50 protein-coding genes and 3 pseudogenes (1 of these 53 cut by a window edge) are annotated in these 57671 nt (G+C 58.0%); 31 read left to right on the top strand and 22 right to left on the bottom strand.

What is annotated here, in order from left to right; translation table 11 throughout:
• The first annotated feature begins 291 nt into the window (after window positions 1–291).
• A complete protein-coding gene (locus K5E80_RS03510; RefSeq protein ID WP_220634859.1) occupies window positions 292–831 on the top strand; it encodes a MarR family winged helix-turn-helix transcriptional regulator in 540 nt (179 codons plus the stop codon).
• 13 nt (window positions 832–844) lie between these two features.
• A pseudogene (locus K5E80_RS03505) lies at window positions 845–1182 on the top strand (DDE-type integrase/transposase/recombinase); the annotation flags it as partial.
• A gap of 159 nt (window positions 1183–1341) precedes the next feature.
• On the opposite strand, the gene K5E80_RS03500 reads toward K5E80_RS03505, so the two are convergent.
• A complete protein-coding gene (locus tag K5E80_RS03500) occupies window positions 1342–3357 on the bottom strand; it encodes a 3-hydroxyacyl-CoA dehydrogenase/enoyl-CoA hydratase family protein (protein WP_220634857.1) in 2016 nt (671 codons plus the stop codon).
• 527 nt (window positions 3358–3884) lie between these two features.
• Here K5E80_RS03500 and K5E80_RS17100 point away from each other — a divergent pair.
• The 18 genes and pseudogenes from K5E80_RS17100 to K5E80_RS03415 all read left to right on the top strand — a co-directional run.
• Window positions 3885–4667, top strand: a pseudogene (locus K5E80_RS17100) (thiolase family protein); the annotation flags it as partial.
• A gap of 102 nt (window positions 4668–4769) precedes the next feature.
• On the top strand, window positions 4770–5138 hold the full coding sequence (locus tag K5E80_RS17095) for a beta-ketoacyl-[acyl-carrier-protein] synthase family protein (RefSeq protein WP_425514549.1): 369 nt from the start codon (window positions 4770–4772) through the stop codon (window positions 5136–5138).
• Window positions 5139–5194: 56 nt separating this feature from the next.
• Window positions 5195–7303: a hydantoinase/oxoprolinase family protein gene (locus K5E80_RS03490; protein ID WP_220634855.1), complete on the top strand. Its 2109-nt coding sequence runs from the start codon at window positions 5195–5197 to the stop codon at window positions 7301–7303.
• Window positions 7300–9054: a hydantoinase B/oxoprolinase family protein gene (locus tag K5E80_RS03485; RefSeq protein ID WP_220634854.1), complete on the top strand. Its 1755-nt coding sequence runs from the start codon at window positions 7300–7302 to the stop codon at window positions 9052–9054. The genes K5E80_RS03490 and K5E80_RS03485 overlap by 4 nt, the downstream gene beginning before the upstream one ends.
• Window positions 9051–10691: an acyl-CoA mutase large subunit family protein gene (locus tag K5E80_RS03480; protein WP_220634853.1), complete on the top strand. Its 1641-nt coding sequence runs from the start codon at window positions 9051–9053 to the stop codon at window positions 10689–10691. The genes K5E80_RS03485 and K5E80_RS03480 overlap by 4 nt, the downstream gene beginning before the upstream one ends.
• Before the next feature lie 10 nt (window positions 10692–10701).
• Window positions 10702–11094: a cobalamin-dependent protein gene (locus K5E80_RS03475; protein ID WP_220634852.1), complete on the top strand. Its 393-nt coding sequence runs from the start codon at window positions 10702–10704 to the stop codon at window positions 11092–11094.
• A gap of 39 nt (window positions 11095–11133) precedes the next feature.
• A complete protein-coding gene (locus K5E80_RS03470; protein ID WP_220634851.1) occupies window positions 11134–12336 on the top strand; it encodes an acyl-CoA dehydrogenase family protein in 1203 nt (400 codons plus the stop codon).
• Window positions 12337–12346: 10 nt separating this feature from the next.
• On the top strand, window positions 12347–12784 hold the full coding sequence (locus K5E80_RS03465; RefSeq protein ID WP_220634850.1) for a carboxymuconolactone decarboxylase family protein: 438 nt from the start codon (window positions 12347–12349) through the stop codon (window positions 12782–12784).
• A gap of 16 nt (window positions 12785–12800) precedes the next feature.
• Complete coding sequence (locus K5E80_RS03460) at window positions 12801–13448, top strand: hypothetical protein (RefSeq protein ID WP_220634849.1); 648 nt, start codon at window positions 12801–12803, stop codon at window positions 13446–13448.
• A gap of 12 nt (window positions 13449–13460) precedes the next feature.
• Window positions 13461–14987: a class I adenylate-forming enzyme family protein gene (locus K5E80_RS03455; RefSeq protein ID WP_220634848.1), complete on the top strand. Its 1527-nt coding sequence runs from the start codon at window positions 13461–13463 to the stop codon at window positions 14985–14987.
• Window positions 14984–16735 carry an acyl-CoA dehydrogenase gene (locus K5E80_RS03450; RefSeq protein ID WP_220634847.1) on the top strand — a complete coding sequence of 584 codons (1752 nt, stop codon included), beginning with the start codon at window positions 14984–14986 and terminating at the stop codon, window positions 16733–16735. Before K5E80_RS03455 ends, K5E80_RS03450 begins: the two co-directional genes overlap by 4 nt.
• Window positions 16736–16812: 77 nt before the next feature.
• Window positions 16813–18756: an NAD(P)/FAD-dependent oxidoreductase gene (locus tag K5E80_RS03445; protein ID WP_220634846.1), complete on the top strand. Its 1944-nt coding sequence runs from the start codon at window positions 16813–16815 to the stop codon at window positions 18754–18756.
• 38 nt (window positions 18757–18794) lie between these two features.
• Complete coding sequence (locus K5E80_RS03440) at window positions 18795–20375, top strand: AMP-binding protein (RefSeq protein ID WP_220634845.1); 1581 nt, start codon at window positions 18795–18797, stop codon at window positions 20373–20375.
• 7 nt (window positions 20376–20382) lie between these two features.
• A complete protein-coding gene (locus tag K5E80_RS03435; protein WP_220634844.1) occupies window positions 20383–21516 on the top strand; it encodes a WD40/YVTN/BNR-like repeat-containing protein in 1134 nt (377 codons plus the stop codon).
• Between the two features lie 75 nt (window positions 21517–21591).
• Window positions 21592–23934, top strand: coding sequence for an efflux RND transporter permease subunit (locus K5E80_RS03430; RefSeq protein ID WP_246590848.1), 2343 nt, complete (start codon window positions 21592–21594; stop codon window positions 23932–23934).
• A gap of 114 nt (window positions 23935–24048) precedes the next feature.
• On the top strand, window positions 24049–25680 hold the full coding sequence (locus K5E80_RS03425; protein WP_220634842.1) for a DUF1302 family protein: 1632 nt from the start codon (window positions 24049–24051) through the stop codon (window positions 25678–25680).
• Between the two features lie 17 nt (window positions 25681–25697).
• Entirely contained in the window at window positions 25698–26966 is a 1269-nt protein-coding gene (locus K5E80_RS03420; RefSeq protein WP_220634841.1) for a DUF1329 domain-containing protein, read from the top strand.
• A gap of 228 nt (window positions 26967–27194) precedes the next feature.
• On the top strand, window positions 27195–27611 hold the full coding sequence (locus tag K5E80_RS03415) for a GFA family protein (RefSeq protein WP_220634840.1): 417 nt from the start codon (window positions 27195–27197) through the stop codon (window positions 27609–27611).
• A 56-nt stretch (window positions 27612–27667) separates the two neighbouring features.
• Here K5E80_RS03415 and meaB read toward each other — a convergent pair whose 3' ends face one another.
• Window positions 27668–28672 (bottom strand): methylmalonyl Co-A mutase-associated GTPase MeaB, encoded by a 1005-nt coding sequence (meaB, locus tag K5E80_RS03410; RefSeq protein WP_220634839.1) that lies wholly within the window; start codon window positions 28670–28672, stop codon window positions 27668–27670.
• A gap of 682 nt (window positions 28673–29354) precedes the next feature.
• Between meaB and K5E80_RS03405 the strand changes: the two genes are divergently transcribed.
• The 4 genes from K5E80_RS03405 to K5E80_RS03390 all read left to right on the top strand — a co-directional run bounded on the left by K5E80_RS03405 (window position 29355) and on the right by K5E80_RS03390 (window position 34767).
• On the top strand, window positions 29355–29936 hold the full coding sequence (locus K5E80_RS03405) for a winged helix DNA-binding protein (protein ID WP_220634838.1): 582 nt from the start codon (window positions 29355–29357) through the stop codon (window positions 29934–29936).
• A 600-nt stretch (window positions 29937–30536) separates the two neighbouring features.
• Window positions 30537–31190, top strand: coding sequence for an ABC transporter ATP-binding protein (locus tag K5E80_RS03400; RefSeq protein ID WP_220634837.1), 654 nt, complete (start codon window positions 30537–30539; stop codon window positions 31188–31190).
• On the top strand, window positions 31187–33688 hold the full coding sequence (locus K5E80_RS03395) for an FtsX-like permease family protein (RefSeq protein ID WP_246590847.1): 2502 nt from the start codon (window positions 31187–31189) through the stop codon (window positions 33686–33688). Before K5E80_RS03400 ends, K5E80_RS03395 begins: the two co-directional genes overlap by 4 nt.
• Before the next feature lie 17 nt (window positions 33689–33705).
• Entirely contained in the window at window positions 33706–34767 is a 1062-nt protein-coding gene (locus tag K5E80_RS03390) for a lipocalin-like domain-containing protein (protein WP_246590846.1), read from the top strand.
• Between the two features lie 111 nt (window positions 34768–34878).
• On the opposite strand, the gene K5E80_RS03385 is transcribed toward K5E80_RS03390, so the two are convergent.
• Window positions 34879–35079 (bottom strand): hypothetical protein, encoded by a 201-nt coding sequence (locus K5E80_RS03385; RefSeq protein WP_220634835.1) that lies wholly within the window; start codon window positions 35077–35079, stop codon window positions 34879–34881.
• Here K5E80_RS03385 and K5E80_RS03380 point away from each other — a divergent pair.
• The 3 genes and pseudogenes from K5E80_RS03380 to K5E80_RS03370 all read left to right on the top strand — a co-directional run.
• A pseudogene (locus K5E80_RS03380) lies at window positions 35049–35329 on the top strand (transposase); the annotation flags it as partial. The gene K5E80_RS03385 and the pseudogene K5E80_RS03380 sit on opposite strands and share 31 nt — an antisense overlap.
• A gap of 986 nt (window positions 35330–36315) precedes the next feature.
• Window positions 36316–36726 (top strand): hypothetical protein, encoded by a 411-nt coding sequence (locus K5E80_RS03375; protein WP_220634834.1) that lies wholly within the window; start codon window positions 36316–36318, stop codon window positions 36724–36726.
• Between the two features lie 62 nt (window positions 36727–36788).
• A complete protein-coding gene (locus K5E80_RS03370) occupies window positions 36789–37388 on the top strand; it encodes a DUF6496 domain-containing protein (RefSeq protein ID WP_220634833.1) in 600 nt (199 codons plus the stop codon).
• A gap of 267 nt (window positions 37389–37655) precedes the next feature.
• Here K5E80_RS03370 and K5E80_RS03365 read toward each other — a convergent pair whose 3' ends face one another.
• The 7 genes from K5E80_RS03365 to K5E80_RS03340 all read right to left on the bottom strand — a co-directional run bounded on the left by K5E80_RS03365 (window position 37656) and on the right by K5E80_RS03340 (window position 42833).
• Window positions 37656–38444, bottom strand: a complete 789-nt coding sequence (locus K5E80_RS03365) for a rolling circle replication-associated protein (protein WP_220634832.1) — start codon at window positions 38442–38444, stop codon at window positions 37656–37658.
• A 461-nt stretch (window positions 38445–38905) separates the two neighbouring features.
• A complete protein-coding gene (locus tag K5E80_RS03360) occupies window positions 38906–40018 on the bottom strand; it encodes a zonular occludens toxin domain-containing protein (protein ID WP_220634831.1) in 1113 nt (370 codons plus the stop codon).
• Window positions 40015–40293, bottom strand: coding sequence for a DUF2523 domain-containing protein (locus K5E80_RS03355; RefSeq protein WP_220634830.1), 279 nt, complete (start codon window positions 40291–40293; stop codon window positions 40015–40017). The genes K5E80_RS03360 and K5E80_RS03355 overlap by 4 nt, the downstream gene beginning before the upstream one ends.
• Entirely contained in the window at window positions 40286–40519 is a 234-nt protein-coding gene (locus K5E80_RS17090) for a virulence factor TspB C-terminal domain-related protein (protein ID WP_425514548.1), read from the bottom strand. The genes K5E80_RS03355 and K5E80_RS17090 overlap by 8 nt, the downstream gene beginning before the upstream one ends.
• Window positions 40520–41711: 1192 nt before the next feature.
• On the bottom strand, window positions 41712–42047 hold the full coding sequence (locus tag K5E80_RS03350; protein ID WP_220634829.1) for a hypothetical protein: 336 nt from the start codon (window positions 42045–42047) through the stop codon (window positions 41712–41714).
• A gap of 2 nt (window positions 42048–42049) precedes the next feature.
• Window positions 42050–42274 carry a major capsid protein gene (locus tag K5E80_RS03345; RefSeq protein WP_220634828.1) on the bottom strand — a complete coding sequence of 75 codons (225 nt, stop codon included), beginning with the start codon at window positions 42272–42274 and terminating at the stop codon, window positions 42050–42052.
• A gap of 289 nt (window positions 42275–42563) precedes the next feature.
• Window positions 42564–42833, bottom strand: coding sequence for a hypothetical protein (locus K5E80_RS03340; protein ID WP_220634827.1), 270 nt, complete (start codon window positions 42831–42833; stop codon window positions 42564–42566).
• Window positions 42834–42972: 139 nt separating this feature from the next.
• On the opposite strand from K5E80_RS03340, the gene K5E80_RS03335 reads away from it, so the two are divergent.
• Both K5E80_RS03335 and K5E80_RS03330 read left to right on the top strand, forming a co-directional pair.
• On the top strand, window positions 42973–43299 hold the full coding sequence (locus K5E80_RS03335; protein ID WP_220634826.1) for a helix-turn-helix domain-containing protein: 327 nt from the start codon (window positions 42973–42975) through the stop codon (window positions 43297–43299).
• 381 nt (window positions 43300–43680) lie between these two features.
• The gene (locus K5E80_RS03330; RefSeq protein WP_220634825.1) at window positions 43681–43932 is read left to right on the top strand and encodes a type II toxin-antitoxin system CcdA family antitoxin; all 252 of its coding nucleotides are present in this window, start codon (window positions 43681–43683) and stop codon (window positions 43930–43932) included.
• A 230-nt stretch (window positions 43933–44162) separates the two neighbouring features.
• Here the strand turns inward: K5E80_RS03330 and K5E80_RS03325 are convergent, their stop codons facing one another.
• Window positions 44163–45038, bottom strand: coding sequence for a pirin family protein (locus K5E80_RS03325; RefSeq protein ID WP_220634824.1), 876 nt, complete (start codon window positions 45036–45038; stop codon window positions 44163–44165).
• Between the two features lie 48 nt (window positions 45039–45086).
• Window positions 45087–45686 (bottom strand): FMN-dependent NADH-azoreductase, encoded by a 600-nt coding sequence (locus tag K5E80_RS03320; RefSeq protein WP_220634823.1) that lies wholly within the window; start codon window positions 45684–45686, stop codon window positions 45087–45089.
• Between the two features lie 74 nt (window positions 45687–45760).
• Between K5E80_RS03320 and K5E80_RS03315 the strand changes: the two genes are divergently transcribed.
• Window positions 45761–46726, top strand: coding sequence for a LysR family transcriptional regulator (locus tag K5E80_RS03315; RefSeq protein ID WP_246590845.1), 966 nt, complete (start codon window positions 45761–45763; stop codon window positions 46724–46726).
• 86 nt (window positions 46727–46812) lie between these two features.
• Here K5E80_RS03315 and K5E80_RS03310 read toward each other — a convergent pair whose 3' ends face one another.
• The 4 genes from K5E80_RS03310 to K5E80_RS03295 all read right to left on the bottom strand — a co-directional run bounded on the left by K5E80_RS03310 (window position 46813) and on the right by K5E80_RS03295 (window position 51354).
• Window positions 46813–47259, bottom strand: a complete 447-nt coding sequence (locus K5E80_RS03310; protein WP_220634822.1) for a universal stress protein — start codon at window positions 47257–47259, stop codon at window positions 46813–46815.
• 181 nt (window positions 47260–47440) lie between these two features.
• Window positions 47441–48952 (bottom strand): DHA2 family efflux MFS transporter permease subunit, encoded by a 1512-nt coding sequence (locus K5E80_RS03305; protein ID WP_246590844.1) that lies wholly within the window; start codon window positions 48950–48952, stop codon window positions 47441–47443.
• A 2-nt stretch (window positions 48953–48954) separates the two neighbouring features.
• Window positions 48955–50103: an HlyD/EmrA/EmrK family protein gene (locus K5E80_RS03300; RefSeq protein ID WP_220634821.1), complete on the bottom strand. Its 1149-nt coding sequence runs from the start codon at window positions 50101–50103 to the stop codon at window positions 48955–48957.
• A gap of 3 nt (window positions 50104–50106) precedes the next feature.
• The gene (locus tag K5E80_RS03295; protein ID WP_220634820.1) at window positions 50107–51354 is read right to left on the bottom strand and encodes an efflux transporter outer membrane subunit; all 1248 of its coding nucleotides are present in this window, start codon (window positions 51352–51354) and stop codon (window positions 50107–50109) included.
• On the opposite strand from K5E80_RS03295, the gene K5E80_RS03290 reads away from it, so the two are divergent.
• Window positions 51270–51512, top strand: coding sequence for a hypothetical protein (locus K5E80_RS03290; RefSeq protein ID WP_220637380.1), 243 nt, complete (start codon window positions 51270–51272; stop codon window positions 51510–51512). The genes K5E80_RS03295 and K5E80_RS03290 overlap by 85 nt on opposite strands.
• A 288-nt stretch (window positions 51513–51800) precedes the next feature.
• Here K5E80_RS03290 and K5E80_RS03285 read toward each other — a convergent pair whose 3' ends face one another.
• From K5E80_RS03285 to K5E80_RS03260, 6 genes are all read right to left on the bottom strand, one after another.
• Entirely contained in the window at window positions 51801–52655 is an 855-nt protein-coding gene (locus K5E80_RS03285) for an NmrA family NAD(P)-binding protein (RefSeq protein WP_220634819.1), read from the bottom strand.
• Window positions 52656–52706: 51 nt separating this feature from the next.
• The gene (locus K5E80_RS03280) at window positions 52707–54224 is read right to left on the bottom strand and encodes an aldehyde dehydrogenase family protein (RefSeq protein WP_220634818.1); all 1518 of its coding nucleotides are present in this window, start codon (window positions 54222–54224) and stop codon (window positions 52707–52709) included.
• A 5-nt stretch (window positions 54225–54229) separates the two neighbouring features.
• Window positions 54230–55087 (bottom strand): ABC transporter substrate-binding protein, encoded by an 858-nt coding sequence (locus K5E80_RS03275; protein ID WP_281420334.1) that lies wholly within the window; start codon window positions 55085–55087, stop codon window positions 54230–54232.
• 29 nt (window positions 55088–55116) lie between these two features.
• Window positions 55117–56361 (bottom strand): acyl-CoA dehydrogenase family protein, encoded by a 1245-nt coding sequence (locus tag K5E80_RS03270; RefSeq protein WP_220634816.1) that lies wholly within the window; start codon window positions 56359–56361, stop codon window positions 55117–55119.
• A gap of 257 nt (window positions 56362–56618) precedes the next feature.
• A complete protein-coding gene (locus tag K5E80_RS03265; protein WP_220634815.1) occupies window positions 56619–57365 on the bottom strand; it encodes a GntR family transcriptional regulator in 747 nt (248 codons plus the stop codon).
• Between the two features lie 23 nt (window positions 57366–57388).
• Window positions 57389–57671, bottom strand: partial view of a FadR/GntR family transcriptional regulator gene (locus K5E80_RS03260; protein ID WP_220634814.1) — the 3' portion only. 404 nt of this gene lie beyond the right edge of the window; 283 of the gene's 687 nt are visible here — the last part of the coding sequence; its start codon lies beyond the right edge, outside the window — the gene reads right to left on this strand; its stop codon occupies window positions 57389–57391.

Raw genomic sequence — 57671 nt, 5'->3', positions numbered from 1 at the left:
TTTCACGCCAACATCATAACGCCCGCGAAATGAATCGCTACCCATCGACACCGCAGATTACGGCGTGCCAGTCGCCGCGCTGCTGTCCTCTGCTTCAATGCACGATAGCCGTGTGATATGGCCGCCTTCAATCAGGTTGACCTATGAAGAGTGCGAGGATGCGACCAAACAGGCACCTACTCGTTCATGCATAAATAATTCAGGTATCGCAGCCGAGTTACAATATCGCATAAACCTTCGGTCACGCCGATCCCCGGCTCCGATTTGAATTAGCCAAGATTGACAAAGCCTATGTCCAAACGCATTCGAGCGGCCACCAGCAAGCCAACATCTGACGGACTGCCCAACCCCACGTCCAGTGACGACGACCACACTCCCCTGCGCATGTGGGTACGCTTGCTTACCTGCTATCACCTCATGGAAACCCGGTTGCGTACAGAGTTGCGCAATAACTTTGAGACTACCCTGCCGCGCTTCGACCTGATGTCCCAACTCTATCGCTATCCGGAAGGGGTCAAGATGAAGGACTTGTCGCGACTGTTGATGGTAAGTTGTGGAAACATCACCGCACTGACCGATCGGCTCGTCGAGGACGGTTTGATCCTGCGGCTTGACGATCCTAAGGATCGTCGCGCCTACTATGTCAGCTTGACTCCCAAAGGAAAGCATCTCTTCGAAAAAATGGCCATTGCGCACAAGCGATGGGTTACATCGCTTCTCAGTGACCTGCATCAAGCGGAACTTCACCAGCTTACCGATCAGTTGGACAAACTGAAGGGACATCTCACTATCCAGTCACAGGCTGCCTCACGAGCATCGAAGGGTAAGTAAGTTTTCTAATACGCTCAGGTTCTTCGAGAAAGCGATGCGCGCGAATGGCGATCCGGAGAAGGCCACGATTGACAAGAGCAGATCCAATGAAGCCGCCATGGATGAGATCAACCAGATCGCGAAGTGTCGATCGAGGTTCGTCAGAACAAATATCTGAACAACATGATTGAGCAAGACAGCCGCTCAGTGAAACGAATCACGAAGCCGATGTTGGGTTTCAAATCCTTCTACACCACTTGCAATGTTTTGGCTGGAATTGAACTGATGCACATGATCCGTAAGGGTCAGAGGATCGTGACGAAAGGCGTGCCGCTATCTTCTGTCGATCAATTTTATGCACTCGCGGCATAAGTGCGTCCAGGGCATGACGTGTGCCTCAGCAAAGAACACGCTTGTCATGGTCGATGATTAATGCGACACCCCCCCTGCGGCGTGAAGCCGAGCCGCCGAGCATAATTCGCAAGAGCAATGGAGCATAACTACCCTCCCGCGACGGAGAGGGGTATGTCGTCATGCAACCTTGCTGAAATCGGGCTTCCGTTTGTCCTTGAAGGCTGTAATTCCCTCACGTGCGGCCGCAGTACACGCGCTATCGCCCCAAGCCAGATATCCAACTTCGAGCGCCTCTGCAAAGGTCGGCGCGACTGCGGCCGTACGTATCGCGTTTTCGAGGATGCGAATCACCTCGGCGCTCAGCGGTTGCCCGCTGGCCGATACTGGCGCAATTGGATCAAGTTCTGCAATCGCTACCGGACCATCTGGAATTCCGACGACCCCACCCGTCAGCGACTTGACGCGAGCGATCGCAGTCCGAATCAGATCCGGGTAATCTTCGGCGAGGTCATCAATAACTCCGAGTTCGAAGGCACGGTCTGCTTTTAGCCGTTTGGCCTGGCGCAACATGTCATGGAATTCTGCGGATGCCTTTGGCCAACGCCGATACGGCACGACCATCGCGCCAATGCCGTGGACTATGCCGAGAGTTATCTCGGGCATTTGCATCCAGGCACTGCGCAGGGCCACGATACCGTGGCAACGCATCGCCAGTTCGAATCCGCCACCGAGGGCCATGCCGTTCAGCGCGGCGACAACGGGCTTCTTCATTCGATCGAGATGAACGAGCAGCCGCGAACAATCGCGGGCATATTGCGTCGACGCTGGTCCATCGCCCAGCATATCGACGAAGCGCCCGATATCGGCGCCGGCACAGAAGGCGCGATTGCCGTAGCCTACGAGAACGAATCCGATAACTCGGCTATCCTTCTCGAAGCGACGGATGACGGAGAGGATTTCGTCGGTCATTTCATCGTGCAGAGCATTGAGAGCTTCCGGGCGGCGCAGCGTGATCACCTTCACACCATCCAGGTCATCGACGAGAATGTGACGCAGGAAGTTCTGATAGGCCGCGAAAGGCCTCTTCGGCATCGGCATTCCGGCGCGTTCGGTGCGCAGACGCATCAGCGCGAGTCCGGTGACTTTTTCGCCGAGATCTCGCATCAGATCGAGCGGCCCGCGTTTGAAGCCCAGTGCCTGGCGGCAACCGAAATCGAGGTCAGCGGGTTCACCGATGCAGCGATCGAGGATATCAACGCTTTGGGAGAACAGGATGCCCATCAACCGTTCACGCACCGCAGAACTTTTCGCCGCCGCCACGGGGACCGATTTGCCGGGCGAAACAGTGATCCAGCGATCCACTGAACCGAAAATCGACGCCGGCCGATAGTGTTCGCCTTCTGTTTCAGCTTGCAGTGTATTGGTCTCAACGATGATTGGGTTGCCGTTTGCCAGATTGAGTACGAAGAAGGGGCCGGCATGAACGAACTCATTGGCGACGCTGTCGATTTCGGCCGCAGTCGCCTTGTCAAGCAGTAGCGCGGATTCGTTGCACCAATTGTCGAAAATCCGGTCAAGCATGAAACACGGCACGTCGTCCGTGACCAAAGGTACCTTGCCGGTGCTACAGAAGAACCAACGCAGATATTCCACGGTTGCCGGAGCGGCACGTCGCCAGCGGATGACTTCGACTACCGGATTGCGCCAGGCGGGGGCAAAAAAATGCGTGACCGTAGCGCGTCCGGGATGCTTCAGCTTTGAGAATATTTCGGCTGCAGGTAATGAACTGGTGTTCGACGTGATCAGTGCGTCCGGACCTACTACCGCTTCGATTGCGGCGAAGATTTTCCGTTTCAAGTCGATGTTTTCGGTGGCCGCTTCAAGTACCCAGTCGGCCTCGGCAATGTCATTGTAGTCAAGGGTACCCACCAGATTGCTGGTCGTCGCCTTGGCTTCTTCCGCACTCATCTTGCCTTTCGCTACCGCCTTGGCTGCGTAGTCATGAAAGCGCTGAATCGCGCGGTCCACGGCAGTCTGGGAAATATCGACAAGGTAAAGCCGGATGCCCGGCAACGCACTCTTGAGGTAGTAGCCAATATCCGGCCCGATGGTGCCAGCGCCAATAACAGCGACCACGCGCGGCAGCGGACGGGGCGGGGAGACGAGCAGGGGATTCAAGTAACCAGTAGTCATTATCACTTTTCCTTTATTCGAGTTTTCAATGTGCCTAGTCATGAGGTGCGGTACCGCGACAACCGTCCAATACTGATGGCATAGTCAGTTAGCGATCGTGGAAGTGTCATAAATTGAAGGGATGTTCGAAAGCGCACATGATATCGAACAACACGTAAATATCAATGTAACATCAATGGAAAATAACAGTAAAACGAATCGTTAGTGTAATTCTGCTCCAGTTGCAGGCTTCGACGGCGCGCGAGGGCTGTAGGGGTGTGACTGGCAGTCATCAGCGAGATGTTTCCACCGCCCCATCGATTTGCCTTGCGCGACAACGTTGTCCCGGGCGTCGGTCCTTGAGCGCTGCGGCAGTTGATGGACTCAATTTTTTGCCCCTCCGAATGCAGTCAAAAAATATTTCATTAATAAATAGAAAATCAGTAGACTTTCCATCGATAGTCAACTAATGTTCGCAACAAGCCTGACCGTAGATTAAAAAAGTTGATCATCGGTTCATCGGTTACTTCGTTCGTTCTCGGGCTGGAGTGGCCAAATTGACAAGAGATCGACATAAAATTGGAAGGAGAAAACTGGTGGCATACAAAGCCGAAATACCCTATGGCGCATACTGGAGTACGCCGTTTGCCCGGTGGCAGGGCAGCTTTGCCGGCCTGCATAGCATCGAGTTCGCCGCCCATGTGGTGAAGCGCGAACTTTCAAAGCGCGGCATTCCCGCCGAGACTTTCGATTACGGTGTATTGGGTTTGTCTGTGCCGCAGAAACACGCCTTCTACGGCTTGCCCTGGCTCGCGGGAATGGCTGGCGTGACGCAGATTGGCGGGCCCACGCTGATGCAGGCCTGCGCCACCAGCGTGCGCTGCCTACTCGCTGCGACGCAGGAGATCGAAATGGGCATGGCCAGCGCAGCCTTGGCCGTCACCTGTGACCGCACCTCAAATGGACCGCACGTCTATTACCCCAATCCTCAGGGGCCGGGTGGTACTGGAGCGAGCGAAGACTGGGTGATGAGCAACTTCAATTTTGATCCGCTGGGCGGCCATACAATGCTCGCCACCGCCGAGAACGTCGCCAGGAAGCACGGAGTGTCCACAGCACAGCAGCATGAGGTGGTACTGAGGCGCGAGGCGCAATACCGGGAGGCGCTGAAGGACGACTCAGCTTTCCTCAAACGCTTCATGACTCTCCCCTTCGAAGTGCCGACGCCCAATTTCCGCAAAACCGCAGTTACTCTCGACGGCGACGAAGGGATCAATCAGTCGACAGCGGACGGTCTGGCAAAACTAAAGCCGGTCATGCAGGACGGGACTGTCACTTTCGGCGGCCAGACCCATCCGGCCGACGGCAACGCCGGGATCATCGTCGCCGATGCCGCTCGCGCGCAAGAGCTTTCGGCCAACCCCTCCATTGCGGTGCGCCTGCTGGGTTTTGGTCAGGCCCGCGTGCCGCTGGCCTTCATGCCCGAGGCCACCGTGCCGGCGGCACTGCGCGCCCTTGATCAGGCCGGATTGTCCATCGCCAAGATGAACGCAATCAAGACCCACAACCCGTTCGCCCTCAACGACATTATCTTCGCCAAGGAGACCGGGGGCGACATCGAGACCATGAACAACTGGGGCTGCTCGCTGGTCTGGGGCCATCCGCAGGCGCCCATGGGCACGCGGTCGGTTATCGAAGTCATCGAGGAACTGGTCCTCCGGGGCGGTGGCTACGGGCTGTTCACCGGCTGCGCCGCGGGCGATACGGCGATGGCCGTCGTCTTGCATGTGGGCGACCGCTGAGTCGCCGCGCTACCGACGAGTATACGGACTACAGAACACATTAAGGAGAACACGGCATGAACTATCGCATCGGCGTGGATGTGGGCGGCACATTCACGGACTTCCTGCTCATCGACGGGCAGGGTAACTCGAGCGTCTTCAAGACCTCGAGCACGCCCAAGGATCCGTCGATCGGCGTCTTGAACGGCCTGAAAGAGATGGCCGACGCCGTTGGCCTTTCCATCAAGGAGTTCGCCGCCAAGGTGGACCTGATCGTGCACGGCACGACAGTCACCACCAATGCGGTACTCACCGGCAACGGCGTCAAGACCGGCCTCATCACCACCGAGGGCTTCCGCGACATCCTCGAGATGCGCCGCGGCTATCGTGAGGAGATCTACAACAACAAGCTGACGCCGCCACCGCCGCTGGTGCCGCGCGACCGTCGCCTGCCGGTGACAGAGCGCATGAACGCCGCCGGCCAGGAGGTGACGCCGCTGGATCAGGCCTCGCTCAAGGCCGCCGTCGAAGAACTGAAGAAGCAGAACGTCGACGCCGTCGCCATCTGCTTCATGCACAGTTACGCCAACCAGGCGCACGAGCAGGCAGCAAAGCAGGTGGTGGCCGAGGCCCTGCCCAACGTCTACCTGACGGTGTCCTCCGACCTGCTGCCGCAGGCGCGCATATACGAGCGCGTGTCGACCGCCGCCTTGAACTGCTACATCGGCCCGATCCTCAAGCGCTATCTGACCGCCCTGCAGCAGAACCTGAAGAATATCGGCTTCACCGGCGTGCTGCTGATCATGCAATCGAACGGAGGCGTGGCCACACCCGAGTCGACCGCCGAGACAGCGGTGATGACCCTGCTCTCCGGCCCGGCCTCGGGACCCACCGCCGGCATCACCTTCGCCTCGGTGCAGGGCTTCGACAACTGCATGACGGTGGACATGGGCGGTACCTCATTCGACGCCGCCGTGGTGCAGAAGGGCGTGCCCCTGCTGCGCAGCGAAGGCTGGATCAACCGCCAGCGTCTGGCGCTGCCCATGCTCGACATCCACACCATCGGTGCCGGCGGTGGCTCGATCGGCTGGATCGACGACGGCGGCCTGCTGCGCATGGGTCCCCAGAGCGCTGGCGCCGACCCCGGCCCGGCCTGCTACGGCCGCGGCGGCAAGCTGCCGACCTGCACCGATGCCAATCTGGTGCTGGGTTATCTCGACGCCAAGTACTTCCTCGGCGGCCGCATGAAGCTCGACCTTGAAGCGTCGAAGACGGCGATCGAGACGTACATCGCCAAGCCGCTGAAGCTGTCGCTGGAAGAGGCGGCGGCCGGCATGTTCCACATGATGAACGTCAACATGGCCGCCGGCCTGCGTGAGATCACCGTCAGCCGCGGCATCGACCCGCGCGAGTATCCGCTGGTGGTGGCCGGCGGCGCCGGCCCCGTGCACGGTGCCATGATCGCCACCGAGCTGGAAATCCCCATCGTCCTGGTGCCCAGGGAGTCATCGATCTTCTGCGCCTCGGGCATGCTCCGCTCCGACTTCAAGCACAGCTACGTACGCACCTACCACTCCCTGGCCGCCGCTGCCAATACCAAGTTGATGGCGCAGTACTACGGCGAGATGGAGAAGGAAGGCCGTGCCGTGCTGCACCGGGAAAAGGTTGAGGACCACAAGCGCGTGCGCGTCGAATACGCCGCAGACATGCGCTACCTGGGCCAGCACAACGAAATCACCTGCGACTTCGACATTATCAAGTTCGAGGAGCAGGGCGTCGACTACTTGCGCGAGGTGCTGCACGCCGAGCATGACCACCTCTTCGGCTATTCGCTCAAGGGCACGGCCACTGAGGTCGAAATCGTCAACCTGCGCGTTACCGTGCTGGGCATCACCGAAAAGCCCGCCATGAAGTTCATGACGCGCAGCGACGAGGACGCCAGCCCGTACAAGAAGGGCACACGCAAGGTGTACATCCCCAGCGCCCGACAGTTTCAGGACATCCCGATCTACGACGGCGAGACCTTGCAATTCGGCAACATCGGCTACGGTCCCTGCCTGATCGAGCAGATCACAACGACCACCTTCGTGCCGCCCGAGTACGATTTCGTGGTCGACCGCGCCGGCACCTTCAGCCTATATCTGAAAGAGCACGCCCACACTTATTTAAAGAGGGTATTCGCATGAGCACGAATCAGACTATCGACCCGATCCTGGTAACGGTGATTCAGCGCCGTCTCAAGGCCATTACCGAAGAAATGGGCTTGGTGATGCTGCGCACCGCGCGCTCGCCCATCCTTTCCGAAGCGCGCGACTTCGTCACTGGCCTCTATGACGCCAAGGGCCAGATGATGGAGCAGACCGCCTATATCCCCATCCTGGCTTTCGCCGTGCCGCTGGGCATCAAGTACATGGTCGAATATTTCGGCGACGAACTGTATCCGGGTGACGTCATCATCCACAACGATCCCTTCACCGGCGGCAACCAGCCGGCCGATGTCAAGATCGTCCGGCCCATCTTCGTCAAGGACAAGCTGATCGGCTTTTCTGCCATCAACGGTCACCAAGCCGACGTCGGCGGTGCCGTCGCCGGCGCCTACAACCCGGGCGCCACCGAGATATGGCAGGAAGCGCTACGCATCACGCCGGTCAAACTGTTCGAGAAGGGCAAGAAGCGCAAGGATGTCTGGGACCTGATCTTCGGCAATATCCGCTTCCCCATCGTGCAGGAAGACATCCAGGCGGCCATGGGCGGCTGCGCCGTCGGCGAGCGCGAACTGGTCAAGCTGGTTGAGCGCTACGGCTGGGATCGCTTTGACGCCCACCTGCAACACCTGTACGACGCCACCGAGCAGCAGATGCGCGCCGAGATCACGGCCATCCCCGATGGCACCTACCACGGCCAGTCGCGCTGCTACTACGACGGCTTCGATCCCAACTCGACCATGGACATCAAGGTCGCGGTCAAGATCGCCGGCGACAAGATCGACTTCGACTTTGCCGGTACTGCGCCGCAGACGCCGGGTTACGTCAACGCGCCACTGGGCTCCTCCATCACCTCGGTGATCCTGACCCTGCTGATGTGCCTGAAGGATTCCAACATCCCGCAGAACGCCGGCATGATCCGGCCGATCACGACGCAGATGCCTGAGGGCTCGATGGTCAATCCGCGCTTCCCCGCGGCCTCCACCTTCGGCAACCATCTCTCCGACCAGATCTCGGCGGCGATCTTCGACGCGCTCTCGCAAGCGCTGCCAGAGCGCGTCACAGCACCCTGGAACCCCTTGTTTGCGATCGCTGCCGTAGGCTTCAACAACCGCACCAGCCAGCCTTTCGTGGACATCCTCTTCAACGGACTGAAGGGCGGCGGCGGCGGCACCAAGGGCGCCGACGGCTACGACCATATCGGCCTGATCGCCTGCGGCGGCGGCCTGCTGGCGCAGGACCCGGAAATGTTCGAAATGAAGGACCCGCTCTTCCTGCACAAATTCGAGTACATGCCAGACTCGGCCGGTCCGGGCCAATGGCGCGGCGGTCTCGGCGTCGAGATGGAGATGGAGTTCCTCAATGACGGCAACCTGGTCAGCGCCTTCGGCGACGGCATCGACGCCGGCTCGCAGGCCAAGGGTATCCTCGGCGGCGGCGAGGCCATTCTCAACATCGGCCAGCTGCGCTATCCGGACGGCAAGGTGCACCACTGCAAGAGCAAGGAAGTGGTGGCGGGCATCCCCAAGGGTACGCGCTGGTACCAGGTGGCCGGCGGCGGTGGCGGTTACGGCGATCCGAAGAAGCGTCCGGCCGAACAGGTGGCGCGCGAAGTCCGTTACAACTACGTCTCGGCCGAGAGCGCGCGCAAGAACTATGGCGTCGCCGTCGACGCGAAGACGCTCGAACTCGACGTCAAGGGCACGGAAGCCCTAAGAAAGAAGGCAGCATGAGCCAGGCAACGAAGCAGGGGGGCACTGCGCGCGACCACGAAGAGCAGCTCTTCGAGACCGGCGCCGGCATCGACATCCAGGACATCTACCGCCCGGACGACATGGGTGACTTCGACAGCGCGCGCGATCTGGGTGAACCGGGTGAGTTTCCCTTCACGCGCGGTCCCTATCCGGGCATGTACCGGGAGCGCATCTGGACGCGCCGCTTCCAGGTCGGCTTCGGCTCGCCGCAGGAAACCAACGAGCGCATCAAGTACCTGCACGGTCAGGGTGCCAACGGCTTCGTCATCACCATCGACCTGCCGACTTCCTATGGCTTCGACTCCGACGATCCCATCTGCGAAGGCGAAGTGGGAGTCACCGGTGTGCCGATCAGCACCCTGGAGGACATGGAGACCCTGTACGACGGCTTCGGTCCCGACGCCGTCTCCTATGCCCTGTCGATCCGGCCGCCGGTGTCCTCGGTGACGCTGGCGATGCTGGCCTCGGTAGCGCAGATGAAGAACGTGCCCTTCGAGAAGGTAATCGGCACGCAGCAGAACGATCCCTTCTACCAGATGAGCGGTGGGCCGCTGCAGACCGTCACCCAGTTCTTCCCGCTTGACGGCACGCTGCGCCTGTGCGTGGACAATATCGAGTTCATCTCGAAGAACATGCCGCGCCTGAACTGGATGGTGACCAACGGCTACAACCTGCGCGAAACCGGCATCAACGCCATCCAGGACGGTGCCTTCAGTCTGGGCCACGCCTTCGACATCTTCCGTCGCGCCAAGGCGCGCGGCCTCGACGTCAATCTGTTCCCGCGCCGGGCCTCGTTCTTCCTCTCCTGCTCGATCGATTTTTTCGAGGAGATCGCCAAATTCCGCGCCATGCGCCGGCTCTATGCCAAGACCATGCGTGACGAATTCGGCGCCACCAACCCCGAGTGCTGGCGTCTGCGCTTCTCGGTACAGTCGGCAGGCAACACGCTGACCCGGCAGCAGCCGCAGGTGAACATCATCCGCGCCTCGGTGGAAGCCATGGCGGCAGTATTCGGCGGTGCCCAGTCCATCCACCTCTGCTCCTACGACGAGGCGCACGGCCTGCCCACCGAAGAGTCCTCACGCATCGCTCTGCGCACGCAGCAGGTCATCGCCTACGAAAGCGGCATCACCAAGAGCATCGATCCGCTCGGTGGCTCCTACTACGTCGAAACCTTGACCAACACGATGGAGAAAGCGATCTCCGACAAGCTGGCCGAAGTCGACCAGAGCGGCGGCATGATCGACTACATCAAGAAGGGTCAGCTCGAGACGCAGATCAACGAGCAGCGCATCAAAAACCAGCTCGATATCGACAGCGGGCGCAAGAACCTGGTTGGCGTCAACCGCTTCCAGATTCCGCGCGAGGAAGAGACGCCCATCCACATCCACAAGATCCAGGCCGACGTCTGGGGTGCGCGGCGCGGCGAGTATCTGCGCAAGTACCGCGCCGAGCGCGACCAGGGCAAGTGGGCGGAATTCATGGCGCGCATCGACAGCGCATGGAAATCCGGGGAAAACATGGTGCCGGTGCTGATGCAGGCGCTGCAGAACAAGGTGACCATGGGCGAGTGCCACGAAGCCATGCGCAAAGCCCAGAGCTGGTCCTTCCGCTGAGGAGAGAGTCATGAAGAAACGCATACTGTTGGCGAAGATGGGCCTCGACTGTCACGACACCGGCATCGTCACCGTCGCCTACCTGCTGCGCGATGCCGGCTACGAAGTCATCTACCTGGGCCTGCACAACTTCGCCGACAAGGTGGTGAAGGTGGCGCTGGAAGAGGACGTCGATGCCATCGGCATCAGCTTCCTCTCTGGCCAGCACATGACGCAAATGCGCCTGCTGATGGAGCAGATGAAGAAGGCCGGCCTCAACGTGCCGGTGTTCTGCGGCGGCGTCATCCCCGACGACGATGCACAACAGCTGAAAGCCATGGGCGTTGCCGAAGTGATGATACCCGGCACGCTCTCCGACGAGGTGAAGCGCCGAGTCGGCGACGTGCTGAAAATTGCGGCTTAGGCAGGAGGCGGCGTCGCCGCGACGGAGAGGAGGAGGGGCATGGTCGATTTTGCATTGACACCGGAACAGCGTGCGCTGCAGGACACGGCGCGCCGCTTCGCCCGAGAGGCAATCAGGCCGGAGGCGGTCAGGCGCGACGCCGCCGTCTCGCCGCAGGACTGCTTCCCCGACGCCCTGGTGCGCCAGGGCCTGGCCCTGGGCTTGGGCAACGCGCTGATCCCGGAAGCCTGCGGCGGCTACGGCGGCACGCTGCTCGACTACAGCCTGATCGTCGAGGAACTGGCCTGGGGCGACGCCGGCATCGCCGACCTGTTCCTGGTCAACATTTCGCTCTCCCGCCTGATCGGCCGCGCCGGCAGTGAAGCGCAAAAGCAGCGCTGGCTTGGGGCGATGGCGAAAGCGGAGCGAGGCTACATCATCGGCGGCGCCATGACCGAACCTTCAGGCGGCTCGGAGATCTTCTGCCCGCTGCCCGACCCCGCCATGGGCGTGCGCACCGCGGCTGTCCGCGACGGTGACGACTACCTGATCAGCGGCGGCAAGTGCTTCATCACCAACGGCGGCGTCGCCGATCTCTACATCGTCCTCGCCCGCACCGACAAGACGGTGTCGAACTTCGCCGGCTGCAGCATTTTCCTGGTGCCGGCGGGCACCCCCGGACTGTCCTTCGGCAAGTACGAGGACAAGATGGGGCACCGCCTGTCTTCGGTGCGCGAAGTGTTCTTCGACCAGGTGCGCGTTCCGGCAGAGCAGCGCCTGGGTGCCGAGGGCGCCGGCTTCGCCATCCTCATCGACTGTTACGAGGGCAACGGCGTCGGCGTCGGCTCGGGCGCGCTGGGGCTGGCGCGCGCCGCCTACGAAATGGCACTCGACTACGCGCAGACGCGCATCGTCTGGGGCCAGCCCATCATCCAGCACGAGTCGGTGGCGGCCAAGCTTGCCGAGATGCGCATGAAGATCGAAGCGGCGCGCGCCCTGGTCTGGAAAATTGCCTGGGCGGCGGAGAACCCGGACCAGGCCGACGGCCTCAACAAGCTCGGCACCATGGCCAAGATCTATCCCTCGGCGATGGTGCGCGAAGTGACGGCCGCGGCCATGGATATCTGCGGCGGCACCGGCTACATGCGCGACTTCCCGGCCGAGAAGTACGTGCGCGATGCAATGCTCTACCCGATCTACGACGGCACCAATGACTTGCTCAAGCGCTTCCTGGCGCAGAGCCTGCCAGCGGTGCCCTACTGAGGAGACGACGATGGTAACGATGAAGAAGGCAAAGACGGGCCAGGAAATGCTGGACTCCTGGCAGGAACTGGTCGGCAACGGCGAAATCGACGACATCAAGCGTGTGTTTCAGGTGTTCGCCGAGAAGATGCCGACCCTGCTCGAGCACTACACGCAGACGCCGCTGATCGAGTCGATCGAGCGCGGCACGCTCGACCCCAAGACGCGCGAGCTGGTGATCCTGGGCATCCTCGCGGCAATGCAGTGCGGTCCCGGCCTGATTTTCCACATCCAGGGCGCAGTGCATGCCGGCGCCACGGTGGAGGAGATCATGGAAGTGATGTTCCTCTCCGCCTACCAGCACGGCAAGGTGCAGGTCGCCGCCCTCGGCCAGAGCGTCGAGGAAGGCCTGCGCCGGGCGGAGAAGATGCAGGCCAAGGCGAAGAAGTCCGGCAAGAAATCGAAGTGAGCACGGGGGCATGGCGATGAAGGGAAGAGAACTGCCGGAACTGGCGAAGACGGCGCTGGAGAAGTGCCACGCCGCGATCGAGTGCGGCGACCGCGCGGAAGCAAAGAAGCAGGCGCAGGCGATCTGGGACGAGTGGCGGCCGCTGCATGACCTCTACGTCGACATGTCGGGCCTGTTCTGCACCTTCATCCGCGACAAGCTGGGCGAGAAAGCGGTGGAAGAGGTCTGGCGCTACATCGGTGAGCAGCTGTGGCGGCCCCTGCTCGAGCAGATGAAGCAGACCGGCTCGACCGAACTGCTGGTGATCGTCTATGCGCAGTTCCTGCGCGCCCACGGCCACCGCTTCACCGTCGTCGAGGATGACGAGAAGACCTCTTTCATCATGCATTTCTGCGCCAGCGGCGGCATGCTGATGCGCGACGGCAAGAATGAGGACTCGCAGCGCAGTCCGATCAATATCGCGGTGATGCAGACCAAGGCCGACTGGACCTTCAACCAGCCGATCTCCTCCTACTGCGTGCACTCGGCGCTGTGGATGGACATCATGCCGCGCGAATGGGGCTGGGACGTGTTCGAGTCCAGCTTCGGCCGCCAGTTCGACGAGCAGGGCCAACCCATCGACGCGCCCTGCATCGCCAGCATCTACAAGAAGCCCCGCTCTTGATGAGTGATTGATATGACGCTCGACGAGATCTGCCGCCGCAACGGCCTGCGCTTCCCGACCAAGCCCGCGCTGATCATGGGCGAGCGCGAGCTGTCCTGGAAGGCGCTCGACACGCGCGTCGACCGCCTGGCTAACGCGCTCCTGACGCAAGGTCTGAAGCGCGGTGATTTCGTCGCTGTGCTCTCGGCCAACGCGCCCGAGTTCATCGAGATCTACTTTGGCCTGGCGCGCGCCGGCCTGATCGCCGTGCCGGTGAACTATCGGCTGACGGCCAACGAACTGGCGCAGATCCTCGGCCACGCCAGACCGGCGCTGCTCATCGTCGCCGCCGCCTACGTCGATAAGGCGCGCGATCTGGAGCCGCTGCTGCCCGGGCTCAGGCGATGGGTGATCGGTGAGGCCGCGCTGGCGGACGCGCCGCGCTACGAGCAGATGCTCGCCGCCGCGGCCGATACGCCGGTGCGCTCACCGGCAGCCGAGACCGACACCTTCGCCATCTTCTTCACCAGCGGCACCACCGGCCTGCCCAAGGGGGCGATGGTGTCGCACTTGAACCTTTCCGCCAACGGCTTCAACCAGTTCGTCGCCGACGGCAGCGTGCGCACCGACATCAATCTGGTGGGGACGCCGCTGTACCACATGGGTGCGGTGTTCATGGCCGTCACCTACATGATGCTGGGCTGCACCCAGGTCATCCTCGAGGCCTTCGATGCCGACCAGTGGCTGCGGACGCTGGCGCGGCGCCGCTGCAGCGTCGCCCTTCTGGTGCCGACCATGATCAATTCCGTGCTCAACTGCGCCAGCCTGGGCGAGCACGACCTCTCCAGCCTGCGCCTGATCTTTTACGGCGGCGGCCCCATGCCGCCGGCCGTGCTGCGCCGCGCACTGGACAAGCTGCGCTGCAGTTTCACCCAGGGCTACGGCCTGACCGAGACCCTGGAGGCGAGCTTCCTCGTCGCCTCCGACCATGTTCTCGACGGCGACGAGAAGCAGCAGAAGCGCCTGGCCTCCGCCGGACGCGAGGCGGTCGATGCCGAGATCCGCATTGTCGATGCCGACAGCCGCGACCTCGGCCCGGGCGAGATCGGCGAAGTGCTGGTGAAGAGCAAGTCGGTGATCAGCGGCTACTGGGGCATGCCGGAAGAGACAGCCAATACTATACGTGATGGCTGGTTCTACACCGGCGACCTCGGCTATCTCGACGAAGAGCGCTACCTGTTCCTGGTCGATCGCGTCAAGGACATGGTAATCAGCGGCGGCGTGAACATTTACACCAAGGAAATCGAGGCGGTGCTCTACACCCATCCGGCGGTGCTGGAGGCGGCGGTGATCGGCTTGCCCGACGACCAGTGGGGCGAGGTAGTGACGGTGGTGGCGGTGGTGCGGCCAGGCGCGTCGCTCAGCGAAGAGCAGGTCATCGAGCATTGCAAGGCGCAGCTGGCCAGCTACAAGAAGCCGAAACTGGTGAAATTCGTCGCCGAGCTGCCGAAGAACCCGAGCGGAAAAATCCTGAAGCGCGAACTGCGGAAGAGTCTATGAGCGAACATTACATGGCGCCGCTGGACGACCTGAATTTTGTCCTCAATGAGGTGCTCGATTATCAACGTCTGTTCAGCCTGCCTGCCTATGAGCATGCCGACGTCAAACTGGCCGGCGCCGTGCTCAACGAGTCGGCACGCTTCAATGAGGAAGTGCTGGGACCGTTAAACAGCATAGGCGACGAGATCGGCAGCCGCCTCGAGAACGGCCGGGTCAAGACCCCGCCCGGATTCCGCGATGCCTACTGGAAATACGTCGAAGGTGGCTGGCCGGCGCTCGACTTGCCACTGGAGTTTGGCGGCCAGGCGCTGCCCCTGACTTTGCAGGCCGCTTGCGCGGAGATGGTCAACGGCGCCTGCGTCTCCTTCGGCATGCTGCCGCTGATGGAGCGGGCGGCGACGCGCCTGCTCCTGGCGCACGCGCCCAGGGACATCGTCGCCGCCTACGCCCCCGACTTGGTCGCGGGCAAGTGGGGGGCGACCATCTGCATTTCTGAGGCCCAGGCCGGTTCCGACGTCGGCCGCATCAGCACCCGCGCCCAGCCGCGCGGCGACGGCCGCTACACGCTCAGCGGCAGCAAGATTTTCATCACCTACGGCGACCAGGACTACACCGAGCAAATCGTGCACATGGTGCTGGCGCGCCTGCCCGATGCGCCGGCGGGGACGCGTGGACTGAGCTTGTTCCTGGTGCCGAGCCGGCTGCTCGGCGCCGACGGCCGGCCGGGTGCGGCCAATGCGGTGAACGTCAGCCGGGTCGAGCACAAGATGGGACTCAAGGCTTCACCCACCTGCGTGCTCAACCTCGAGGGCGCCGAAGGCGTGCTGATCGGGCGCGAGAACGCGGGTCTTAAGGCGATGTTCACCATGGTCAACACCATGCGCCTGGAAGTTGCCGTGCAGGGCGTGGCGGTGGCCGGCGCGGCCAGCGTCAAGGCGCTGCGCTACGCCGCCGAGCGGCCGCAGGGCGGCCCGCCCACCGCCCGCCCGACGCTGATCGTCGAACACGCTGACGTGCGGCGCATGCTGTACATCATGCGCGCGCGTACCGAGGCGATGCGCGCCCTGGTGCTGGAGACGGCTTACCAGCTCGATATCGCCCAGGCTGGCGCCGTCGATGACCGCGCCGGCGCCCTGGCCCTGGCCGAATGGCTGCTGCCGGTGTGCAAGGCCTGCGGTTCCGAGGCTGGCTTTGAAGTGGCCAATCTCGCCGTGCAAGTGCTGGGCGGCCATGGTTATGTCGCCGATGCAGGCGTCGAACAATACGTGCGAGACAGCCGCGTGATGTCCATCTACGAGGGCGCCAACGGCATCCAGGCGCTCGACCTGGTCACGCGCAAGCTGGGCGAAGGCGGCCGTTACGAACTGTTCACCGCCCGCATCCGCGCCGATCTCACGCGCTGCCGCGGCCAGGCGCCGCTGGCCGCGCTCGGCCGGGCGCTGGAGGATGCGCTGAACCGGCTCGATGCCTGCACCCGGGCCGTCGTCGCCGGATTATCCAAGGCGCCACGCGATGTAGAGGCCGGGGCCGCCGCCTATCTTGCCCTGGTCGGTGTGGTCGCCGGTGGCTGGATGTGGTTGCGCATGGCTGCTGCCGCCAACGGCGGCAGCGCGCAGCACAGGGCCAAGCGCGCCGTGGCAAAGTTCTATATCGATTACCTGCTGCCCGAGGTGCGCACGCTCGAATGTCGCGTCATGGTCGGCGCCGCCTGTCTGGACAGTCTCGATGCCGAGACACTGACCGGATGATTTGCTGTTTTACAACAACGAGTGCGCACCGCAACCCGCAGGATGGGCGCTCCTAACTTTAAGAGGATGACATGTCCATGAAATATCCGAAACTATTTGCGCCCGGCCGCATTGGCAGCCTGACGCTGCCCAACCGCGTCGTCAAGGCGCCGACTTCCACCGCCATGAGCAACATGGACGGCACAGTGTCGGATCGATTGATCCGTCACTACCGCGAAGTAGCTCGCGGCGGCACGGGCCTGATCATTGCCGAATATGCCTTTGTCGACAACATCGCCAGCAAGTCGGCGCATTGCCAGCTCGGCATCTGCAGCGACGAACATATTCCCGGACTGGCGCTGCTGGCGGCGACCATCAAGGAGCAGGGCGCTCGCGCCGGCATCCAGCTGGAGCATTGCGGTCGCCAGAAATTTCTTGGCACGCCGCCGATCAAGTCCGCCTCCGCGGTGCCCTGGCTGGCGCTGAAAGCGCGCAGCGGTGACAAGGCGATACCCGAGGTATTGTCCATCGAGGAGATCGAGCAGATCGTCGAGGCCTTCGGGGACTCGGTGAAACGGGCGGTCATGGCGGACTTCGACCTGGTGGAAATCCACGGCGCACACGGCTATCTGATCACCAACTTCCTCTCGCCGCATACCAACAAGCGCACGGACCGCTACGGCGGCACGCTGGAAAACCGCATGCGGCTGCTCAGTGAAATCATCCAGAACGCCCGCGGTAAAGTCGGCCGCGAGTTTCCACTTACCGTGCGCTTGAGCGGCTCGGATTACGAGCCCGACGGCTTCGGCGTCGACGAGACCATTGAAGTGGCCAAGATGTGTGAAAAGCTCGGTCTCGATGCCATTCATGTTTCCGGTGGCGATCATCATCAGATGATCCACCAGGTCAGCCCAATGTCCATTCCGCGCATGCACAACGTGTGGGCAGCCGAGGCGGTGCGCAAGGCCGTCGGTATTCCGGTAATAGCCTCGGGTTCGATCACTCTGCCGGAATTTGCGGAAGCCATACTCGTCGAAGGTAAAGGGGATTTTATTTCTCTTGGCCGGCCGCTGTGGGCCGATCCGGAATGGACCAACAAGGCACGCGATGGGCGCCAGGAAGATATCCGACCGTGCATACGCTGCAACGACGGTTGCCTGGATCGCACCTTCTTCCACTTCCAGGCAGTGGGCTGTTCAGTTAATCCTGAGATCGGTCGCGAAGGCGATTTGCAGATCACGCCGGCCTTGCAGCGCAAGAAAGTGGCGGTGGTGGGCGGCGGTCCGGCAGGCATGGAAGCGGCGCGGGTAGCCACGCTGCGCGGACACAGCGTGACGCTGTTCGAAAAGCGCAGTCTGGGCGGCGTGCTCTTTGAAGGCTCGGTGGCGGATTTCAAGTCCGATCTGGGCTTCTACAGCGAGTATCTGGCCACGCAAATGAAGAAACTCGGCGTCGAGATCGTAAGCAAAGAGGCTAAGGCCGACGACATCAAAACCGGCCAGTTCGATGCCGTGGTTGTCGCGACCGGTGGAAAGTCCGCAATGCCGGCCATTCCCGGTTTGAATGGGCCGGAGGTCCTCGATGCCATCAACATCTTCAACGGCCAGGCCAAGGCGGGTAAGCAGGTTGTGGTTCTCGGCGGCGGCGAGACCGCGGTCGAAGTGGCGTTGTACCTGGAGCAGGCGGGCCACCATGTCACCCTCCTCCATCGTCGAGAACTCATGGCGCGGGATTGCACCATTACCGACAAGATTTCCTACAGCGAGATGCTGGCCAGATCTGCCGTGAAGGTGGTTACTGGCCTGCAGGTGACGGAGGTCAAAAAAGGCCGCGTCACGGCGACGGACAAGCACGGCAAGACGTCATATTTCGAGGCGGATTCCGTCATCACCGCCCTCGGCTATGTGCCGGTCAAGGATGAGTTGGCCGACCAGTTGCGGGCCAAGAGCGGCATGATGGTATTCGAGATAGGTGACCGTGTGCGCACGGGCAAGGTTTATGACGCCGTCCATGCTGCCTATAGAGCGGCTTGCCAGATATGACCGGTGGAGTATTCTCACGGCGACGGGAGAAAGACGGCATGAGTAAATTGCCACATGTGTACCCGACCGTGGTGCACATGCTTGATGAAGCTGCATTGCAGGCTCCGGAGCGCGAGGCGCTGGTATGCGAGACCGAAAGGTTGAACTACCGCGAATACTTGCGCTGCGTGGCCGGTTTTGCCCACGAGTTGATCGGACTCGGCGCAATCGGCGGACGCATTGGCATTGTCTTGGGCAACTCCATGGACATCTGCATTGCCATGTTCGCGATCCATGCGGCACGGGCGCAAGCTGTCCCCATCAACCCGGCGTACACCGAGCGGGAATTGCGGCATATCTTCCAGGACGCCGATCTTCAAGTGGTCATCTACGCCGACGACAAACGCGCTGTCGTCGAAGCGCTGGCCGACGAACTAGGCATCCCCTCGCGCATTCGTGTCGGCGCCGGTGCTCGTCGCTTCACACAGTGGCGTGCTGAGGAAGACCTCAGACTGCCGCTACCACTGCCCAGTGCCGACGATCTCGCGACATTGCAATACACCGGGGGTACCACCGGTCGCGCCAAGGGAGTCAACCTCACTCATCGTGCGGTGGCCTTCAATATTAGCCAGCGCGAGGCAATACTGCCCACGCGGAAAGATCAGGAACGGTTGCTGTGCGTCATGCCGATGTCTCATATTTATGCTGCCGCCATGTGTTTGCATAACATGGCCTATGCGCGCGGAACCCTGGTGATCCTGCCGCGTTATGCGGTGACAGCGGTATTCGATATCGTACGACGCGAGCGCATCACTATCTTTGCGGGCAGTCCTACCCTGTTCGTCGGATTGTTGGCGCATCCCGGCTTCGCTCAGGCGGATTTTTCCAGCCTCTACCTTTCGTACTCGGGCTCGGCTGCCCTGCCGGAAGAGTTGCTGCGACGCTGGCAGGATGCAACGAACGCGCCGGTGTTGGAAGGCTACGGCCAGTCGGAAACGGGGCCGGTATTGAGCTTCAATCCGCTGCATGGAGAGCGAAAATACGGCTCGGTCGGTCTGCCTCTGCCCGATACCATAATCGAGATCGTCGATCTCGAACAAGGCACGCGCGTGCTGGGCCTTGGTGAAAAAGGCGAGATCCGCGTGCGCGGACCGCAACTGATGTCGGGCTACCGCAACTTGCCCATGGAAACTGCTGAGACCTTGCGCGACGGCTGGGTATATACGGGAGATATTGGTGAGTTCGATGCTGATGGCTATCTTTATATCCGGGATCGCAAGAAAGAGATGGCCAAGGTATCCGGATTCAATGTGTTCCCTCGGGAAATCGAGGAAGTGCTATATCAGCATCCATCGGTGCGCGAGGCTGCCGTAGTGGCGGTACCCGACGCCTACCGCGGCGAGGTAGTCAAGGCCTTTGTGGTACCGCATCAGAATAGCGGTGTGACAGAAGAACAATTGGCGACGCATTGCCACACCAATCTCGCCAAATACAAGTGGCCGATGGCAATCACCCTGTTAAACGAACTACCCAAGACTTGCGTCGGCAAGATCGACAAGAATTGCTTGCGCGAGGCACAAGGTGCCGCCCCAACCCAAGCGCAAGACGCGAGCCCGCCTGAACATGCAAAACGAAGATAGCCATTTCATGAAACGCGATTTGAACCTGACCCTCCTTGCAACCCATCCCAGGACAAGCAGTTCCAGGGAGAAACTCGTCAAGTTTGGTTTATCGATCATTCCCTGGTTGATCATCGCCGCGCTGTTATGGGTGGGATTGTTTATCAAGCCGCAGCCGGTGGGCACGACGATGCAGCCGCCATCGATCGAGCGCACCGACTCGTTTTACGGCATTGCATCGCCGGCCAAAGGGGTGCTGTGGATTGCCGGCAACAACGGGAAGGTCGTGCGCAGCGAAGACGACGGGTTGAACTGGGTATTGCAAACGACGCCGACCCGGCAGCATCTGCAGGACATTGCGAGCTGGGACAGCAAGCGAGCCGTGGCGGTCGGCAACAAGGGCGTCGTCATCATTACCGCCGATGGTGGCGCCACCTGGACCGAGGTAAGCGCTCCTCTTTCCAGGATTTCCAACAAGTTGCTGCGGGTAAAAGCCCTGCCCGAGGGCCGGGCCTGGGCCGTGGGTGAAATGGGCGCCCTCCTGGAAACCACTGATTATGGAAAGACCTGGGAGCGTCGTCGCGATGAGGAGGACGCTGCCTGGAATGATGTGCTGTTCCTCGATGCCAACAACGGCTGGCTGATGGGCGAAGCCGGGCGGATCATGAAAACCACGGACGGCGGCAAGACCTGGCAGCCTGTGGCGAGTCCAGTCAAGGTCAGTCTGATGGCGGTAGCGTTTCGCGATGCCGCCAACGGTGTGGCGGTGGGTTTGGAAGGATCGCTGCTGGCAACGCACAACGGCGGCAATACGTGGGAACTGCTGCCCCGGGCGAAACGGGTCCCTGCCACCCTGTCGCCTGGAGACGTCGCCAATTCAGCGGCAGGCTCTGGGAAGCTGCGTGTCCCTGAAGAAGCGGGCGAGCATCTATTCGATATCGCATGGGACGAGGCGCAGCAAATCTGGCTGGCAATTGGCAACCAGGGTGTCTGGGTACAGGGCGACAAGAATGCGGAGGTCTGGGAGGCGGGGCGCATCGACGCGCGCAACCTGGCCTGGCACACCCGGCTAATCGTAGCGAATGGCCAGACCTACATGGCCGGCGCCAGTGTGGGGGCATGGGATAAGCGCGTCTGGCGCGCATTCAAGAGCAAGGGATAATGCATGATTGAGTCAGGCTGGGTCAAAAAATTTGCGGCATTCTGTATTCGGCGGCGGATATGGATAGTTTCCTTATTGGCGATTGCCACTGCGGTGCTCACCTACTTCGCGGTGAATATCGAAGTGAAGACCGTCTTTGCCGACATGCTTCCGTCGTCGCATCCGTACGTGAAAGTACATGAGCGCTTCAAGGATACGTTTGGCGGATCGAATATCGTCACCATCATGGTGGAAGTCGAGGATGGCGACATATTCCAGCCGGCGGTGCTGGAAAAGGTGCGTACGCTGACCCTCGGGCTGCGCACGGTATCGGCGGTCAACCCGTTCCAGATCATTTCCCTGGCATCCAAAAAACTGAAGGAGATCAAGTCGTCCACGGACGGAATTGAGACGAAGCCGCTGATGTGGCCGGATCTGCCCAAAGACCAGCAGGAAATCGACGCCTTGCGCGATGCGGTTCTGCGCAACCCGCTCGTTTATGGCAGCTATGTCTCCTCGGATCTCAAGGCGACCCTGATTACGGTCGACTTTTACGATCGTCAGGTCGACTACAAAACGGTGTTCGGAGAAATCAATCATCTCGTCGACCAGGTGCGCGACGACAAGGTGAAGATTCGTATCGTTGGCGACCCCATCCTGTATGGTTGGGTAAACTACTTCCTCCCGGAAACGATGCATCTGGTGCTGGCCACCTTGCTGTTGGTGGTGGCGCTGTTGTTTCTGTTCAATCGGACCTGGCGCAATACCCTACTGCCACTGATTGCGGGCCTGGTCAGCGCGATCTGGGCTCTGGGGGTAACCAAGTTGTTCGGTATCCATTTTGAGCCGCTTGTCATTGTGGTGGCGGTGCTCATCAGTGCGCGGGCGGTATCGCATTCGGTGCAGATCGTGAACCGCTTCGACGAGGAAGTGGAAGCCATCGAGTCGGGGCACGAGAGTAGCGAGACGGCAGCCTGCCGGGCGCTATCCGACATGTTTCGGCCGGGCATGCTCGGCGTTATTGCCGATGCGGGTTGCATGGCGGTGGTGGCGTTGAGTCCGATCCCGTTGTTGCAGAAGCTGACAGTCTTGTCGGTGGTATGGGTGTTTACCTTGTCGGTGAGCGCCGTGGTGCTGACCCCTGTGTTGTTGTCCTGGGGACGGCATCCGAAGGGATTCGCCCATCCGCTGAATGTTGCACCGATCCTGCATGCATTCCTCGGGCTATGCGCAAGAATCGTCACGAGTCGGGCGCGTTATGGCGTACTCGCGGCTGCGGCATTGATCTTCGTCGTCTCGGGGCTCTACGCATTCAAGCTTAAAGTGGGGGATGCCAATCCGGGATCACCGATCCTGTGGCCGGATTCAGCCTACAACCAGGATTCGGCCGCAATCAATAGCAAGTTTCAGGGCGTCGATCGGATGTTCGTCGTGGTCAGCGGCGAAAATCTCGGGCTGCTGAAAAAGGCGGAAGTCATGGACAACATGAATCGCTTTCAGCGCTTCATGAGCGCACAGCCGGAGATCGGCGCTACGCTGTCGGTAGCCGACGTGGTGCCGGCGATCAATCGCATCATTCACGAAGGCAACCCGCGTTACCAGGAGTTAGGCGCCACCGAAACCATCAACGGATCGCTGATGTTCCTGTTCGAGTCCGTTTCCGAACCCGGCGACCTTGATCGCTACGTCGACAACCAGTATAAAAATGGCGCCGTGACGCTGTTCTTCCGTGACCGCCAAGGCGAAACCATACGCACCGCGGTCGCCCGCATCAAGGAGTTCGTTGCCAAGAATCCATTGGCCGAAGGGACTTATCAACTCGCGGGCGGCGTGATCGGTGTCATGGCCGCGGTTAACGAGATCATCCTTTCGGGGCAGATCGAAGCCATTGCCCTGGCGCTGGTCGTGCTGGTGCTGCTTTGCACATTGACCTATCGCTCGTCGGTTTCGGGCATGGTTTTCATGATCCCGGTCATTCTCTCCAACACCATTACTTTCAGCGTCATGGCATGGATGGGGATCGGCATGAATATCAATACCGTGCCGGTGGCCGCCCTGGGCATTGGGCTGGGCGTGGATTATTCCTTTTACATCGCTGACCGGATCAAGGAGGAACTGGCGCTTGGCAAGGATGCGCTCACTGCCATCACCATTGCATTGCACAGCACCGGTACCGGCGTTCTCGTGACGGCTCTGGTCCTCATCATCAGCGTCATGCTTTGGTCCGTATCATCGCTGCGCTTTCAAGCGGAAATGGCAATGCTGATGAGCATCTGGCTGGCGGTATCGACACTCTCGGCACTGCTGCTGATGCCTTCGATTCTCTACGTATTCCAGCCGGAGTTTGTATTTGGCAAGAAAGATGGAGCAATGGACAACGGTGTTGACGCGAGCGCAGCTCGCGCGTTGGAAAGACTGGATTTGGGAGTAGCGAAGTAGATCCAGGGAGGAATTCCGCGAAGTAGCTCCAGGGAGGAATTCCGAAGTAAGTGACTTTTGCAGCAGTTCCAGGTTTTTAGGGCAAACAGTACAACTAACTTTTCAGGAGGTGTCATGAATAAACCCAAGAGAGGACTGCGGCGCACCATCAGCTGCATGTCATGTGTAATCGTGGCGGCGACCCCATTTTGTTCAGGGATCGCGCAAGCAGCCGATACCAATTTCTATGGCGATGCGAGCGCAGCGTTTTCGTGGAACGTGCAAAACACGTTAAAAGACAATTATGTCAACACGCCGGATACCAAGCACAAGTTGTCGATGGAGCGCTACACGCTGAAGCTTAACGCCGACACCACGGTCAACGAAAATCTGTCCTTCGTAACGAAAGTACGCTTTGTTAGTGACGTTGGTATCAACTACCTGGAAAATTTGCAAGATCTCAGGAATCCCGCAATTGGGGTAAACGGTGCCGACATCACCGGTCACAATAACCTGTCGCGCTACTACAGCGGTGGCGAGCTACGCGAGTTGTATGCCGACATCAAGCCCATCGACAATCTGCTGCTTCGCCTCGGCAAGCAGCAGGTGGTGTGGGGCGAGTCGGATTTCTTCCAGGCCATGGACATAGTACAGGGCTACGACTTCACGTGGCGCAGCTTCCTCGAAGCGCCCGAAGACCTGCGCAAACCCTCGGTAATGGCCAACGTCACTCTGATGTTTCCCGAAATCGACGGCAAGCTCCAGGCCTTGTTCCGCCCCGGTTCGATGAATCGGCTCGATTCGATCGGCAACACCCTCGACTTTATCGGCGGTCGCTGGGCGGTGAATCCATACAAAGGCATCGACTTCAGGGCCACGTTGCCATACAACTACAGACAGAATGGTGCCGACGAGCGCGAAGACACCTGGGGTTTGCGCTGGAGCGGCATCGCGAATGAGATCAACTACTCGGTCTCTTACCTGAAAACATTCAATCAGGCCCCGGTATTCAACATGACCGACAACGCGGCGCCGTTTCTGACGGCTGTTGGCGCGCTTCCTCCTGGAGTGCCTTTCGTGCCGTCTGGCGCCACGCCGTTTAACGGCACCACCCCGGCAGGTATCATCGGCGAGATCATCTATCCGAAGATTGAGCTGTTCGGCCTCTCGCTTTCCGGTTACTCGGCTGCGGCGGACGCGGTATTCAGCGCCGAAGCTGCCTACATCCGTGATTACGCGTTCAACTTCGGAAACGATCCGACAAATGTGTGGCAACAGGTATTTGGTGGTGCCGGTTTCGCCGGCATCATGGGCAAGGATGTCATACGGTCGATGTTGCGCATGGACAAGAATCTGCCGATAACGCAGACACTGCTCGGAACGGAGAAGCCGGCCTTCTTCTCGCTGCAGTTGTTCGACACCTGGATCCAGGACTTCAATGAGAGCGACAACATTGTCAATTTCACCTCGTTTGGTCAGCACATGAAGGAGCATTCGCCGCTGCTGACGATGATTCTCAATACCAGCTATATGAATGGCGTGGTTACCCCGTCACTGGTGGCGGGTGCCGACTTGGCCTACGGAGGGGGGTTCATCGTGCCCGGCGTGGAGCTCCAGCATGGCAAGAACTGGCGCCTGAAGCTTGAGTACGATTATTTCTGGCATCGCAATATCAAAACTCTCAGCGATCAGCAATCTGAAACTGCGTTGTTCGGCTACTTTGCCAACAACAACCAGCTTTACGCAAGACTCACCTACCAATTCTGAGACAAGGAGAATACCCAATGACTGCGAAACTTAAATTATTCGGCATCTGCGTTGCTCTATCGATCGCGGGAACCGGCCAAGTCGCCTGGTCGGCCGAGGTGCCCGAAGGGACGGTGATTTCCGCCGCCAATATCGACAAGCTCAAGAGCGACACGTTCGAAGGCCACACCATCGGCAGCATGCTGACTGAAAAGATGGAATGGCGCATCCGCAACTCCGGCTGGAAACTGCCAATCTACCATTCCAGGGAAATTGTTCTGGACCCGAAATGGGTCAAGGCTTCGCAAGCCAACGTCGGACGGGCCAAGATCAACCCGCAGACACGCCAGGTCGAAGGATGGGAGGCCGGAGAGCCATTCCCGAATGTCAGCATGGCCGACCCGCAAGTCGCGGAGAAAGTGATCTGGAATTGGCACCTCGGCCAGTTGAAGGGCGACGTCGCGGCGGCGCCGGTTTGGACACAATTGGCGATCGATGGCAACAAAGGCATTCACGCTGAGCCCCTGGCTTCATTCATCCGCTACTCCAGCAAAGGTCGCTTGAGCGGCAGCAAATCGACCGAGGGCGACGGCAAGGAGTTGGGCCGGCAGATTCTGTTCTTCACGGCGCCCGCCGACATGAAAGGTGTCGGTACCTTCACCATAATGTATGACTCTGCTCAGGTGAATGACTCGTGGGTCTATATTCCGGCCCTGCGGCGAATTCGCCGGCTTTCTGGCGGGGCCTGGATGGATCCGGTTGGCAGTTCCGATCAGTTGCAGGACGACCTGGAAATCTTCAATGCGCGTCCTTCCTGGTATACCGGCTACAAAATGCTGGGCAAACGTTGGGTACTGGCCGTGGCGAACAGCAAGCAACAGCTGTGGAATCCCAACGGCAAGGCGTACGCAGAACGCTATCCCGTCCTGGAAAATGCAGCTCCATACTGGAACATGAACAACGATCGCTTCGAACCGCGCGAGGTTTATGTCATTGAGGCCACGCCGCCGAACGAGCATCCGTACAGCAAGAAGGTGCTGTTTGCCGATGTCAAGTATCCGCGCATCTACTACGCCGAGGCTTACAACCACAAGGGCGAATTCTGGAAGTTCATGGAATTTCACTCCTTCCAGGCCAAGGCGGATAACGGTTTCATGGATGTTCGCACCGCCGGAGGGGCCATCATAGACTTCTTGCGCAATCATGCGACGGTATTCCTGGTAGATACCTCAAAATGGAAAACCAATCCGATCGGATTCAAGTCCAGTGAAGTTTCGCTGGGTGCGCTTGAGGCGGCGGGACGCTAACCGGAATTTACGAAAAAAGGTAATCGGCGGCCGCACTTGTGCCGCTGGTTGCCAAAAGGTCTCCTCCTTGCGGCTTTGCTCTCCTCGTTGGCCAGCGAGCCGCATTTTTTCTAACTGGGCAGATCAATTGCTTCCTAATGTTTGCACCGATCACGAGGGCCGGATTTGCCCATCAAGATTCGAATAGGCGTTAGCCCATTTTAGTCATATACAATACAAGGAGTTATTATGGTCATTCCTTTCACCGGCGGTTGCGCATGTGGACTTATCCGTTATGAGTGTCACGCAGAACCCCTTGCCGTTGCGCATTGCTACTGCACCGATTGCCAAAAGACCAGCGGTGCCCAAGCGAGCACGAACGTCCTCGTACCCAAGCCAGCATTCAGCGTGGTAAAGGGAAAGGCAACCTGCTTTGATACCAAGGCGGATAGCGGCAATACGGTTACGCGATATTTTTGCAGTCAATGCGGCTCAAATCTGTGGAGTGTGCCCAATGGCATACCGGACTTGCTTATTATCAAAGCCGGTACCCTGGATGATCCAAGTGGGATAACACCCGGCATGAGCATCTTCTGCGATAGCGCGCAACCTTGGGCGGTTATCCCCGATGCGATCCCGCGCTTTCCCAAGATGCCACCGATGTGAGGAGATGTTGGTGGCCCTGCGCGAAGGTCGCGCAGACCGGTATGGCCTAGCGTCCCCTAGTTGTTGGCCGCCACCGATTTGTCCGTAGACAGTTGCGTTGATGCCGCACAGATTCCGGCAACGACGTGCAGTGCCATCGCTGCCGCCGCGGCGCCATCGATTCGTCCTGATCGAAATTCCTGGCACAACTTGTCGAGGGCATCGCTGTCGGCGGTCATCAAGTGGCGCCGCAACTCGCCGGCAGCGAGGTCGGCGAGAGTCCGGCGCGCCTGCGCAGCCGAATCCCGGTGGCGGCATCCGTTACCCACATGTCGCGCATGAGCGGCGACTGCGTCGGCGAGAATGCCGATGCCTTCAGCGACGGTGCCGATGGTGCTGACAAGGGGCACCTTCCAGACGCCCGGCGGCCGCATCGAAAGCATCGTCTCAAGAATACAAGCGGTGCTTTTGGCGGCAGGGAGGTCACTCTTGCTCACGACGAGTACATCCGCCATCTCGAGAATGCCTGCCTTCATGGCCTGGACATCGTCGCCAAGGCCGGGAGGACAGACGACCACCTTGGTGTCCGCCAGATCGCAGATGCCCACCTCTGCCTGGCCCGCACCGAGGGTTTCGACAATGATGGTATTTGTGCCGGCGGCATCGAGGATGTCGATAACGGCACCCGCGGTGCGTGAGAGTCCGCCAGAATGACCGCGAGATGCGAGCGAACGGATGAAAACCTTTTCCGACGCATCGTGGTCTGCCATGCGAATCCGATCACCCAACAAGGCGCCGCCAGAAAGCGGGCTCGACGGATCGAAGGCAATGACGCCCAGCGTCTGTCCGCGGGTAGTCAGTTCCCGGATCAGCGCATTGATCAGCGTCGACTTGCCGGCACCGCCCGGTCCCGTGATGCCGACAACATGCGCGCGGCCGACATAGGGGCGGACGCCGTGCAGCAGCGCCTGGCCGGCTACGGTTTCGTTCTCGACTTCCGAGATGGCCCGGCCCAGTTCCCGCCGTCGTCCCGCAAGGATTCCGGCGACACGTTCTTCAATTTCAGCCTCACGTCCAGCCATATATTGCCCCATTGCGGTGTTCCGGCGGTTTGTCGATTGACCCGGAAAGTTGAATCACTACTGTGCGCAAGTGTAGCAAATAGCTCGTTTTACAGCCTCGCTTTCCATCGTTTTTTAACTGATTCTGATACGAGCGCGAAGCCGCGACGAGCGAGGGCCGCAGCGAATATTGGCATGCGCGCCGACTCGGGATTCCTGGGAGATAGCCCCTTCTGCGGATTGGTGCGAATTTTGTACAAATTGCGTGCGAGTTTCCATGTCTGCTCCTCAGACGACAAGCGTCGGTTATCCACAGAAAGCAGCAGCTATCCCAGGACTACCGGTACTATTAGGGTAACCCGTCGAGATTGAATGTCGGTACCATTATCCGGTGCAATATCTGTATGTGTGGTGGCGCTGAAAAAATCGGTACCACAGGAAGAGAAGCTGCTAAAGCGATGTAGTATCCATACTTGAGCGGTGTAGACGGGTGCTGTGTAACGCGTGAGAATAATCTTGATAAAATTGTTCTACGATTGGCAATGGAAAACGCAAGGTGGGTCGAGGCAGCGTATTGGAAATCCAATACCGAAACATGATAATTGCGAATTCGCCTAGGCTCGTTTTGAGCTGCACATGAACCAATCTACAAACCAATGCTCCTCGGCTTTGCCAGGACATACTCACAATTTGCGATGCTAGAATGATTAATATGCATTACCAACGAATAGAAACCAAAGGTACCAGTTTGGAACAAATATTTTACAAAGATTGGCATCTGGGTAGCACGCGCCACGAAGCCATGACTACCGAGCTTGAATGGGCCGTAATACGTTTTGAGCAGGCTTTCCAGCGCTTCATCATTCAACTGGCTGGTATGTGTGGATTGGGTGACCTAAGCTATTCAGAGTTGGTGCTCCTTCACGTCATTCGCATGCAAGACAGTCCCAAGACAGCGGCACTTCTCGCGCGCCAACTCAATATGGACGGCATTACGAACATTCAATACAGCCTACGTAAGCTTATCAAGCTCGGGTTAGTGACTAAAATCAAAGGCAGTAACAGCAAGATCTGTACGTATGTCGTGACTAAGGCTAGCTCGACTATGCTAATGAAGTACGCACAGATCCGCCGAGGGATGCTCACCGATCAAACCATGGGCATCGAGAATATTGACCAGAAGCTCATCGAAACGGCAAAGCTTATAAGCATGCTCACTGGGCTCTACGACGAAGCGAGCCGAATTTCTGGCACCTACAGCAGAACAACTCTATCCGAAGAATAAAGCCAATGGATCACACGTCATTGGGAGGTGGCCGCAACCCGCTGCAGGTCGGTGGGCTCAGAATGGCCGGCTCTACTCACGGTTGACGTATCCAGACTTGGGTTCAGACCCAAGCATGGAATATTGGCTTAATTACAAATTCGGAAGGAATGGCAATTTGATTCTTTTTTCATCGCGCGCCATTGAATGTTTGCTGGATTTGCATTCTTCGTATCCGTCATACCAACCGTTCGCGTATAGCAAATCCGCCTTGATACGTTCACACGCGCCATGAGTTTGCCGGACAGTGCGCCGTCCAGGGTGTGCCCTTCGACCAGCAGGCCGAGGGGCACCATACGCGACGGTCATCCACTCGTCGTAGCCGGCATGTAGTTCATCTAGGTTGTAAGTGCGGCCCAGGACCAAGACATCGCCGATGAAAGCCCTCACCGGTGCTCCTGCAGCTCGATCCTGTAGCGACATTGCAGACATAAATTTAAACTTCCTCGTTATTTGGACGCAAGAACGTCGGCTAAAGTTCAGCGTCACGGGCCTTTCGCTCGCGGCATCCATGACATGTGCGTTTATCTGCAGCAGATATACTATGTGCTGTGAGATGTAATGCTTGAAATCGAAAATCTTTCACGCGGATTCAACGGTCGCGCGGTGCTGCGGGAGGTGTCCCTGCGCCTCTCGCCGGGCGAGTATGTTGCCATCGTCGGCGAGTCTGGTGTCGGCAAATCCACGCTGCTCAATCTCGTAGCCGGACTGGACCGGCCCGATGCCGGCCGGCTTGTGCTCGATGGCATTGATTACGCGCGGCTCGACGAGGATGCGCTGACCCGCCTGCGTCGCAACAAGCTTGGTTTCGTCTTTCAGGCTTTCCATGTCCTGCCGCATCTCACCGTTTTGCAAAATGTGGCGCTGCCACTGTGGCTGCGCGGCGTGGACGGCAATGAAGCCGATGTCCCAGCGCAGCAGTTGCTGGATGCGGTCGGCCTGGGCGAGCGGGCTGTGAGTTGGCCACGCGAGCTTTCCGGAGGCGAGATGCAGCGCGTGGCGATCGCCCGCGCGCTGGTGCATTGCCCGAAGCTGGTGCTGGCCGACGAGCCCACAGGCAACCTGGACCCAGCCAACGCCGCGAGAGTTTTGACCTTGCTGGCCGAACGTATTCGCCAGGTCAATGCGATCGGCATCCTGGTAACTCATTCACAGACGGCGGCGGCCACGGCCGATCGGATCCTGCACCTGACGCCGACGGGATTGCGCGCGTGAGAGCAAGACTGAGGCTCGCGCCGGTGTTTCTTGGCTCGTTGGCGCGGCGACGTATGGCGACACTGTTTTCGTTTGTCGCGGTCGTCCTCGGGGTGGCTTTGGGTATGGCGGTGCAGACGGTGCATGAGGCGGCACTGACCGAATTCGACCGTGGTCTGCGCTCAATGACGGGCATGGCCGATTTGCAGGTGGTCGGACCGCGCGGCGGTTTTGACGAGATGCTCTATGGCGTGATCGCCGGCCACCCCGCGGTGGCGGCGGCGAGCCCGGTGCTGGAAGTGGAGGCGAAGCGGGCGGGTACGGAAGAAACGCTGCAACTACTGGGTGTGGATATCCTTGCGCTCGCCCGGGTGACGCCGGCGCTGTTGCCCCGGCCGGCCGGCAAGGCAGGCCGCCTGGCGACGCTGTCCAATGACAACGTCTTTGTCAGTGCTGCCGCGCTAAGTGCGCTCGGCCTGAAAACCGGCGACAGCATCCGCCTTCAGGTTGGCGTTCGCAGTGTCGGATTCAGGATCGCCGGCGACATTCCGGGAGAAACGAAGAACCGCCGCCTCGCCCTGATGGATATCGCCGCCGTGCAGTCACACTTCGGCAAGCTTGGGCGCATTACGCGCATTGATTTGCGGCTGGCCGCTGGGGTGGCGACGAAGCAGGTGCGCTCAGAGCTGCAGGCCTTGCTGCCTGCTGGAGTGCTGATCGAAACACCGCAGGCGGCGCTCGATCAGGCGGCCAATCTGTCGCGCGCCTACCGTGTCAATCTCACCCTGCTGGCGGCTATCGCGTTGCTCACCGGTGGTTTTCTCGTTTTTTCGGCGCAGGCTCTCTCGGTTTTACGGCGACGCACCGAGTTCGCCTTTCTACGCACGCTCGGCCTGGCGCGCCGCAGCCTTTTTGCCTGGCTGGTCGGAGAGGGCGCCGTGATCGGGTTTGCCGGCGGCGTGATGGGTGCCGTCCTCGGCTATGGGCTGGCCTGGATTGCGCTCATCCTGTTCGGCGGGGATCTGGGAGCCGGCTATTTTTCGGGGCTACGTCCGTCGCTGCAATTCCAGCCGCAGGTGATGGCGATTTATGTGGGGCTCGGCACACTAGCCGGTATTGCCGGGGCGTGGTTACCGGCAAGGGATGCGGCAACGGTGTCGCCGGCCCAAGCTTTGAAGGCCGGCGACGAAGCGGCGCTGCCGGGTAAGCGGCGGCATCCCTGGCTGGGCCTGACCTTGCTCGCGGCAAGCAGCGCCGCGTGCGCGATTCCTCCGATGAATGGACTGCCGTTGGGTGGTTACCTGGCCGTGGCTTTTCTCCTGGCCGGAAGTATTTTGTTATTGCCCCTGCTCGCTGCCGCAATCACCCGTTGCTTGCCGTCACGCGGTCCGGTGCCCGCGCGTCTTGCTGCGGCGCGCTTGGGCGCCGCACCCGGGCATGCGCTGGCAGCCGCATCGGGGGTATTGGTCAGCGTCGCTTTGGCGGTGGCGATGGCGATCATGGTGACGTCTTTTCGGGATTCGGTCGATCAATGGCTGACCCAGCTTCTGCCCGCCGACCTGTACGTGCGCACCGGACGGACCCAGAGCAGCGGCTTTCTCGACGAGACCGTGCAAGCGAGAATCCTGGCGGTCGAACGGGTCCGGCGCGTCAGCTTCTCGCGTTACGATAGCCTGCGTCTGGGCAGCGGCAATGCGCCCGTAGCCTTGATCGCCCGCCCCCTGCCCGGCGACGGAAGCTCCCTCCCTCTGGTCGGGGCGGCGTTACCCGTGTCGCCACCGGCGATCTGGATTTCCGAAGCGATGGTGGATATTTACGGCTGGCGCACGGGACAGCAGGTGGCGCTGCCGCTCGCGGGACGCCGGGTTGATGTGCACGTGGCGGGAGTCTGGCGCGATTACGCTCGGCAGACCGGGGCCGTCATGATGGACCTGGCCGACTACCGGCGCCTGACCGGCGACAGTCTGGTCAATGACGCCGCCATTTACCTCGCGCCCGACGCAGCCTATGACCAGGTGGTCGAGGCGCTCGCAGCCATGGCCGGGCCCGGCGTACTCGATATTGCGCGACCGGGTGAAATCCGCGCCAACAGCCTCGCACTTTTCGACCGGAGTTTCGCCGTCACCTATCTACTGGAGACAATCGCGGTCGTCATCGGCCTGGCCGGTGTCGCTACCAGTTTTGCCGCGCTGGCCGCGGCGCGCCGTCACGAGTTCGGCATGCTGCGCCACCTCGGTCTGACCCGCCGCCAAATCGGTTGGATGCTGGCGCAGGAAGGCGCCTTGGCGGCAGGGGTCGGAGTGATCGCCGGGCTGCTCGCCGGCGGCGCCATCGGCCTGGTGCTGATTGAAGTCGTCAATCGGCAGAGCTTTCACTGGAGCATGGATTTGCATGTACCTTGGGTACCCTTGGCGCTTTTCGCCACTTGCCTGGTGCTGCTGGCCGCCATGGTGGCGGTGCTGGCTGGAGGTCAGGCGATGCGGCACGACGCGGTGATGGCAGTTCGAGAGGACTGGTGATGGATCGAAGAGGTTTTTTGCTGGCGCTGACCGTCCTGCCGAACTTGCGACCGGCGGTGGCACAGGCGCTCGAGTTTGCCTCGGTGTTGCCGGGCCGCAAATTGGTATTTCCCGCCGATCATGGAGCACACCCGGATTTCCGCATGGAGTGGTGGTATGTCACCGGTTGGCTGCGCTTGCCGGATGGCAGCCCGCTAGGCTTTCAAAGCACTTTTTTCCGGGTGCGTACCGGTATTGGAGAAACCAGTGCCAGCGCGTTTGCACCGCGGCAGCTGATCCTCGCCCATGCGGCCATTGCCGATCCGCACCTCAAACGTCTGCGCCATGATGAACGCGCCGCTCGAATCGGTTTTGGCCGTGCCGGCTATGACACTGACCGGACCAATGTTTGGGTTGGTGATTGGCACCTGGAACAACACAAGGACAGCTATCGGGCGACGGTTCGCGGTGAGGATTTTGCCTATGCATTGGACCTCGTCCCGAGCGGCCCGCCGATGCTCAATGGCCTTGACGGATTCAGCGCCAAGACCGCGGATCAGCGTCATTCCAGCTATTACTACAGCCGCCCGCAACTGCGAGTGGATGGGACCGTGACGCTTGACGGGCGCACGAGCCCGGTGGCTGGGCGGGCGTGGCTCGATCACGAATGGTTTAGCGAGCTTCTGCCGCAAGTCGCGCAAGGCTGGGATTGGCTGGGCGTGAATCTGGACGATGGCAGCGCGCTGATGGCTTTCCGTCTGCGCAATGAGCAAGAGGCTACACTGTGGTCGGCCGCGAACTACAGGCGAGCGGGCGGTGGCATCCAGGCGTTCCCACCCGGGGCCGTCGCTTTCGAACCCATGCGCCGCTGGCGATCGCCACGTACCGGCGTCACTTATCCGGTGGAATGGCGCATTCGTATTGGCGCGCGAATTTTTCTGCTGCAAGCACTAATGGATGATCAGGAATTGGACAGTCGCCGTTCGACCGGGATCATCTACTGGGAGGGCGCAGTCCGGCTGATGGAAGGCGGCCGCGAGATCGGGCACGGCTATCTGGAATTGACGGGTTATGGAAAGAAAATACAACTGGGGGACTGAGATATCGATCCGCGTCTGTTGCCAAGCTGCATTACCGACGCTTGCGCGTGACGCCACCAACATTGAGGGCTCGTGAACAGGCGGCTCGACTCAGGAAATCTGGAATCTGTTCTAGCGAACCGAGCTACTTCCGGGTGTGGGTATATCGCCGTAATGCCCTTTTTCATATTTGAGCCGCTGCTGCATATGAATATTCTCTGTTTTTTTCTTCTTAGCCTCATTGGTGCTCAACCCCGTGTCGGTAGACCATTGATCTACATGATCAGGACGAACGTTGTGGTTGGTGTCTGGCATGGGATCGGGTGATTCCATTCTTCGCCTTTCCATCCCCGATCCGCCAGGTGATCCACACCACCAATGTGATCGAGAGCATCAACTCACGACTGCGCAAGATTTTAAAACGCGCGGCCATTTTCCGAGCGATGACGCGGCGACGAAACTGATCTGGCTCGCCTTGCGCAACATCACCGCCGACTGGGGCCGTCCCGCCAGGGACTGGAAAGAGGCGATGAATCAGTTCGCCATCCTCTATGCCGAACGCTTCGAAGCAGCCCGAGCTTAAAATGACCGCCGACTTTACCACCGCGCCGCTCGCCTCCTGCCGTATAGAAGCGGCAGGCGGCAGCACTGTGAAAACGTCTCTTGCCGCTTCATACGCAGAAATTCAGACACCCCCACTGACTCCGTTGCTTCAGAAAGATTTACAACCGCGAAGGTAAGAATTACCGACAATGCAGTCCTGATCTTCCTACTGCCATCACCGGCACGCTCCGCTCCGGTCTTGTGATAAAAAATTTCATGTTTGTACCCGCATATTGGCCGCAGGAACTGCCGTAGCCAGGCGGGCAGGGGCCCGACGGGGAGCAAACACCACCACTTCGCAATGCAGCAAGAACAGCAACACGATAATACTGGCCAGTTTTCCTGTTGAAGATTCTGATCGCCGGCACTCTGCTGCTCGGCATGCCGTCATGCTGCGCCTGCTGATAATTGTTTCGCCTTCGCCTGACGAAAAACTGACTACTGCGCTGATATTTTTACCATTGGCCTGTGGATCGTGCACTGGAATGCAGTGCTGGCCCTGGCTATTGCCACCTTCGTCGTAATGATGACAGGCCCCGCCTGCGCTGCCGATCCTTATATGTTCAATGAAGACGACATGCTTGTTTCAGTCCCATTAAGCGTCGCGACGGCGCGATATGCGCATTGCAGAGATGGCAGGAGCCGTTTCTGCGCTCCTTGTTTCGCCGGGTGAGCCACTTTCACAGGCCTCACGATATTACAGGCGCAACGATGCTGTGGCGCCAATCGGGCTCGGCGAATCTATTGTCGCGGCGTCATAGAGCGGCATAGATTTTGCTGCACAGGATTGGGGACCGTGAGGTCTCAATCACCAAGGAAAGCGCAATTGAATTGGGATCATATTGGAGCAACTGGATAGGAACGATCCATGAGTCATATAGCATTGGCAAGGATAAGGCCGAACGCCAATTATAGGAATGACAAGAGGGCCTTAGACTAAATCAATCAGGAACGAAGGAGAAAGACATGAGTATCGCATTGAACACGATGAAGGCATTCAGCGCCGTGGCATTGGTAGGTGTTTGCCTGGTCCCATCAGCCAGCGCCGACGGGATGTCGAGAGACGCCAAACGGCATGCCGAGGCTGACTACAAGGACGCAGTGCACCGTGCCGAGGCCGACCATTCGGCCACAAAGGCCAAGTGCAAGGAATTGAAGGGCAACAAGAAGGACGTCTGCCTGAAGGAAGCCGCGGCTACCGAACAAAAAGCCAAGGCCGAGGCCAAAGCAAGACGCGAGGCTATGGCTACCGGGTCTGAGGCGAACGAGGAAGCGCGCGACGCCGACTATAAAGTCGCAAAGGAAAAATGCGATGCCATGTCAGGTGCTGCCAAGGATACTTGCATCGCCGAAGCCAAAGCAAAATATCGTCAGTAGGGTGTTAGGCACGGCTGTCAAATTACGTGACAGAAGGAGTTCCGTGACAGAAGGAGTTCGTTATGCCAGAGAAAAGAACCCTTGAACGGGCTGCCAAGGACAAGCGCGCAGGCAAATTGCCCAGCACTCAGGCTGGCGAATTCGTGCGCGAGGAAATCGAGCATGTCCGTCAAGGCAAACACGGAGCGCGCTCGACCAAGCAGGCTATCGCAATAGGTTTATCAAAAGCGCGTCGTACCGGGGTAAAGCTCCCGCCGCCAAAAGTCGGCACCGCCTCTGAAAAAACGCGCACAAGCACAAACCGCGACTATGCGGCGACAAAGAGCAGCGATAAGCCGGTTTCGCGCAGCCGATCGCAGGCAACAACTACGGCGCTGAAGCGCGAACCACATGCTGCCGCTTCAAAGGAAACAGTTGGGCGACAAGCGAAATCCGTGGCACAGAGACGCAACGCCAATGAGCGCTCGACTGCCGCGCAGAAGTCGGCGCGAGCCAAAGGCGCCGCTGGACGCTCGGCAGCAGCCCACAAAGCGGCACGAGCGCGTGCCGGTACGCAATCCTATGGGCAAAAACCGGTGCTGCTGCTACATGACAGCTATCATCTGGAAAGAGCGGAAATTGTTTTCTGCGGCGTCGGGTGCAGCAAGCCATATCACTTCTGAAAATTACTGTTTTCAGAAGTGGAGAAGATTACTCGCCCGCCTACTGCAAACCTTTGAGCGGTATGGTTATTTTCATTTTCAGAAGTACAGCCACCCCGCAGAGTGCGCAATATAACATATAACTATCCAAAAATAATAATCCATAGCCTAGCAGTATAAGCAACATGACGCCGCGCTACATCACCCGATAGCCAACACCAGAAAAATGGATCTTAATTCGATAGGATTTAACTATCGCTTTAGGATCCATTTTCACAATAAATACTATCAGCCAGAAAACCAAATTGCATCGTAACCACTCGATGCCCACATCTTCCCTTCCGATTCCATGACCTCATGCCGGAAAAGCATGTGAGTCTCGATGACGGCATCAACATATTCCTGTGCTTTAAGCCAGTACTTGACTACCTCAGGCTTTTCATTGGTTCGACCCGCCCAATAGCGCTTAGAGCCTTTTGCATGGACTGTATGTTCAAAGGTCTTATGCAGATACTTGACCATGTAGCTGGATAGATTCGAAGGCTTCCAGTTCTGTGTGCGACTGCCCCATCGCTTGGATGGCCCTTTGACATCAACCTGCCCAGGTGTATCTGCCCCCTTCGCATCCTGGGAAGCCCCGAGCGCCTTATACCAACAGCGCCGCAGGAAATTAATGTCTTGACGACCAACAATAGCCACATGCAGGTGATAAGCGCCATTGTCCTGAAACTCAGGAATAGCCACAAAGCGCCATTCGTTCAATCCAGCTCGTGCCGGTAAATCACCACACGCTGGAAGCCCCTTTCTAACAAGTCGGCAGAATTCCTTCCAATCAGCCTTGAGCCGTTCGAAATCACTCATTTCCTGCCCTTCCGGCGATCGGTATGTCAAGGTCAGCAGGTGATCGGCACCGATGGCCTTAACACCAAAGCGGACGGCCTTTTTAGAGCGCCTTACAGACGCCAAAAACGACTCTTGAGCCTTTTGCTCATCAGACAACACCTGCCTATCTTTTTTCGTCCTGAGACTGATTAAACCGCCACAGGCCGCACTTTCGGCATAACGCTTGTAGGTCAATGGCTCAATCCGACGCGTCATGACTTCGGCCTGTCCTTTAGCGAACCGTCTAATAGTGCAGAGATAGGCTTTATCAACCCATTCCTGCCCGTCTGAGACGTTTCTATACCCCGGAGGCGGATACCAGACCCCATTGACGACTGTCCCGTTAGGCGTACAATTTTGCATATTGGTGATCCCTTCGATTAGCCAACCGATCAAGCCCCGGAGTAGCTACAACTACTGCCGGGGTTTCTCTTTTTTGATCCTGCACATCACATCCGTTTCTTAAGTGTTCCAGTGATAAATCTAAGAGGCGCGGGTCGGTCGGGCGCTGCGCGCCCGCCCTGCCCCCCGCCTCTTGATTATGACCACCAAGCCCCTTAATCACCGCATGGCGGGGCTGGATAACAGTGAGACCGTTATCCACATATCCACAATCGCTCTGCCCTATAGGGGGCTCGCTCATGTGGATATGCATGCTACCGAGTAGCCAGTACAGAGGCATCAACAGTCCTGACGGAATGCTCACGAGGAAAAGCCTCACCATCGAGCAACAGACCATAAGCGTCAGGCCTTGAAGAATCTTTTACAGGCGCTTGAAGAGGAGACTGCACAGGTTCCTGTTGATAAGGATTAAACCAACCATTCCTGACGACCTCATGGCAAAAATCATCAGAAGCGCCATAGCGAGTGCCTTGCTGAGTGCGACAGTAACAACGCTCAGTGGAACCATCACGCACCGAGTAGCAGACGGCAGGTAAAGGAGCAACCGCAACCTTATTGACATCATCATAGACAGGCGCAGTCTCAGGATGATCCTGCAGACGTGGCTCACGCTCTTTCAGATAGTCTTTAAGAGAAAGATGCTGAGTAGGCGCAGCAGTGACAGCACCACCACTCGAACGATCAAGCTTTGAAGCAATATTGTTATGCTGATTAGCTTGCTGGATGCGCCCGTAGATATGCCATCCGAGAAATGCAACTATAGCCAAACAAATAGGCAAAGCATAGACATACCAAGGCCGACTAACATGTATTTTCGTATGAGCCTCAGCCGATTTATATAGGCCAAACACTTTCTTATTTGGCATATAACGCGATCTGGCAGCTAAATCACGCGAAGTCTTACTTTCAGGGTCCCCCATTTCAGGCCAGACGTATTTATAACGCCCAACTACCCTCTGACTAATATGCGTATGCTTTGAAACGAACGCTTTAATATTAGAGTCAATCAACTTCACAGACTGAGTTAGAAGAATGAAATCAACACCCGTATGGCGATGCGTTTCATTCGCCGCAACATGATCCGGTACCTTTGCACTATTGGCACGCGGACGATAAACGTTCTGCGCTTCGTCTATGACAATCAGCGAGCCAACCGGAAAAGTAAAAAACGGCATTATGAGTGTTGGGTCTTCAGGAGTAGGACGCATTTCAGTCCATTCCGAAACCGGAGGAACTGGCTGATGCGGTATTTTTAATTCACGAATACCCATACAGAATATTGGACGCTTGCCCTGCTCTGCCAATAAACGCTCTACAACAAGAGCAGTCTTTCCAGTACCTGGAACACCTGTTATCACCTCAATCATGATGCCAACTTCCCGAAACGTGCCGCCGCCATTAACGCCGCTCTTGATGCCAATGCACCGAGAATGATGCCGAGACTCTCCCCTACCCCACCAAGACTGAGGATGGCCGCAGTCGCACTGCCAAGACTGCCCCATTGAGTCAATACAGCACTGCGCACCTGATCCACAGCAACAGAATATGTTCCATAGGTGATAAGCCCGATGCCAAGCGCAATCAAAACACGCTTAACTATAGGAACCGCTATTGCGATTAAAAATGTCCCTACATCACTCATTAGCCTTCCCTCCCAAAACGATTAAACCCGCAGCCAGCCACGCCATAGCCAATACAACAGGACGGAGACCAGACGCGAACTGACACATTGGTGCATAACTAAAAACCGCACCATGAGGTAGCGCAACATCAGCAGGGCATGTACTGGTAAGCGACACAGAAACAGGCGTTAAGGCTGATGTAATAGAGGACGCGCCTAGAGCCTCAGAATCGGTAGGAATCCCCATATCCTTGCACTCAAAACGCTCTGGATGATCTGTGCAAAATTTTTCTTTATCCGATACCGTTCGACATGCAGCAGCATCCGGATTCTTAGCGCAATAATCCGCCGTCGAATCGGTTTGTTTGCCTGTTGCTGGATCAATACCAGCTCCACCTGATCCACCAGAACCACCACCACTCGACCCGCCACTACCATCAGGATTTGCAGGGTTGTATCCCGTACCACTCGAAGGCGCCACAGGGGGCGTAGTACCCGCTGGATAATTCTGTGTCGTGGTTTTTTGCTTACCCGTGCATGTATCCGTCGTGACCGTTGTTACAGTCGTGCTGCCATCGCCATTCGTAGCACTGCTATTGGTGTATGTATCCCCACACGCTACCGCAGGCCCGCTATTAGACTGCGCAACACCACTAGAGTCATAACACACCGCCGTACCATCTGTCATATAGGCCATGTATTGTGCCGATGCGCACGTATTCTCAGGCTTAGATGCCGTCCCGCTAAGAGGAGCCGCCCCGGAATCGCAATGAGCACCACTCGACTTCCAGACACCCTGACATTCAGTGTGCCGCACCCCCGCAACCAGCCCTGCACCACATATAGCCCCATCAAATACCTGACCGCATTGACTCGATGAATCACATACATCCAGAGTCATGGCCTCACCGGGCGAGATAGTGCCAAAGTCATACCAAGCCATAGAAGTTAACGTAGTACCCGCAGCCGGACAGGCCGACTGAGAAACGCAAGTACCTGCACTCTCCATGTATCCGCTATTGCATGTGCAGGTGGTCCCGCTAATCGTGGAATTCGCAGGACAAGTGTAAAAAGTCTGCGATAGCGTCGCTGAATAACAGCTGGAACAGACTCCGCTCTGACCCCATACACACTGAGACGAAGTATTGGAATTAAAATCAGATGGCCCGGCCCCCACATATGGCTTGCTAACATCATAGTAGCCATCACACGCCGCCCGAGCCGACGCGAACCCCCGGTTATAAGACGACCATTGGACAATCGTCCATTGCGGCCCCGTAGCCGTAAATGATGCATGCGATTCTCTGCCACTCAATATAAAGATGGCCGCGATAATCAACGGCCATATATATTCACTACTCAATATCCTGATTCTCATTTGAGGATTACCCAGATCGGCAAGAGAACCAGCAATATTCCCACCATGAATAAATGTTCCATCACAACCCCCGACGCATGAACATTACAGCCGCAGCCGCCACCATTGCCGCCGCTATCATCCAACCCACTGACAGACCATCGAAAAACGGCTCTGTCATATCGCAAGAATCAAAGGTAATAGACGGCGCAGCAATCGAATAACGCAGAGTTTGAGTACCAGAGCCATCTATGCTGTATGACTTTTGATACCAGACACCGGCATCCTTGACGAACTGATTTAAATAACTGGTAGAACCCGGAACAAGAACCGGAGCCGCTTTCGAGTAATACGCATCGACTGCCTCCGCATTACTGGAGAGACAGCGACCCTCGAAAATGGCCCCGGTAGCCGACATGCTTAGGTGCCCTTCTTCATGAACTTGAAGGCAATGATGGCAATCGTTGCCACCAAAAAGGCGGTAGCAACAGCAATGCCGTCAGTTTTCATGTCGCCCATGGCCGTAGTGACTTCAGCCGGAACCGCAGCGAGACATTGATTGACAAACGCCAGCAGAGCAGCACCAGTCAGACCGAGTTTCTTTCCTTGCTTTTCAAAATATGCACGCATTTCAATTTGCTCCATTAATAGCGGAGGATGTGGGGAAAACTTCTCTCGATGCCGCCTTCACCAAGAACCCCATTTACCTTTAGCCCATTGCTAAATGGCATATTCTTCAAAATAAATTATTGCCGTGTCACTTCCACTGGAGGAGAAAGAAAACCCAACCGAACCGCACGCATGAGACAAGCCATGCAGAGAAAATCCCCTTCGTGAATGACACCTAGATTGTCCAATTCCTTGCACCAGATACAGGTGTGTTCCGTGTCAAACTCACCTAGTTCAACTAAGTCACCCGATATGATGGAATGCATTACGCAGCTTTCGAAGCCGCTACCGCAGGAACAGGCCGAAGCTCAACGATAACCGGAGTGATCCAGCCATCGCGCTCTACATCCTGATAGGTCGGCATGTAGACCCCTTGAGTAGCCGGTTGCCCCTCACGAATGAAAATCTTGCCTACGTTGATATGACCATCAGGCCGGGTTTGAATGCACTTGGCGACTTTGTAGGGCTTGCCAGTCTTTTTAGAAACGAGCTCTTCGACTTCGATGATTTGAATTGATCCAGTTGGATTAGCCATTTTTTTCCCCTTCTAGGATGGTTGACGCCCTGCCCCGACGAGGCTATAAGGCGGGTGTAGTCAGCAATTGCTGAATTCAACAAACGCTGTACAGGACGAAATCTAGTACAACAATTGTTGTACTGTCAAGGAGAAAAACATGGAATTTAGACAAGTGATTGAAACAGCGGAAAAAGTAGTTGGCGGCCCCACCAAACTAGCCAACGAAATCAATGTTCCAAAAACAATGATCAGCGATGCAAAAGCTGGTAGGCGCGGACTACCTGATAGAGCTTGCGAAAAACTTGCGGAAATAGCCAAATTAGATTTTGGCGATGTCATCAGGGCGAGAATGCGCAGCCCTTTTGCCAAACATGCCGCTGTAATTCTTGCAACGGCAATAACCGCTAATTTCTATACGCCAGAATCATACGCAGACGAAATAATGACGTATGACAGTTCTGCTACTTACTGTTTTCAGAAGTGATATGGCTTGCAGTCTTAACCTTTGGCGTCACAGGTGAGTTCAGCCTGGCCAGTATTGGCGAACGCAGCAAGCAGTACGAAACCATGAGCCGGCTTGCCGTCTCGTAACCGCTACCAGGCTTTCATCGGTACGCATCCCAGCAAATCTCAGTCTGCGCTTCAGTTCTAGACTGAACGCTTGTCCAAAAAAGCCATACAGCTTGAGGACTCACATCTCAAACCCCGCGGGAAAGCTTAGTCATTCCCTATCAGAGGATGGTGCGGTTCCGCAATTTTCAATCAAAGGAGCAACACAATGCAAACACGTTCACACGCCTCAGATGTTGCTGGTAATGCGCATTTGTGTCATTACTACAAATGTGCATTTGAAAGGAGGTTTTGCATGGCAACGATGACTGGCAACTACGCAAATGCCGCCAAGAAGGCGACCAACGTGTCTCTGGCGGAGAACCTTCTTGCTGAAGCCAAGGAGTTGCGCATCAACGTTTCGCAGGCGGCTGAAGCTGGAGTAGCCAAGGCCGTCGCGGAAAAACGCGCTGAACTTTGGTTGAAGGAGAATTGGGAAGCCATCGAAAGTTCAAATGCTTATGTGGAACAACATGGACTGCCATTAGAAAAGTACAGGATGTTCTAATGACCAGATTTAGTGTAAGCACCCGGCAAAGCCATCTGTGATGAATCGATGGATTTGAGCAAGAAAGTGTTTTTTGATTTCGTTAATGTTGCAGTGACCATCCTTTCTGACCGGCTGGTATTTCTTATCGCCGGTCACCGTGATTGAATTAGGGCTGCCGCTCCTTTCTTTCATTTGACATTATCAGCCGAATAGCTCGAATTGTTTCCTAAGAAAAGTAAAGTGAGACGTCAAGCCAGGCGCCCATCACGATAGTCGTTTAGTGCCTGGTAAATCTCTTGTTCCGTGTTCATCACGAACGGGCCGTACTGAGCGATCGGTTCATTTAGCGGGCGACCAGCGATTAGCAAGACCTTTGCCTCATCAGCAGCTTCGATCACTACTCCTTCGGCATTAACGTCATTGGCGAGAATCGCCATGCGCTGTACCGGTACCTTATCCCCGCCAATACTTATCTCGCCGCGATACACGTAGATAAACGCGTTATGCCCCACCGGGAGCCGCTGCCTAAAGCCAGTACCGGCAGGCATATGCAAGTCCAGATAGAGGGGTGCTGTCGCAGCGCGAGTCACCGCGCCTTGAATACCGTGGCTCTCGCCGGCGATCACGGTTGCCTCAACGTCCGCATCGGTGACGAAACGCGGCAAATCGGCGGCAGCGAAATCCTGATACCAGGGTGCGATCATTTTGTCCTGGCTTGGCAGGTTTAGCCACAATTGAAAGCCTTCCATCACACCTTCTTCCTGCTGAGGGATCTCGGAATGAATCACGCCGCGGCCGGCAGTCATCCATTGCACGCCACCGTTTTCCAGCAAACCCTCATGACCCCCGCTATCGCGATGCCGCATGCAGCCGGCAATCATGTAGGTCACGGTCTCGAAACCGCGGTGCGGATGGTCTGGAAAGCCGGCGATGTAGTCATCCGGTTTGTCGCTACCAAAGGCATCGAGCATAAGGAATGGATCGAGGCGGCGTTGCAACGGCTGCGTTAGCACCCGGGTCAGCTTGACGCCAGCACCGTCAGAAGTTGCTGTGCCGGCAACCAACCGTTCGATGACACGGGATCGGCTGACCTGTTCCGTAATGCGGGCGTGATTCGTCGTCATGGCAACTCCTTTGCTGTCGCAGGTGGTTTTTACTTTATGGCTTCAATCTCAGGCAAATGCTGCGGCAAGATCGGCGGCGGCTTGCGCAAATCCCTGCTCAGCAGCTTCCGGCCCCATGTTCAGACCTTCCGCGTAGATGAAATGCACGTCGGTCATTCCCAGAAAGCCAAGAACGGTTTTGAGATAAGGAACCTGGCTGTCACCCTCGGTGCCGCGGTAGCGACCACCTCGCGCCAGGCCGACATAGACTTTCTTGCCTGTTAGCAGACCCTCCGGGCCTTTTTCGGTATAGCGGAAAGTCACGCCGTTGCGTGCAATGGCGTCTATCCAGTTCTTCAGCTGCGCCGGCACACCGAAGTTGTACATCGGCACGCCGAGCACGAGTACGTCGGCTGCCTGCACTTCGGCAATCAGTGCGTTATCAAGGGCTACACGTGCCGCTTGATCAGGCGTGAGCTTCTCGGCCGGGGTAAACAAAGCGCCGAGGGTCGCTTCGTCCAGGATCGGATGCGGATTGCTGGAAAAATCGCGTAGCGTCAGTTTTGCGGCTGGATTGGCCAACTGCAGGCGCGCAACGATGGAATTCGCCACCCGCGTCGAATTTGCACCTTCGCGGCGAGCACTGGCGTTGATTTGCAGGATGTTCATTTGTATCTCCTTTGGGTTGATGATGACCTAAGCCGTACTGTATTGATGTTAAAAGGCTTGCGGAAGTCCTCAAAATGGATAACATTGTTCTATATATGGAACAATTTGAGCCAAATGATTTGCTGATCTTCGCTCGTGTCGCTGAAGCAGGCAGCTTTAGCCGTGCGGCCGAACACATTGGTTTACCCAAATCCACGATGTCGCGACGTATCTCCCTGCTAGAAGAACAACTGGGGGAACGGCTGATGCTGCGCACGACCCGCCGTCTCTCCTTGACCGAGTTCGGTCAGCAACTCCTCGAACACGCCCGTCAGGTAGCCGCTGAAGTCGATGCCGTAAAGGCCCTGAGCGAATACCGCCAGGTGCGTCCCAGTGGCCGGCTGCGGGTATCCATGCCAAACGATTTCGCGACCCTGCTGCTGACCGATATGCTGGCGGCGTTCATCGCGCTCCATCCGGCGGTGTCCCTGGAACTCGATCTCTCGCCGCGGCGCGTCGATCTGCTCGGAGAAAATTTTGATCTTGCGGTGCGCATGGGCGACCTGCCCGACGATACGCTGCTCACCGCGCGGCGCATCGCCGTGTTCACCAGCGGGCTCTACGCAGCTCCTTCCTATCTGGCAGAACGCGGTCATCCGGCATCGCCTGATGACCTTCCTCAGCACGATGCGCTGCGTTTGCTCGGGCGCAATGGTGAACCGGTTGCATGGACCTTGACGTATGGCAACCGGCGATGGGAAGGTATTCCACCGGGAAGTACAGCCGCTAACGCTCCTGAACTGTTGATTGACTTGGCGCGTAAAGGCGCCGGCATCGCTGCAGTCCCCGATTATTTTGCAGTGCCAAGCGTTCGTTGCGGCGAACTACGCCGTGTGATGCCCGACTGGTATTTGCCTTCGCACACCGCTTGGGCCGTATTTCCAGGGCGCCGTCTGATGCCTGCGAAGACACGGGCTTTCATTGACATGCTTGAAGCAGCGCTGGCTGGTGCGTTTGAGAATTCAAAAGAGATTTCCGGCAGCATATCTTTGGAAACCTGATCCTGCTAGCAGTTCACATGTGTTGCGTCGACCGGTTGAGTTCGCCACAGACAATCGGCGAGCTAAGCCAAGTTGCAGGAAGTCCTCTATCTGTAGACGAGCACAGGTATCTTGGAATAAATAAGTACCTTCTGCGTCTGTGAGCCGAGTAGGAGCCCCTTTATACCACGATAACCATGGGATGCCATCAGGATCAAGTCGCAACCTCTTTCTGAAGCCGTTTCTATAATCCCTTCGTAGGGTTCGCCGTTGGAAGCCGACGACAGTGAATCGAATGCGACTCCTGCCTCTTTTGCCAATGATTCCGCCTTGGCCAATATTTCCTGGGCTCGTCCATGGACTACCTGCTCTAGCACCTCCGGATCCATGCTCCGCAGCAGCGCGGTTTCGCCATATATGGAAGCAGCAGTATTGGGCCTGGCAAAAAAAAATGTGATCGTGGCCCCCCCCGCCTTGGCCAAGGATATGGCGCGTCGAACAGCCAGGTCGGACAACTCGGAGCCATCAGTAGGAACCAATATATGTTTAAACATAAAAACCTCTTCGTAGTGGTTAGTAATATCTAACTGCTTGACAACCAAGGTCAGTGACTAAAGCTGGGTTTCAACTTCATAGTACCTGATTAACCTATTTTCTTCGAATGACTTGGATCAAATTTCACCAGAGCTTGCTTTGCGAATCGGACAGGGAGATAAGTGATGGCGTTTACTCAACTCAAGCCTTGGGCGCGCGGGCAAACCAAACGGAAAACATCAGCACAACAAAGATACCCGCGGAGACCAGAAAGAAGTCGTTGGTCGCCAACATGACGGCCTGTTGATGCGCCATACGGTCGATCATGGTCAGGCCCGTAGTCGCGTCGAAACCGACCGATTGAGCGGCGGAAAGGGTATCTGCCGTGACCGGCGAATATGGCGTTGCGTTCTCGACCAGGGTACTGTGGTGATAGGCCGTGCGATGCTCCCAATAAGCGATACTTAATGAAACACCGATACTTGCAGCAACGAAGCGGGTAAATGCCATCAATCCCGCAGCGCTCGCCATCAATTGCGGTGGCAACCCGGCCAGGGTCAGCGTCGTCAATGGAACGAAGAACGTCAAAATGCCGATGCCCTGGATGAAGCGTGGTATGACGATATTCGAGAAGGCGATATCGGTGTTGAAGCCGCTGAACCAGTAAGCCGTCGCCCCAAAAACACCGAAAGCCACGGTAGCCCAGAGACGGGGATCTGAGCGGTGCATGTGTCGCGCCAGCAATGTGGACAAAAACAGCGGCAACAGGCCGATCGGTGCGGTCGCCAAGCCCGCCCAAGTCGCGGTATAGCCCATGTTCGTCTGCAGCCACAGCGGCAGAATGACGATATTGGCGAAGAACGCCATATAGCCAAGACTGAACACGAGCGAGCCAATAAAGAAATTACGCCCGCTGAAAAGATGCAGATCGACTACCGGGTGCTGCTCGGTCAGTTCCCAGACAACGAAAAAAATCAGCCCCAGCAATGCCACCAGCCCGAGCACGACGATTTCGGATGACTCGAACCAGTCCATTTCGTTGCCCTTGTCCAGCATGATTTGCAACGCACCGACACTGACGATCAACAGCATCAGGCCGATCGTGTCGATAGGCTGACGTACTATCGCGCTTTCCCTGTCCCTAAGTGCCTGCCAGGTCAGAAATGCGGCCAGCAGGCCGACAGGAAGGTTGATGTAGAAGATCCACGGCCAACTGAAATTATCGGTAATCCAGCCACCCATGATGGGTCCCATGATGGGAGCAACGACCACCGTCATCGACCACAGCGACAGGGCGAAGGTCTTGCGCTCAGGCGGATAGCTGCTGATCAACAGGCTCTGTGACAAGGGAATCATCGGTCCGGCAAAAGCGCCCTGCATGACGCGCGCTGCGATCAGCAGGCCAAGGTTCGGCGCCAGCCCGCAGAGCCCGGAAGCCAGGGTAAACAGCGCCGTAGCAAACACGAATACCCGCACTTCGCCGAAGCGCCGCGACAACCAGCCCGTCAGGGGCATGGCAATGGCATTGCTGACGGTGAACGAGGTAATCACCCATGTACCCTGATTGGGGCTTGCCGCCAGATCGCCTGCGATGGCGGGAATGGAGACGTTGGCAATCGACGTGTCGAGCAACTGCATGAAGCTCGCCAGTGCGAGGGCCAGGGTCAGCAGGACGAGAGTCGAACCCTCAAGGGGCTGCTGGGGTACCTCCACGCTTAGTCATCGCCTCCGAGATTGGTGGCGATGATCTCGCTTACACGCTTGTCGGCATATTTTTCAGCGGTGTCATCCACTGGCGCACCATAGCTGCCCGCAACCGTCCGGCTACCTAGAACCGGTCCTGAAAGATCGTGGGTATCGACGTTGGCACGCAGCGAAAGCCCGACCCGCAGAGGGTATTTGGCCAGTTCATCGGCATCAAGCGAGATGCGAACTGGCAACCGCTGGACAATCTTGATCCAGTTGCCGCTGGCATTCTGCGGCGGCAGTTGCGAAAACACCGCGCCGGTCCCTGCTCCCACACCGACCACCTTGCCGTGGAACTCTACCCCACGGCCGTAGAAGTCCGAAGTGACAGTAACCGGCTGTCCAATGCGCACACGTTCAAGCTGATCTTCCTTGAAATTTACTTCGGCCCAGAGCTGGTCGAGGGGAACCACTGCCAGCAAGGGCGCTCCCACCGCTACCTGCTGGCCAACCTGGATGCTGCGTTTGGCGACGTAGCCATTGCCCGGAGCGCGCACTTCGCAGCGCGCCAGTGCCAGATAGGCTTCATGCAGCCGCGCTGCCGTCTGGCGTACCGCCGGATGAGATTCCACCCTGGTTCCCCTTACGGCGGCGCGGGCGGCAGCCAGTTGAGCGTTGGCAAGCTTGAGCTCGGACTGGGCGCGGCGCAACGCAATGCGGGCATGTTCGAGTTCTTCCTGCGAAATCGACTGATCGGCCGCCGCCCCGGCGCGGCGTACCGCGTCGGCCTCAGCCTGTGCCAGCATCTGTTCCTTGAGAACAACATTGGCTTGATACTGATCCACCGCATGGAAGTTCTGCCGCACGCGCCGAACACTGTCGGCCAGTTCTGCTTCGGAGCGCAACAATGCCATGCGGGCATCGGTATCGTCGAGTTTCACCAGCACCTGTCCCCGGCGTACGAAGTCGGTGTCGTCGGCAAGCACTGCGACAATGGTGCCGGAAACACGCGGCGTGATGCGCAGCAGATTGCCTCCCACATAGGCATCATCGGTCGTTTCGTGATAACGCGCGCTGATGCCCCAGTAGAGCGCCCAGGCGATGCCGGCGAGAACGAATATGACAATCAGCACGCTGAGGATGCGTTTGCGCCGGGACGAATTGGAAGTCTGGTTCATAGCTTATTCCTGTGATGGCTCCCAACTGCCGCCAAGCGCGTGGAACAGGGCAACGCTGGCGCGCAGCTGTGCGGCGCGGGTTTCGGTCTCTCTCTGACGCTGGCTCAGCGAGGAAATTTCAGCCCCGAGCGATTCGCTCCTGCCGGTCAGCCCGTTGCGATAACGGCTCACGCTCAGTGCCTCCACCTGATCCGCCGCCTTGAGCGCGTGTTGCTGGAATGCTTCGCGCTGTTCCCATGCGTCGAGCGCGGCATAACTGTCAACAACCTGGCGGGCTGCATCGAGTACCGTGCGATTGTATTCACCTACCGCGACCGCATACTCCGCCTCCCGGGTACCGAGGCGATTTTGCAGATTGTTCACGTTGAACGCCGGAATATGCACGGCCGCCCCCAGCGAGCCAGTGCTGGCGCTGCGGCTAAGCAGTTGTGATGCACTTTTGCTTTCCAGGCCGACCAGCAGCAGCAGATTGACATTGGGATAAAACTCGGCGCGCGTGGCATCACTCACATCGCCCGCGGCTTGAACGCGCCAGCGCTGGGCAACCACATCGGGCCGCCGAGCCAGCCAGTCAAGTGGCAGAACGGAAGGCAGCGCCACGGGCGCAGGCAATTGCGCCTTCGGTAGCGTCTGCGCCTGATCCGGACTGCGCCCCGTCGCTAAGGCGAGCCGATAGCGCCATGCGCGCACCTCGTATCCGCTGCGCCGCACCGCATCCTCGGTATGCGCCAAGGCCTGCTCGGCTACCCGTACGAGGTAGGGAGAAGCGAGCCCGCGATCGAGATGGGACTGCTCGATCGCCAGCGCCGTGCGGCGCTTTTCCAGCTGCTGCTGCGCCAATAGCTCCTGCGCCTGGGCATTGGCGAGAGCAAAATAGGCGTCGGCCACCAAGGCGGCAACCGCCAGCCGCGCTGCCGCCTGTTCGGCCTCTTCGCTCCGCGCCGCATTCGCTGCAGCAGACACCAAGGCGCGATTGCGGCCCCACCAGTCGAGGCTGTAGCTGACGCCAAGGGAGACATCTATCAGGTTATAACTCTCGCCGGCAAACGGGGGCGGAAGGAAACCCTGTTCGCTGACGCGCGCGCGTTGCACCGCCGCGTTGGCAGAGTACTGGACGCCGGTGTCGAGTTCCATCTGACGCACGGCGCCCTGCGCAGCGCGCAATCGTGCGCCTGCGGCGGCAAGGTCTGGATTACGTACAACGCCTCGTCGATCAACTGCGTCAACCCGGGATCCCCGAAGCTTTCCCACCAACGATTCTCTTTCTCGCCATGCCGCCGCGCAATGTCACTCAGTGGCGCAGCGCTGGCGATGCCGGGGTTGTTCAGTTCGGGACGCGGCAGCAAATTGCCGGGCAGCGGCGCACAAGCGCTTGCCACGACAAGCGCAAGGAGATTAGCAAAGATTGATCTATTCCGGAGGCGCATCACTGCCCTCCAGCCTGACCAAAAGTTGATGCAGTATCTGTTTCATTCCACCTTTCCACGCGCGAAAAATATTCCTCTCGGCTCTCCACGCTTTATTCTTTTTATAGGCAGATAATATAAAGAAACTCCGAATAAAAGAGGAGCCCCGCGAAGTTGAACAGAATTTCAGTTTCTTGAGTGAAGCTTGGCTGGCAACGGAAACGGTATCGTAGCCGTACAGTTTCCAAGCGACTCGCGATGTCACGACTCCAGATGCATGCACTCAGCCGATCAACAAGACTTTACGGTTCCCTTGAGATAAGAACGATAACCGGTCGGCTCCCTGCCAAGAATGCTGCGCAAAACCAGGGCATTTCCACCCTTGAAACCAAAATCATCGTAATAGTCGAACATCCTGGTCCTGGCTTCCCGTTCGAACGGATCTGTGATTCTGGCTTTCGCCAGCCAGTCTTCGACTGAGATATCAGCCGATTTAATCGGACGACCGAGCACGTCACTCAGCAGTTCGACGCGTTGGTGACGGTTCAGCATCCCCTCGCAACATAATTCGAACGCTGCCCTGCCATAGCCGGATTGGGTCAACGCAATTGCGGCCACCTCGGCCACATCCGCAAAATCGACATCACTGATGGGGGCATCTGCGGAAAATGGCTCCGAATACACGCCGGTGCTCAATATCTTTTGCCATGAAGAAAGAATGTTATGCATCAAACGAGCAGGCTGCAGAATCGTAAAGTCCAGATCGCTTTCGTATAAACACTCCTCGACTTCGCGCTTGAGCTCATGATGAAGTAACCTTTCCACGTTGGAGTGCAGTGCCGATTGGTATACAAATTTTTCCACCCCGGCCCTGCCCGCCATACGAACGATCATGCGTCCGATGCATGCCTCGTCTGCCACAAATTTAGGCGCTACGTAAAAGACGCCGCTCACGCCCTTGAGCGCATTTTCGATTGACTCAGCGTTGCGTAAGTCCCCCAAGGCGATCTCGCTTGCCCCTGCAGCGCGGGCAATAGCAGCCCTCTCGTCATTGCGCACGAAGCCGCGAACGCTTGCCCCGGCTTTGACGAGCGCTTTGATAACGGCTTCACCGCAGGTACCTGATGCTCCGAACACCAATATCATGTTTTTTCTCCTCACGTTCACGCCTGAAATATAACCCTGATCTCTTGCGATTCAATCCACCGGAGGCCAGGTGGGAATCTGGCCGTGTCCCGAGGGAAAGCGAATGTTTTTTGCGCGCACGAATTCTTTTAATGTCTCGGGCGAGTTCTCGCGACCAAAGCCGCTCCCTTTCACGCCGCCGAATGGCGAACCCAGCATGGTTCTGCGCATATAGTTGTTGATGAAGATCATGCCGGCATCGAGCTGTTGCGCAATCTTCCAGGCGCGGGCTTCGTCCTTGGTCACCATCACCGCCGTGAGGCCATATTGCGTGCCATTGGCGATCCTGATGGCATCGGCCTCGTCGGAGAAGCGCATCAGGCAGGCGATCGGTCCGAATATCTCTTCCTGCGCCACGGTCATATTCGGGGTCACGCCTTCGAGGATGGTCGGCGCCACCCAATAGCCGTTCTTGTATTTGGCATCGGTGGGTAATTTGCCCTGCATGACGATGCTGGCCCCTTCCTTGAGGGCGATGTCGAGGTATTGCATGACGCGGTCGCGCTGACGGGCATCGACCATCGGCCCGACGTCGGTCTTGGGATCCAGTCCATCGCCGACCACCAGCTTTTCCGTCGCCGCGACGAAACGCCGCTTGAATTCGTCGTATACCGAATCATGGACCAGGATACGCGAGGTCGAGGTACAGGCTTCGCCGTTGTTGTAGAACATGCCTTCTAGGGCGACGTCGATGGCCACTTTCAGGTCTGCATCGTGCAGAATCATCAAGCAATTCTTGCCGCCCAACTCCACAGTGGCATAGGTTACGTTTTTGGCGGCGCTTTCCAGAACGCGGCGTCCAGTGGTAGTCGCCCCGGTGAAGGTGATGCGTTCAACCAAGGGATGACTGGTCAATGCCGCGCCCGCTTCCAGCCCGGTCACGCAGTTGAGAACCCCGGGAGGCAGCACTTCGTTGACGAGTTCAACCATGCGCAGCACCGTTAGCGGTGCCTGCTCCCCAGGCTTGATCACCACCGTATTGCCGGCGGCCAATGCCGGCGCGCACTTCTTGGCGAAATGCATCGGCGGCCAATTGAAGGGAAGAATGGCTGCGACCACGCCATATGGCTCGTAGACGACCCGGGCTTCGATCACTCCCTGATGCAGGATCTCGCCATGCAGCGTGTCGCACAGTCCGGCGAAATAGTCGAAACAGGCGTGACTGAACGTGACATCGAGTCGCAGCGCATCGCGCTTGGGCTTGCCAACCTCGCGCGCCTCCAGTTCTGCCAGTTCGTCGACATGCTTGCGGATGTGCGCGGCAACCTTGCGCAACAGATCGGCGCGCTCGCGCGGCGACCGATGCCGCCAGTCCTCATCATAGGCCCGCCGGGAATCCACCACGGCCCTGGCGACGAGTTCGGGCGCACAAGACTGTACCCGGGCGATCTCCTCACCGGTTGTGGGTTCCTGCACACCGAAAGTATCGCTGTTGGTGATGTCGACAGGCTTGCCGCCAATGGTGGCGCCCCAGCGCTTGCGCAAGTCTTTCCGACCCGCGTTGTTCTTTTCGTCTACATTCATCTTCATGTCCTCTAATCCAAATATCGCAGATCGATGAACTTCTCCGCCGCCGGCTTTGGCGGCGGCAGTCCATCACTATCCCAGACGACATCGATTACTTGCTGCATACCAGCCACGGATAGCATCGGTTCCGGCTTTGCCGCCAGATCAGCCCAAGCGGCAGAGGCCGACTCGGGATCGACAGGCAACCGCGCACAGGCGATGCCGATGGCGGCTTCACGATGCTCTGGATTGGCAAGCCATTCGAATGCGTTGCGATAGGCGTGCACAAAACGAACCAGCAAATCCTCATGGTCGCAGGCCCAGGAGCGACGAGCAGCAGCTACAGGCCCCGGGTAATCGGGGAAAGCTTCCAGCGTCGAGGTGAGCCGCACAAATCCCTTGGCCAGCAGTTGTTCGTCAAAAGGGGGATTAATGAATGCTGCGTCCGCACGGCCCGCGATGAGCGCATCAAGCCGCTCCCTGGTGCCGCCGAATTCAACCAGCCGACACTCCGCATCGCCGACGCCCTGGCCACGCAACAATTTTCGCAGCAGTAACGCATAGCCGCTGCGAGCGCCATCTACCGCAATTGTCCGCTGCCTCAGATCGCCTAGTGAGCGCACATCCGGCTCGACGATCAGACTGATATCGGGAGCATGCACTGGCGCCATGAAGGCAAACAGATCTGATCCGCGGCCCACCGCACGAACGACATGGTCGGGCAGCTGTATGCCAATGTCGAATTCGCCTTGTACGAGCGAATTCATCTGTTTGACTGATGAACTTGTGACAGTGACGTCCACGTCGAGTCTTTCGGCTTCAAACAGACCAACCGACCGGGCAACATGGAGCGGCCACAACGGAAACCCATCCGAAATGACCGCCACCCACAATTGCTTATTCGCAGCCGCCACGGCTAGGCTTCCGGACCCGCGTACTTGCCGGCCGTGTAGGGGAACATCGCCTTCACGATCTTGAAGTGGGTGATATCCACGGTCGAATCCATATGCAGGAAGATGGATGCGTCGCGGAACAGCTTCTCATAGCCGAATTCAAGCATCGAGCCATTGCCGCCATGAAGCTCCATGCCATGCTGTACCACTTTGAGAATTTCTTCCGAGGCAAACACCTTGGCCATGTTGCACAGCGCTTCCTGGTTCGGCGAGTTCTCATCGACCGCGATGGCCGCCGCACGCAACAGCGCGCGTGTGGCGCTGAGTTTTGTCGCCATATCGGCAATACGCCGCGCAACCGCCTGATGCTTGATCAAAAGACGGCCGCCCTGAACATAATTCTCCACGTACTCGACGGTGCGCTCGAAAGCCCTCATGCCAACCCCCAGATTCTTGGCGGCCTGGACGATCTTGCCAGGACGAAGGTAGATGGGGAATTTCTTGAAGAACTCATCCGGCTCGGCAAGCAGGTTTTCCTTGGGCACACGGCAGTCTATGAACTCGATCTCGCCGTTGTTCATGAAGCGGCCGCCGACCGTCTCGTTGCATTTCACGACGTTCAGTCCCGGCGTATCGCGCGGTACAACAAGGGCCGAGGAACCGTGCGTCATCGTGGCGCCGCGCCTGGTATTGCACACGACACAGAACAATTGGGCATCGTAGCCATTGCTGATAAACTGCTTGCGCCCATTGATGACGTAGTGATCGCCGTCAAGTACGGCGCGAGTTTGCAGCGCGGTTTCCGGCGTTTCATAGGGCAACCAGCGATCGGATGCCCCACGCGGCTCGGTTGCTGCGGTCGCCATCAGAAAGCTCGGGTCGGCGACAATCTTGGGGAACCAGTATTCCTGTATGTGGCGCGGAGCCAGGTAGCGCAGCATGCGCGTAATTTTCCAGTTCTGGCTCAACTTGTCAGCCAGCCCCGAGTCACCGCGCGCAACTTCTTCGCAAAGCACGGCAAAGGTCTGCGCCTCGGTCTTGGGATCGGTCTCCGTACCACCAAATTCTTCCGGGATACCCAAAGTGCGGATGCCGCATTTATCGGCTTCTTCGAGAATCCTGAGCGGCAATCTATCGACTGGATCCATCTGCCACTCACGCTGCCAATTATCTCGAATGAAAGGGATGACATGAGCGTCGACGAATGAACGACACGTGTCACGCATCATGCGCAGTTCTTCAGAAAGTCCGTAATCCGATGTAAGCATTTCCATTGCCTCCTTGAGTTGAGTTTTGATGCAAGTTATTGCGGACGAAAAAATATCCACCCTGCCCGCAGCAAAATATATACAAAACTATTTATATATACAAGTTATTTTTGTATATTTTATGGAGTCAACTGGAAATTTATTGTAATTAATTGTTTTTAATAACTTTCAATTTATCGCATAGCCCAGTTGCATCATAACAATGCCTGACCATGGCCAACATTAGCCTCGTTTGCAGGTAAATATTCATGCGCGTCTTACGCAGCGGCAGCAGGGGCAGCTTTGCGGGTTCTCTTCTTTGTCGAGGTCTTTCCGACCGACTCACCAACCGCCAATCGGGCTGTGGTATTCAAGTGGTCAACCAGCGAATTACAAGCTGCCCGCGCATCACGATTCAGAACTGCCTTGAGAATTGCAGAGTGTTCTGCGCTTACGTCGCGGACGCCGACTTCAATCTCATGAACAGTCAGGAACCGATAGCGCGCCTGATGCTCTCTGAGCAGCGCAGCCAGACGCAATAGCCAGGTTGATGTGCAAGCCGACAGGAGCGCGGTGTGAAACGCATCGTGAGCGACTTCCCAGGCAGGATTCAAGGTCCCGGGAACCTTGTCGTTGAGCATCGGGAGCTTGGTAAGCTGGTGGTAGGCTGCAACGACTTTACCTTCCCATGCCAGATCGCCATGCGCAATGGCATCTTCGAGCGCTTCGGCTTCGATATGCGTCATGACGCGCGTGATGTCGAGCAGTTCCTCCTCGGAAGCCCGCGCCACCCGAAACCCCCTTTGGTCGACAACTTCAACAAACCCGGACATCGCCAGTCGCGACAGGGCTTCCCGCAACGGGATTGTGCCAACCTCATATCGCGCGGAAAGCTCGCGCAATAATAGCTTTGACCCTGGCGGAAAAATGCTGGCAATGATGTCGCGCCTGATCAAGTCGGTAAGAATCGACGCCTGGGTGCGCTCCGCTACTTTCCCTTTTTCTTCGAGGAGCTCAAATTTCATGATCCCAAGACTCCCAAGACATTCTAGTAATCCAGAAGGCGGCGGCGAGTGGCGCGGATATGCTTGATCATTGTTTCTCTTGCTTGCTCCGCGTCGCGGCGCTTCAGGGCGGCAAAAATCTCTTGATGCTCACGCTGGAAAGTTAGACGTTCATCCGGCGTTTGCCCGCGTTCCCGCAACGTGCCCCACATGGCTTCCTGATGACGCACAGAATGGATCATGTCGTAGATGCGCATTGCCAACTTGTTGTGCGATGAATATGCCATAGCCAAATGGAATGCTGCATCCCATAACTCGAACTCCTCG

The organism is Georgfuchsia toluolica (genome assembly GCF_907163265.1).
Taxonomy (GTDB): domain Bacteria; phylum Pseudomonadota; class Gammaproteobacteria; order Burkholderiales; family Rhodocyclaceae; genus Georgfuchsia; species Georgfuchsia toluolica.
Note: the sequence above shows the minus strand (reverse complement) of the source record. Positions and strands in the feature narration are given on the sequence as shown.

Bases quoted from the DNA above. Each gene is read 5' to 3' on its own strand.
- K5E80_RS03370 (WP_220634833.1), top strand. From the start codon at position 36,789: ATGCCAGAGAAAAGAACCCTTGAACGGGCTGCCAAGGACAAGCGCGCA.
- K5E80_RS03440 (WP_220634845.1), top strand. From the start codon at position 18,795: ATGAGTAAATTGCCACATGTGTACCCGACCGTGGTGCACATGCTTGAT.
- K5E80_RS03360 (WP_220634831.1), bottom strand. From the start codon at position 40,018: ATGATTGAGGTGATAACAGGTGTTCCAGGTACTGGAAAGACTGCTCTT.
- K5E80_RS03270 (WP_220634816.1), bottom strand. From the start codon at position 56,361: ATGCTTACATCGGATTACGGACTTTCTGAAGAACTGCGCATGATGCGT.
- K5E80_RS03445 (WP_220634846.1), top strand. From the start codon at position 16,813: ATGAAATATCCGAAACTATTTGCGCCCGGCCGCATTGGCAGCCTGACG.
- K5E80_RS03420 (WP_220634841.1), top strand. From the start codon at position 25,698: ATGACTGCGAAACTTAAATTATTCGGCATCTGCGTTGCTCTATCGATC.
- K5E80_RS03340 (WP_220634827.1), bottom strand. From the start codon at position 42,833: ATGGCTAATCCAACTGGATCAATTCAAATCATCGAAGTCGAAGAGCTC.
- K5E80_RS03415 (WP_220634840.1), top strand. From the start codon at position 27,195: ATGGTCATTCCTTTCACCGGCGGTTGCGCATGTGGACTTATCCGTTAT.
- K5E80_RS03455 (WP_220634848.1), top strand. From the start codon at position 13,461: ATGACGCTCGACGAGATCTGCCGCCGCAACGGCCTGCGCTTCCCGACC.
- K5E80_RS03385 (WP_220634835.1), bottom strand. From the start codon at position 35,079: ATGGAATCACCCGATCCCATGCCAGACACCAACCACAACGTTCGTCCT.
- K5E80_RS03315 (WP_246590845.1), top strand. From the start codon at position 45,761: ATGGATAACATTGTTCTATATATGGAACAATTTGAGCCAAATGATTTG.
- K5E80_RS03265 (WP_220634815.1), bottom strand. From the start codon at position 57,365: ATGAAATTTGAGCTCCTCGAAGAAAAAGGGAAAGTAGCGGAGCGCACC.
- K5E80_RS03320 (WP_220634823.1), bottom strand. From the start codon at position 45,686: ATGAACATCCTGCAAATCAACGCCAGTGCTCGCCGCGAAGGTGCAAAT.
- K5E80_RS03375 (WP_220634834.1), top strand. From the start codon at position 36,316: ATGAGTATCGCATTGAACACGATGAAGGCATTCAGCGCCGTGGCATTG.
- K5E80_RS03325 (WP_220634824.1), bottom strand. From the start codon at position 45,038: ATGACGACGAATCACGCCCGCATTACGGAACAGGTCAGCCGATCCCGT.
- K5E80_RS03450 (WP_220634847.1), top strand. From the start codon at position 14,984: ATGAGCGAACATTACATGGCGCCGCTGGACGACCTGAATTTTGTCCTC.
- K5E80_RS03500 (WP_220634857.1), bottom strand. From the start codon at position 3,357: ATGACTACTGGTTACTTGAATCCCCTGCTCGTCTCCCCGCCCCGTCCG.
- K5E80_RS03480 (WP_220634853.1), top strand. From the start codon at position 9,051: ATGAGCCAGGCAACGAAGCAGGGGGGCACTGCGCGCGACCACGAAGAG.
- K5E80_RS03510 (WP_220634859.1), top strand. From the start codon at position 292: ATGTCCAAACGCATTCGAGCGGCCACCAGCAAGCCAACATCTGACGGA.
- meaB (WP_220634839.1), bottom strand. From the start codon at position 28,672: ATGGCTGGACGTGAGGCTGAAATTGAAGAACGTGTCGCCGGAATCCTT.
- K5E80_RS03460 (WP_220634849.1), top strand. From the start codon at position 12,801: ATGAAGGGAAGAGAACTGCCGGAACTGGCGAAGACGGCGCTGGAGAAG.
- K5E80_RS03425 (WP_220634842.1), top strand. From the start codon at position 24,049: ATGAATAAACCCAAGAGAGGACTGCGGCGCACCATCAGCTGCATGTCA.
- K5E80_RS03345 (WP_220634828.1), bottom strand. From the start codon at position 42,274: ATGGAGCAAATTGAAATGCGTGCATATTTTGAAAAGCAAGGAAAGAAA.
- K5E80_RS03475 (WP_220634852.1), top strand. From the start codon at position 10,702: ATGAAGAAACGCATACTGTTGGCGAAGATGGGCCTCGACTGTCACGAC.
- K5E80_RS03300 (WP_220634821.1), bottom strand. From the start codon at position 50,103: ATGAACCAGACTTCCAATTCGTCCCGGCGCAAACGCATCCTCAGCGTG.
- K5E80_RS03285 (WP_220634819.1), bottom strand. From the start codon at position 52,655: ATGATATTGGTGTTCGGAGCATCAGGTACCTGCGGTGAAGCCGTTATC.
- K5E80_RS03350 (WP_220634829.1), bottom strand. From the start codon at position 42,047: ATGTCGGCTACCGGGGCCATTTTCGAGGGTCGCTGTCTCTCCAGTAAT.
- K5E80_RS17090 (WP_425514548.1), bottom strand. From the start codon at position 40,519: ATGGGGATTCCTACCGATTCTGAGGCTCTAGGCGCGTCCTCTATTACA.
- K5E80_RS03405 (WP_220634838.1), top strand. From the start codon at position 29,355: ATGATTAATATGCATTACCAACGAATAGAAACCAAAGGTACCAGTTTG.
- K5E80_RS03280 (WP_220634818.1), bottom strand. From the start codon at position 54,224: ATGAAGATGAATGTAGACGAAAAGAACAACGCGGGTCGGAAAGACTTG.
- K5E80_RS03465 (WP_220634850.1), top strand. From the start codon at position 12,347: ATGGTAACGATGAAGAAGGCAAAGACGGGCCAGGAAATGCTGGACTCC.
- K5E80_RS03310 (WP_220634822.1), bottom strand. From the start codon at position 47,259: ATGTTTAAACATATATTGGTTCCTACTGATGGCTCCGAGTTGTCCGAC.
- K5E80_RS03435 (WP_220634844.1), top strand. From the start codon at position 20,383: ATGAAACGCGATTTGAACCTGACCCTCCTTGCAACCCATCCCAGGACA.
- K5E80_RS03490 (WP_220634855.1), top strand. From the start codon at position 5,195: ATGAACTATCGCATCGGCGTGGATGTGGGCGGCACATTCACGGACTTC.
- K5E80_RS03355 (WP_220634830.1), bottom strand. From the start codon at position 40,293: ATGAGTGATGTAGGGACATTTTTAATCGCAATAGCGGTTCCTATAGTT.
- K5E80_RS03470 (WP_220634851.1), top strand. From the start codon at position 11,134: ATGGTCGATTTTGCATTGACACCGGAACAGCGTGCGCTGCAGGACACG.
- K5E80_RS03335 (WP_220634826.1), top strand. From the start codon at position 42,973: ATGGAATTTAGACAAGTGATTGAAACAGCGGAAAAAGTAGTTGGCGGC.
- K5E80_RS03485 (WP_220634854.1), top strand. From the start codon at position 7,300: ATGAGCACGAATCAGACTATCGACCCGATCCTGGTAACGGTGATTCAG.
- K5E80_RS03330 (WP_220634825.1), top strand. From the start codon at position 43,681: ATGGCAACGATGACTGGCAACTACGCAAATGCCGCCAAGAAGGCGACC.
- K5E80_RS03400 (WP_220634837.1), top strand. From the start codon at position 30,537: ATGCTTGAAATCGAAAATCTTTCACGCGGATTCAACGGTCGCGCGGTG.